This window comes from Stenotrophomonas sp. Steno-Z1 (genome assembly GCF_056393175.1).
Window position 1 is genome coordinate 1 of record NZ_JBWJPB010000004.1, and the last position, 56,503, is coordinate 56,503.

General features: G+C 68.2%; 52 protein-coding genes and 1 pseudogene (1 of these 53 cut by a window edge). 23 read left to right on the forward strand and 30 right to left on the reverse strand.

Annotation, left to right across the window (positions count from 1 at the left end; translation table 11 throughout):
• The first annotated feature begins 288 nt into the window (after window positions 1-288).
• From AC06FD_RS12435 to AC06FD_RS12465, 7 genes are all read left to right on the forward strand, one after another.
• Window positions 289-1,557, forward strand: coding sequence for an efflux RND transporter periplasmic adaptor subunit (locus tag AC06FD_RS12435; protein WP_259209631.1), 1,269 nt, complete (start codon window positions 289-291; stop codon window positions 1,555-1,557).
• A gap of 31 nt (window positions 1,558-1,588) precedes the next feature.
• Complete coding sequence (locus AC06FD_RS12440) at window positions 1,589-2,308, forward strand: ABC transporter ATP-binding protein (RefSeq protein WP_259209633.1); 720 nt, start codon at window positions 1,589-1,591, stop codon at window positions 2,306-2,308.
• A gap of 8 nt (window positions 2,309-2,316) precedes the next feature.
• Window positions 2,317-3,618, forward strand: coding sequence for an ABC transporter permease (locus tag AC06FD_RS12445; RefSeq protein ID WP_478077974.1), 1,302 nt, complete (start codon window positions 2,317-2,319; stop codon window positions 3,616-3,618).
• Between the two features lie 16 nt (window positions 3,619-3,634).
• Complete coding sequence (locus tag AC06FD_RS12450; RefSeq protein ID WP_259209637.1) at window positions 3,635-4,855, forward strand: ABC transporter permease; 1,221 nt, start codon at window positions 3,635-3,637, stop codon at window positions 4,853-4,855.
• Between the two features lies 1 nt (window position 4,856).
• A complete protein-coding gene (locus AC06FD_RS12455) occupies window positions 4,857-5,279 on the forward strand; it encodes a PDZ domain-containing protein (protein WP_478077975.1) in 423 nt (140 codons plus the stop codon).
• A gap of 83 nt (window positions 5,280-5,362) precedes the next feature.
• Window positions 5,363-6,706: a sigma-54-dependent transcriptional regulator gene (locus tag AC06FD_RS12460; protein WP_478077976.1), complete on the forward strand. Its 1,344-nt coding sequence runs from the start codon at window positions 5,363-5,365 to the stop codon at window positions 6,704-6,706.
• Entirely contained in the window at window positions 6,703-8,049 is a 1,347-nt protein-coding gene (locus AC06FD_RS12465) for a sensor histidine kinase (RefSeq protein WP_478077977.1), read from the forward strand. The genes AC06FD_RS12460 and AC06FD_RS12465 overlap by 4 nt, the downstream gene beginning before the upstream one ends.
• 108 nt (window positions 8,050-8,157) lie before the next feature.
• On the opposite strand, the gene glmU is transcribed toward AC06FD_RS12465, so the two are convergent.
• Entirely contained in the window at window positions 8,158-9,525 is a 1,368-nt protein-coding gene (glmU, locus tag AC06FD_RS12470) for a bifunctional UDP-N-acetylglucosamine diphosphorylase/glucosamine-1-phosphate N-acetyltransferase GlmU (RefSeq protein ID WP_259209645.1), read from the reverse strand.
• A gap of 85 nt (window positions 9,526-9,610) precedes the next feature.
• Here glmU and AC06FD_RS12475 point away from each other — a divergent pair, with 85 nt between their 5' ends.
• The gene (locus AC06FD_RS12475) at window positions 9,611-9,994 is read left to right on the forward strand and encodes a GtrA family protein (RefSeq protein WP_259209647.1); all 384 of its coding nucleotides are present in this window, start codon (window positions 9,611-9,613) and stop codon (window positions 9,992-9,994) included.
• Window positions 9,995-10,012: 18 nt separating this feature from the next.
• Here the strand turns inward: AC06FD_RS12475 and AC06FD_RS12480 are convergent, their stop codons facing one another.
• From AC06FD_RS12480 to AC06FD_RS12525, 10 genes are all read right to left on the reverse strand, one after another.
• A complete protein-coding gene (locus AC06FD_RS12480) occupies window positions 10,013-12,199 on the reverse strand; it encodes a hypothetical protein (protein WP_478077978.1) in 2,187 nt (728 codons plus the stop codon).
• 80 nt (window positions 12,200-12,279) lie between these two features.
• Window positions 12,280-12,702 (reverse strand): F0F1 ATP synthase subunit epsilon, encoded by a 423-nt coding sequence (locus tag AC06FD_RS12485; RefSeq protein WP_005411127.1) that lies wholly within the window; start codon window positions 12,700-12,702, stop codon window positions 12,280-12,282.
• Between the two features lie 112 nt (window positions 12,703-12,814).
• Window positions 12,815-14,221, reverse strand: coding sequence for a F0F1 ATP synthase subunit beta (gene atpD, locus AC06FD_RS12490; RefSeq protein ID WP_017354878.1), 1,407 nt, complete (start codon window positions 14,219-14,221; stop codon window positions 12,815-12,817).
• A 37-nt stretch (window positions 14,222-14,258) separates the two neighbouring features.
• A complete protein-coding gene (atpG, locus tag AC06FD_RS12495) occupies window positions 14,259-15,122 on the reverse strand; it encodes a F0F1 ATP synthase subunit gamma (RefSeq protein WP_259209679.1) in 864 nt (287 codons plus the stop codon).
• A gap of 108 nt (window positions 15,123-15,230) precedes the next feature.
• Window positions 15,231-16,778, reverse strand: coding sequence for a F0F1 ATP synthase subunit alpha (gene atpA, locus AC06FD_RS12500; protein ID WP_259209681.1), 1,548 nt, complete (start codon window positions 16,776-16,778; stop codon window positions 15,231-15,233).
• A gap of 44 nt (window positions 16,779-16,822) precedes the next feature.
• A complete protein-coding gene (locus AC06FD_RS12505; RefSeq protein WP_259209683.1) occupies window positions 16,823-17,350 on the reverse strand; it encodes a F0F1 ATP synthase subunit delta in 528 nt (175 codons plus the stop codon).
• Between the two features lie 3 nt (window positions 17,351-17,353).
• A complete protein-coding gene (locus AC06FD_RS12510; protein ID WP_038686094.1) occupies window positions 17,354-17,824 on the reverse strand; it encodes a F0F1 ATP synthase subunit B in 471 nt (156 codons plus the stop codon).
• Between the two features lie 111 nt (window positions 17,825-17,935).
• Entirely contained in the window at window positions 17,936-18,238 is a 303-nt protein-coding gene (gene atpE / locus AC06FD_RS12515; protein ID WP_038686092.1) for a F0F1 ATP synthase subunit C, read from the reverse strand.
• A gap of 67 nt (window positions 18,239-18,305) precedes the next feature.
• Window positions 18,306-19,100, reverse strand: coding sequence for a F0F1 ATP synthase subunit A (atpB, locus tag AC06FD_RS12520; protein ID WP_259209692.1), 795 nt, complete (start codon window positions 19,098-19,100; stop codon window positions 18,306-18,308).
• 31 nt (window positions 19,101-19,131) lie between these two features.
• Window positions 19,132-19,500: a hypothetical protein gene (locus AC06FD_RS12525; protein ID WP_181394075.1), complete on the reverse strand. Its 369-nt coding sequence runs from the start codon at window positions 19,498-19,500 to the stop codon at window positions 19,132-19,134.
• A 548-nt stretch (window positions 19,501-20,048) separates the two neighbouring features.
• Here AC06FD_RS12525 and AC06FD_RS12530 point away from each other — a divergent pair.
• The gene (locus AC06FD_RS12530; protein ID WP_478078129.1) at window positions 20,049-20,858 is read left to right on the forward strand and encodes a hypothetical protein; all 810 of its coding nucleotides are present in this window, start codon (window positions 20,049-20,051) and stop codon (window positions 20,856-20,858) included.
• 470 nt (window positions 20,859-21,328) lie between these two features.
• Here AC06FD_RS12530 and lpdA read toward each other — a convergent pair whose 3' ends face one another.
• The 4 genes from lpdA to AC06FD_RS12550 all read right to left on the reverse strand — a co-directional run bounded on the left by lpdA (window position 21,329) and on the right by AC06FD_RS12550 (window position 25,939).
• A complete protein-coding gene (gene lpdA / locus AC06FD_RS12535; protein WP_478077979.1) occupies window positions 21,329-23,146 on the reverse strand; it encodes a dihydrolipoyl dehydrogenase in 1,818 nt (605 codons plus the stop codon).
• A 17-nt stretch (window positions 23,147-23,163) separates the two neighbouring features.
• Window positions 23,164-23,811, reverse strand: a complete 648-nt coding sequence (locus tag AC06FD_RS12540; protein ID WP_394164223.1) for a hypothetical protein — start codon at window positions 23,809-23,811, stop codon at window positions 23,164-23,166.
• Window positions 23,808-25,211 carry a dihydrolipoyllysine-residue acetyltransferase gene (gene aceF, locus AC06FD_RS12545; RefSeq protein ID WP_478077980.1) on the reverse strand — a complete coding sequence of 468 codons (1,404 nt, stop codon included), beginning with the start codon at window positions 25,209-25,211 and terminating at the stop codon, window positions 23,808-23,810. The genes AC06FD_RS12540 and aceF overlap by 4 nt, the downstream gene beginning before the upstream one ends.
• A 209-nt stretch (window positions 25,212-25,420) precedes the next feature.
• Window positions 25,421-25,939 (reverse strand): DNA-deoxyinosine glycosylase, encoded by a 519-nt coding sequence (locus tag AC06FD_RS12550; RefSeq protein WP_394164222.1) that lies wholly within the window; start codon window positions 25,937-25,939, stop codon window positions 25,421-25,423.
• Between the two features lie 194 nt (window positions 25,940-26,133).
• Here AC06FD_RS12550 and AC06FD_RS12555 point away from each other — a divergent pair, with 194 nt between their 5' ends.
• From AC06FD_RS12555 to glpK, 3 genes are all read left to right on the forward strand, one after another.
• Window positions 26,134-26,766, forward strand: a complete 633-nt coding sequence (locus tag AC06FD_RS12555; RefSeq protein ID WP_259209702.1) for an OmpW/AlkL family protein — start codon at window positions 26,134-26,136, stop codon at window positions 26,764-26,766.
• Between the two features lie 140 nt (window positions 26,767-26,906).
• Window positions 26,907-28,418 (forward strand): glycerol-3-phosphate dehydrogenase, encoded by a 1,512-nt coding sequence (glpD, locus tag AC06FD_RS12560; RefSeq protein ID WP_478077981.1) that lies wholly within the window; start codon window positions 26,907-26,909, stop codon window positions 28,416-28,418.
• A gap of 38 nt (window positions 28,419-28,456) precedes the next feature.
• Window positions 28,457-29,956: a glycerol kinase GlpK gene (gene glpK / locus AC06FD_RS12565; protein WP_478077982.1), complete on the forward strand. Its 1,500-nt coding sequence runs from the start codon at window positions 28,457-28,459 to the stop codon at window positions 29,954-29,956.
• A 394-nt stretch (window positions 29,957-30,350) separates the two neighbouring features.
• Here glpK and AC06FD_RS12570 read toward each other — a convergent pair whose 3' ends face one another.
• Both AC06FD_RS12570 and AC06FD_RS12575 read right to left on the reverse strand, forming a co-directional pair.
• Window positions 30,351-31,145, reverse strand: a complete 795-nt coding sequence (locus tag AC06FD_RS12570; protein WP_394164219.1) for a MetQ/NlpA family ABC transporter substrate-binding protein — start codon at window positions 31,143-31,145, stop codon at window positions 30,351-30,353.
• Window positions 31,146-31,268: 123 nt separating this feature from the next.
• Window positions 31,269-32,234 carry a helix-turn-helix transcriptional regulator gene (locus tag AC06FD_RS12575; protein WP_259209716.1) on the reverse strand — a complete coding sequence of 322 codons (966 nt, stop codon included), beginning with the start codon at window positions 32,232-32,234 and terminating at the stop codon, window positions 31,269-31,271.
• Window positions 32,235-32,326: 92 nt separating this feature from the next.
• On the opposite strand from AC06FD_RS12575, the gene AC06FD_RS12580 reads away from it, so the two are divergent.
• A complete protein-coding gene (locus AC06FD_RS12580; RefSeq protein ID WP_478077983.1) occupies window positions 32,327-32,944 on the forward strand; it encodes a hypothetical protein in 618 nt (205 codons plus the stop codon).
• Between the two features lie 118 nt (window positions 32,945-33,062).
• On the forward strand, window positions 33,063-33,839 hold the full coding sequence (locus tag AC06FD_RS12585; RefSeq protein ID WP_259209720.1) for a DUF481 domain-containing protein: 777 nt from the start codon (window positions 33,063-33,065) through the stop codon (window positions 33,837-33,839).
• Between the two features lie 225 nt (window positions 33,840-34,064).
• On the opposite strand, the gene hemC is transcribed toward AC06FD_RS12585, so the two are convergent.
• The 6 genes from hemC to AC06FD_RS12615 form a co-directional block, all read right to left on the reverse strand.
• Window positions 34,065-34,976: a hydroxymethylbilane synthase gene (gene hemC, locus AC06FD_RS12590; RefSeq protein ID WP_259209722.1), complete on the reverse strand. Its 912-nt coding sequence runs from the start codon at window positions 34,974-34,976 to the stop codon at window positions 34,065-34,067.
• 9 nt (window positions 34,977-34,985) lie between these two features.
• A complete protein-coding gene (locus AC06FD_RS12595; protein WP_259209727.1) occupies window positions 34,986-35,714 on the reverse strand; it encodes a LytR/AlgR family response regulator transcription factor in 729 nt (242 codons plus the stop codon).
• Between the two features lie 10 nt (window positions 35,715-35,724).
• Window positions 35,725-36,771, reverse strand: coding sequence for a sensor histidine kinase (locus AC06FD_RS12600; protein WP_259209728.1), 1,047 nt, complete (start codon window positions 36,769-36,771; stop codon window positions 35,725-35,727).
• Between the two features lie 3 nt (window positions 36,772-36,774).
• Window positions 36,775-37,440 carry an alpha/beta hydrolase gene (locus AC06FD_RS12605; RefSeq protein WP_478077984.1) on the reverse strand — a complete coding sequence of 222 codons (666 nt, stop codon included), beginning with the start codon at window positions 37,438-37,440 and terminating at the stop codon, window positions 36,775-36,777.
• A 53-nt stretch (window positions 37,441-37,493) separates the two neighbouring features.
• On the reverse strand, window positions 37,494-39,401 hold the full coding sequence (gene mdoH, locus AC06FD_RS12610; protein ID WP_259209732.1) for a glucans biosynthesis glucosyltransferase MdoH: 1,908 nt from the start codon (window positions 39,399-39,401) through the stop codon (window positions 37,494-37,496).
• A 565-nt stretch (window positions 39,402-39,966) separates the two neighbouring features.
• Window positions 39,967-40,146, reverse strand: a complete 180-nt coding sequence (locus tag AC06FD_RS12615; RefSeq protein ID WP_259209734.1) for a hypothetical protein — start codon at window positions 40,144-40,146, stop codon at window positions 39,967-39,969.
• A 196-nt stretch (window positions 40,147-40,342) separates the two neighbouring features.
• Here AC06FD_RS12615 and AC06FD_RS12620 point away from each other — a divergent pair, with 196 nt between their 5' ends.
• Window positions 40,343-40,732, forward strand: a complete 390-nt coding sequence (locus tag AC06FD_RS12620) for a DUF2628 domain-containing protein (protein WP_478077985.1) — start codon at window positions 40,343-40,345, stop codon at window positions 40,730-40,732.
• A gap of 70 nt (window positions 40,733-40,802) precedes the next feature.
• Here AC06FD_RS12620 and arsC read toward each other — a convergent pair whose 3' ends face one another.
• Both arsC and AC06FD_RS12630 read right to left on the reverse strand, forming a co-directional pair.
• Window positions 40,803-41,213, reverse strand: a complete 411-nt coding sequence (gene arsC / locus AC06FD_RS12625) for an arsenate reductase (glutaredoxin) (RefSeq protein ID WP_478077986.1) — start codon at window positions 41,211-41,213, stop codon at window positions 40,803-40,805.
• Window positions 41,214-41,224: 11 nt separating this feature from the next.
• Window positions 41,225-41,488: pseudogene (locus AC06FD_RS12630) on the reverse strand (NAD(P)H-dependent oxidoreductase); the annotation flags it as partial.
• Window positions 41,489-41,581: 93 nt separating this feature from the next.
• Between AC06FD_RS12630 and AC06FD_RS12635 the strand changes: the two are divergent.
• The 4 genes from AC06FD_RS12635 to AC06FD_RS12650 all read left to right on the forward strand — a co-directional run bounded on the left by AC06FD_RS12635 (window position 41,582) and on the right by AC06FD_RS12650 (window position 44,952).
• Complete coding sequence (locus AC06FD_RS12635; protein WP_394164257.1) at window positions 41,582-41,908, forward strand: ArsR/SmtB family transcription factor; 327 nt, start codon at window positions 41,582-41,584, stop codon at window positions 41,906-41,908.
• Window positions 41,905-42,996, forward strand: coding sequence for an ACR3 family arsenite efflux transporter (gene arsB, locus AC06FD_RS12640; RefSeq protein ID WP_449335514.1), 1,092 nt, complete (start codon window positions 41,905-41,907; stop codon window positions 42,994-42,996). The genes AC06FD_RS12635 and arsB overlap by 4 nt, the downstream gene beginning before the upstream one ends.
• A 62-nt stretch (window positions 42,997-43,058) precedes the next feature.
• Window positions 43,059-43,619: a DUF1003 domain-containing protein gene (locus AC06FD_RS12645; RefSeq protein WP_259209743.1), complete on the forward strand. Its 561-nt coding sequence runs from the start codon at window positions 43,059-43,061 to the stop codon at window positions 43,617-43,619.
• Between the two features lie 214 nt (window positions 43,620-43,833).
• Window positions 43,834-44,952, forward strand: coding sequence for an acyltransferase family protein (locus AC06FD_RS12650; RefSeq protein WP_478077987.1), 1,119 nt, complete (start codon window positions 43,834-43,836; stop codon window positions 44,950-44,952).
• Between the two features lie 80 nt (window positions 44,953-45,032).
• Here the strand turns inward: AC06FD_RS12650 and AC06FD_RS12655 are convergent, their stop codons facing one another.
• Together AC06FD_RS12655 and AC06FD_RS12660 are read right to left on the reverse strand one after the other, a co-directional pair.
• On the reverse strand, window positions 45,033-47,639 hold the full coding sequence (locus AC06FD_RS12655) for a methyl-accepting chemotaxis protein (RefSeq protein ID WP_478077988.1): 2,607 nt from the start codon (window positions 47,637-47,639) through the stop codon (window positions 45,033-45,035).
• Window positions 47,640-47,903: 264 nt separating this feature from the next.
• Window positions 47,904-49,382 (reverse strand): SulP family inorganic anion transporter, encoded by a 1,479-nt coding sequence (locus AC06FD_RS12660; RefSeq protein ID WP_478077989.1) that lies wholly within the window; start codon window positions 49,380-49,382, stop codon window positions 47,904-47,906.
• 248 nt (window positions 49,383-49,630) lie between these two features.
• Here AC06FD_RS12660 and AC06FD_RS12665 point away from each other — a divergent pair, with 248 nt between their 5' ends.
• Entirely contained in the window at window positions 49,631-49,921 is a 291-nt protein-coding gene (locus AC06FD_RS12665) for a putative quinol monooxygenase (RefSeq protein WP_259209750.1), read from the forward strand.
• A gap of 10 nt (window positions 49,922-49,931) precedes the next feature.
• Here the strand turns inward: AC06FD_RS12665 and AC06FD_RS12670 are convergent, their stop codons facing one another.
• Complete coding sequence (locus tag AC06FD_RS12670; RefSeq protein WP_478077990.1) at window positions 49,932-50,795, reverse strand: DMT family transporter; 864 nt, start codon at window positions 50,793-50,795, stop codon at window positions 49,932-49,934.
• Between the two features lie 122 nt (window positions 50,796-50,917).
• Here AC06FD_RS12670 and AC06FD_RS12675 point away from each other — a divergent pair, with 122 nt between their 5' ends.
• From AC06FD_RS12675 to AC06FD_RS12685, 3 genes are all read left to right on the forward strand, one after another.
• Window positions 50,918-52,300 (forward strand): aminotransferase-like domain-containing protein, encoded by a 1,383-nt coding sequence (locus AC06FD_RS12675; RefSeq protein ID WP_478078130.1) that lies wholly within the window; start codon window positions 50,918-50,920, stop codon window positions 52,298-52,300.
• A 142-nt stretch (window positions 52,301-52,442) separates the two neighbouring features.
• Window positions 52,443-54,230 (forward strand): putative bifunctional diguanylate cyclase/phosphodiesterase, encoded by a 1,788-nt coding sequence (locus tag AC06FD_RS12680; protein WP_478077991.1) that lies wholly within the window; start codon window positions 52,443-52,445, stop codon window positions 54,228-54,230.
• Between the two features lie 101 nt (window positions 54,231-54,331).
• Window positions 54,332-54,685: a hypothetical protein gene (locus tag AC06FD_RS12685; RefSeq protein WP_478077992.1), complete on the forward strand. Its 354-nt coding sequence runs from the start codon at window positions 54,332-54,334 to the stop codon at window positions 54,683-54,685.
• 6 nt (window positions 54,686-54,691) lie between these two features.
• On the opposite strand, the gene AC06FD_RS12690 is transcribed toward AC06FD_RS12685, so the two are convergent.
• Entirely contained in the window at window positions 54,692-55,342 is a 651-nt protein-coding gene (locus tag AC06FD_RS12690) for a hypothetical protein (RefSeq protein WP_478077993.1), read from the reverse strand.
• A gap of 397 nt (window positions 55,343-55,739) precedes the next feature.
• Window positions 55,740-56,503: the 3' portion of an alpha/beta hydrolase gene (locus AC06FD_RS12695; protein ID WP_259209761.1), read on the reverse strand. 310 nt of this gene lie beyond the right edge of the window; only the last 764 of its 1,074 coding nucleotides appear in the window; the start codon falls outside the window, past its right edge; the stop codon is at window positions 55,740-55,742.

The following is a 56,503-nucleotide window of genomic DNA, read 5'->3' on the forward strand; positions in this document are numbered from 1 at the left end:
ACCGCGATATTCCAGTCGCTTCAGGCCTTCGATGAGGACCGGTACCACGTCGCGATCGGCGATCGCTCCCACAATGCCGCACATAGATTCTGACCCCAGGTATCGAGCCTCGCATTCTAGCGTGGCGCCCACGCCCGGGACGCCGCTGTCCGCTTAACGAAAGTGTCCGGGCCGCTGTCCGCGGACACCCGGACAGCGCGGGCACCCGCGCAACCCATTGATTTGACAGACACAAAACTTGGCACGGGATCTGCTTGGTACACCGCAACCCAACCGCGAACGAGCCCGATGATCCGCGACACTTCCGCCCAGGACCAGACCCTCTCCGTTGCCGGCACGGCAGCCCCGTGGAAGCGCTGGCTGTGGCCGGGCCTGGCCGCGCTGGTGGTCCTGCTCGCGATCGGCTTCGCCGCCCGCGCCTGGCTGGGCGCGAGCCGTTCCTTCGACGCCAGCCGCGTGCGCGTGGCCGAGGTCAAGCGCGGCGACCTGGTGCGCGACATCGCCGCCGACGGACGCGTGATCGCGGCCAACAGCCCGATCCTGTATGCGATCTCCGCCGGGACGGTGGACCTCAAGGTCGTGGCCGGCGACGTGGTCAAGAAGGGCCAGGAGCTGGCGGTGATCGACAGCCCGGAGCTGCGCAGCAAGCTGGCCCAGGAACAGGCCACCCTGGCCGGCCTGGAAGCCGAAGCCAGCCGGGCCAACCTGGATGCCACGCTGGCGCGGGCCAAGTCGCGCAAGGAAACCGACCAGGCCAGCATCGAACGCCAGGCCGCCGACCGCGACCTGCAGCGCTACCAGCGCGGTTTCGACGGCGGCGCCGTGCCGCAGATCGACCTGGCCAAGGCCACCGACACCCTGAAGAAGGCCGACATCCAGTTGGCCAACGCGCAGACCGATGCGCGCCTGCAGGGCCAGGGCGCGGACCTGGACGCGCGCAACAAGCACCTGCTGGCCGAGCGCCAGAAGGCGGTGGTGGCCGAGGTCCAGCGCCAGGTGGATGCGCTGACCCTGCGCGCACCGTTCGACGGCCAGGTCGGCCAGGTGCAGGCCACCCAGCACACCAATGTGGTCGCCAACGCGCCCATCCTGGGCGTGGTCGACCTGTCGCGCTTCGAGATCGAGATCAAGGTGCCGGAGAGCTTCGCCCGCGACCTGGCCATCGGCATTCCGGCGCAGCTGACCAGCGGCAACGGCCAGCCGTTCCCCGGCGAGATCAGCGCGGTCTCCCCGGAAGTGGTGGCCGGTGAGGTCAACGCCCGCATCCGCTTCTCGGACAAGCAGCCGCAGGGCCTGCGCCAGAGCCAGCGCATGCAGGCACGGGTGGTGCTCGATACCCGCCGCAACGTGCTCAAGGTCGAGCGCGGCCCGTTCGTCGAACAGGGCAACGGCCAGGCCTACGTCATGAACGGCAGCACCGCGGTGCGCCGCCCGGTCAAGCTCGGCGTCAGCAGCCTGGGCGAAGTGGAAATCCTCTCTGGCCTGCAACCCGGCGATCGCGTCGTGGTGTCCGGCAGCGATCTGTTCGGCGATGCCGAGCAGGTCTCCCTCAACTGATACTCCCAACGAACTGCAAAGGAAAACAGCCATGCTCGAGATGCGCTCGGTCGCCAAAGTGTTCCGCACCGAACAGGTGGAAACCCATGCCCTGCGGTCGCTCGACCTGCACGTGCGCGAAGGCGAGTTCGTGGCCGTGACCGGTCCGTCCGGCTCGGGCAAGACCACCTTCCTCAACATCGCCGGCCTGCTGGAAACGTTCACCAGCGGCACCTACCTGCTCGATGGCCAGGACGTCAGCACGCTCGGCGACGATGCACGCAGCCGCCTGCGCAACCAGAAGATCGGCTTCATCTTCCAGGGCTTCAACCTGATCTCCGACCTCAACCTGTTCGACAACGTCGACGTGCCGCTGCGCTACCGCGGCATGCCGGCCGCCGAGCGCAAGCAGCGCATCGAGAAGGCGCTCGGCCAGGTCGGCCTGGGCTCGCGCATGAAGCACTACCCGGCCGAGCTGTCCGGCGGCCAGCAGCAGCGCGCGGCCATCGCACGCGCGCTCGCGGGCAGCCCGCGCCTGCTGCTGGCCGATGAACCCACCGGCAACCTGGACAGCCAGATGGCCCGTGGCGTGATGGAACTGCTGGAGGAAATCAACGCCGCCGGCACCACCATCGTGATGGTCACCCATGACCCCGAGCTGGCCGCCCGTGCCCAGCGCAACGTGCACATCGTCGATGGCCAGGCCACCGACCTGGTGCGTGAGCCGGTGCTGGCCACCCCGCGCGCTGTTGTCGCCACCGCCAACGACTGAGGCCCACCATGCTCGCCTACTATTTTCGACTGGCGCTGCGCAGCTTCCGGCGCAACAAGATACTGACCGCGCTGATGGTGATCGCCATCGGCCTGGGCATCGGCGCGTCGATGACCACGCTCACCGTGTTCCACGTGCTGTCCGGCGATCCCATCCCGCAGAAGAGCGACCGCCTGTTCGCCGTGCAGGTGGACCCGCGGCCGATGCTCGGCTACCAGGCCGGCGAAGAGCCGGAGGACCAGGTGACCCGCTTCGACGGCGAAGCACTGCTGCGCGAGCGGCAAGCCAAGCGCCAGGCGATGATGACCGGCGGCGGCGTGACGGTGGAACCGGACAAGGCCTCGCTGCGCCCGTTCGACACCGACGCGCGCTACACCTCCACCGACTTCTTCGCGATGTTCGACACGCCCTTCCAGTATGGCCGTGGCTGGCCGGTCGCCGATGACGATGGCCATGCCCGGGTCGCGGTGATCTCGCACACGCTCAACCAGAAGCTGTTCGATGGCGCCGACAGCACCGGCAAGGCGATCCGGATGGACGGCAACACGTTCACCGTGGTCGGCGTGCTCGACGAGTGGAACCCGAACCCGCACTTCTACGACCTGGAAACCGGGCGCTACGGCAGCAGCGAAGACGTCTACCTGCCCTTCTCCACGGCGATGGATCTCAAGCTCGGCCGCAATGGCAACATGAACTGCTGGGGCAACAGCAACGGCGATGAGACCGCGGTCAATGCCCCCTGCACCTGGCTGCAGTACTGGGTGGAACTGCCCTCGGCCAGCGACGCGGCGGACTACCGCGCCTACCTGGAAAACTACTCGTCGCAGCAGAAGGCCGCGGGTCGCTTCCAGCGCCCGTCCAACGTGCGCCTGCGCAACGTGATGGAGTGGCTGGACTACAAGCAGGTGGTGCCCAGCGACGTACGCCTGCAGTTGTGGCTGGCGATGGGCTTCCTGCTGGTCTGCCTGATCAACACCGTGGGCCTGCTGCTGGCCAAGTTCCTGCGTCGCAGCGGCGAGATCGGCGTGCGCCGCGCCCTCGGCGCCAGCCGTGGGCAGATCTTCCTGCAGTCGCTGGTGGAAGCCGGCACGGTCGGCCTGGCCGGTGGCCTGCTCGGCCTGGTACTGGCCTTGATCGGACTGTACGCGGTGCGCCAGCAGCCGGTGGACTACGCCAAGTTGGCCACCCTGGATGGACAGATGCTGCTGCTGACCCTGGGCCTGACGCTGATCGCCAGCCTGCTGGCCGGGTTCCTGCCGGCGCTGCGCGCCATGCAGGTCACGCCCGCCATCCAACTCAAAACGCAGTAAGGATCCGGAGCACATCATGGATATCCGTCCCATCCTCACCACGCTGCGCCGGCACAAGACCGCCGCCGCCTTGATCGTGCTGGAAATCGCGCTCACCTGCGCGATCGTCTGCAACGCGCTGTTCCTGATCGGGCAGCGCATCGACACCATCAGCCAGCCCAGCGGCATCGCCGAGAAAGAGCTGCTGGAGGTGCGTCTGGGTGGCATCGGCAAGCAGGTCAACGTCGAGGCCCGCACCCGCGAGGACCTGGCCGCGCTGCGTGGCATCCCCGGGGTGAAGAGCGCGGTGGCGATCAACCAGCTGCCGTTCCGCCGCAACTCCTGGAACAGCAGCCTGTCGCGTGTTCCCGACCAGGAGCGCCCGACGCTGAGCGCCGCACAGTACTTCGCTCGCGAAGGCACGCTGGACACGCTGGGCGTCGAGTTGATCGCCGGCGCCGACTTCCAGCCCGGCGAATACCGCGAATACGACGAGGTGGCCAACGACCCCGAATCGGAAACCAAGGGCAGCTCGGTGATCCTGAGCAAGTCCGCCGCCGACAAGCTGTATCCCGACGGCGACGCGCTGGGCAAGACCGTCTACAGCGGGCGCATGCCGCTGCGGGTGACCGGCGTGGTCAAGGAACTGGGCCGTCCCAGCCGGGTCGAGGGCAACACCCAGCACTCGATGATGCTGCCGGTGCGCATGTCCTACGACATGGGCTTCTACCTGATCCGGGTCACCGATCCGGCGCGCCGCGATGAGGTCCTCAAGGCCGCCGTGGCCGCGCTGGAACGGGTGGACTCCAGCCGCCTGGTACGCGCCAAGGTCACCTATGAGGAGACCCGCAACAAGTACTTCGCCAACGATCGGGCGATGGTCGGCCTGCTGATCACCGTCTGCGTGGCACTGCTGGTGGTGACCGCACTGGGCATCGTCGGCCTGGCCAGCTTCTGGGTGCAGCAGCGCACCAAGCAGATCGGCATCCGGCGTGCGCTGGGCGCCACCCGCGGGCAGATCCTGCGCTACTTCCAGACCGAGAACTTCCTGCTGGCCACGGTCGGCATCGTGCTCGGCATGTTGATGGCCTACACGATCAACCTGTACCTGATGAACAACTACGAGCTGCCGCGCATGCCCATCAGCTACCTGCCGATCGGCGCGGTGCTGCTGTGGCTGCTCGGCCAGATCGCCGTCTTCGGCCCGGCCCGTCGTGCCGCCGCCGTTCCTCCCGCCGTCGCCACCCGGAGTGCCTGATATGCGCAAGACCGTCCTCTCCACCCTCGTACTGTCCTTCCTGCTGGCCAGCGCCCCCGCGCTGGCCGCCACCACCCCCACCCCCACCGAGACCGGGCGCCTGGAATGGCGCGAAGGCGACCATCACCTGGTCGTGGATGCCAGCCAGGGCATCGTCCGCGTCACCACCACCGAGCCGGCCAACTACTTCGGCGCGCGCAGCGGCGACCGGATCCTGCGCATCGACGGCAAGCCGGTGCGCAGCATCGACGACCTCACCGGCTACCTGGCCGCCAGCAGCCGGTCGCAGGTCCCGATGACGGTGCTGCGCAAGGGCAACCAGGTGACCGTCAGCATCGACCCGGCCGCATGGGGCAAGGTGCTGCCGCCCGCCCCGCCGGCTCCCCCGGCGCCGCCACCGCCGCCGCCGCGCCCGGGCAACTGAGCCTGCACGCAGGGCCGGCTGCCCGCCGGCCCTGCGCTCCGGTACTCTCTGCCTGTCCACATTCCCTCTTTGCCTGCCGACGCATGCCTTCGATCCTGATCATTGACGACAACGCCAGCGTCGGCACCGCACTGGACGTGCTGTTTTCGCTGCACGACATCGACACGCTGCACGCGCTGTCGCCGGACGCCGGGCTGGCGCTGCTGGAGCAGCAGCCGGTGGACCTGGTGATCCAGGACATGAACTTCACGGAGGACACCACCTCCGGCGAGGAAGGCGAGGCCCTGTTCGGCAAGATCCGCGCACGTCATCCCGACCTGCCGGTGATCCTGCTGACCGCGTGGACGCACCTGAGCAGCGCGGTGGACCTGGTCCGCGCCGGTGCCGCCGACTACCTGGCCAAGCCTTGGGACGACCGCAAGCTGCTGGTGACGGTCAACAACCTGCTGGAACTGTCCGAGACCCGCCGCGAGCTGGACCGCCGCCGCGACCGCGAGCAACGCGAGCGCTCGGCGCTGGAAGCCCGCTATGACCTGCGCGGCGCGGTCGTGGCCGACCCGGCCAGCGAACGGGTGGTGAACCTGGCCTGCCAGGTCGCGCGCTCGGCACTGCCGGTGTTGATCACCGGCCCCAACGGCGCCGGCAAGGAGAAGATCGCCGAGATCATCCAGGCCAATTCGCTGGTGGCCAATGGGGCGTTCGTCGCGCTCAACTGCGGCGCCATTCCCGCCGAGCTGATCGAGGCCGAGCTGTTCGGCAGCGAGGCCGGCGCCTATACCGGCGCCAACAAGGCGCGCGAGGGCAAGTTCGAGGCCGCCGATGGCGGCACCCTGTTCCTCGATGAAATCGGCAACCTGTCGCTGGGCGGGCAGATGAAGCTGCTGCGCGTGCTCGAAACCGGGCGCTTCGAGCGGCTCGGCTCCAACCGCGAGCGCCAGGTCAAGGTGCGGGTGATCAGCGCCACCAATGCCGACCTGCCCGCGATGATCCGCGACGGGCAGTTCCGCGAAGATCTCTACTACCGGCTCAACACCGTGGAGCTTGCGCTGCCGCCGCTGGCCGAACGCCCCGGCGACATCCTGCCGCTGGCCGAACGCTTCCTGGAGGGCGACAAGCCGCTGTCGACCGCGGCCGCCACCGCCCTGCAACGGCATGCGTGGCCGGGCAACGTGCGCGAACTGCGCAACGTGCTGCAGCGCGCCGAGTTGCTCGCCGCCGGCCCACGCATCGAGGTGGCCGACCTCAACCTGCCGCGTGCCGCCAGCGCACCGCGCCCGGCCAGCCCGGCCGCCGACCCGGACCGCAGCCACATCGAGGCGGCGCTGGCCCGCAACCACGGCATCATCGCCCAGACCGCCGCCGAACTCGGGCTGAGCCGCCAGGCGCTGTACCGGCGCATGGACCGCCACGGCATCCCCCGCGAATGAAGCGAGGCTCGTTCACCCTCCGTCTGTTCCTGCGCCTGCTGCCGGTGCTGGCGCTGGCGGCGGCATTCCCGTGGTACCTGGCCTATTGGCTGGACCACGGCTGGCTGATCACCCTGGTCTCGGCGGTCGTGCTGCTGTCGCTGATGTGGTGGAGTCTGCGCCGCGCCACCGCGCCGGTACGCTCGCTGCTGCGCGCGTTGTCGGGCACCACCAGCAGCTACCGCGACGGCGAATACAACTTCGGCGTGTACTGGCCGGGCAACGATGAACTCGGCGACCTGGTCAAGGCGCATCGCGAGCTCGGCGACGTGCTGCGCGAGCAGCGCCAGGGCCTGGTCCAGCGCGAACTGTTGCTGGACACCATGGTGCAGAACACCCCGGTGTCGATGCTGCTGCTGGCCAATGGCGGCGATGGCGTCCAGCGGGTGGTGTTCTCCAACCTGGCCGCGCGCCGCCTGCTGCACAACGGCTGGAAACTGGAAGGCCAGCGCATGCAGGACGTACTGGAGACCATGCCGGTGGAACTGCGTGATGCGATCGTGCGCGGGGGCGACAGCCTGTTCGCCGTGCGTGCCGAGGACAGCGACGATGAAGAGGACGAGCAGGTCTACCACCTGTCGCGGCGCAACTTCCATCTCAATGGCCGCCCGCACGACCTGCTGCTGATCCGCCTGCTGACCGCCGAACTGCGCCGCCAGGAAGTGCAGACCTGGAAGAAGGTGATCCGGGTGATCAGCCACGAGCTCAACAACTCACTGGCACCGATCGCCTCGCTGGCCCATTCCGGTGGCGAGCTGGTACGACGTGGCAAGACCGGGCGCCTGGAAGAAGTGTTTACCACCATCGAGGACCGCGCCCGGCACCTGGAGGGCTTCATCCGCGGCTATGCGCGTTTCGCCAAGCTGCCGCAGCCGCAACTGCAGAACGTGCAGTGGCTGCAGTTCCTGACCAGCCTGCAGCACCAGATCCCCTTCCGCATGGAGGGGATCAGCGACGACGTGCACAGCCGGGTCGATATCGCCCAGCTGGGCCAGGCGCTGTTGAACCTGCTCAAAAACGCGCACGAAGCCTGCGGCGAAGCCGAACCGCCCAACGACGACGTCCAGGTGCGGCTGACCCGGCTGCCGCAGTGGCTGCGCCTGGAAGTGCTGGACCGCGGCCGGGGCATGAACGAGGCGGTGCTGCAGAATGCGTTGATGCCGTTCTATTCGACCAAGCGCAATGGCACCGGGCTCGGGCTGGCGCTCACCCGAGAAATCGTCGAAGCCCACGGCGGCCGCATCTCGCTGCAGAACCGCCGCGAAGGCGGCCTGTGCGTGGCGATCTTCCTGCCCAGCGCCTGACGCGCGGCTGGCAGCCGCGCGGCGGCATGCCCCGGGAGGGCCGGCCGCTGGCCGGCAACCGCCTCAATCCGGCATCGGCCGATGGCCGGCCAACGGCCATCAGCGGGATCAGGTTTTCTTCACCGGGCGCTTCCAGCCTTCGATGGTTTCCTGCCGCGCACGCGCCACCGTCAGCTTGCCGTCCGGCGCATGGCGGGTGACCACCGATCCGGCCGCGATGGTCGCGCCCTCGCCGATCACCACCGGCGCCACCAACGCGCTGTTGGAGCCGATGAAGGCGTTGTCGCCGATGGTGGTCTGCGACTTGTTCACCCCGTCGTAGTTGCAGGTGATGGTGCCCGCGCCGATGTTGACCCGCGCACCGATCACTGCATCGCCCAGGTAGGTCAGGTGGTTGGCCTTGCTGCCCGGCCCCAGGGTGACCTTCTTGGTTTCCACGAAGTTGCCCACGTGGCTGCCGGCGGCGAGCACCGTGCCCGGGCGCAGCCGCGCGAACGGCCCGATATCGGCCGCGCCTTCGCTGACCACCCCGTCCAGGTCGCAATGCGGCTTGACCACCGTACCTGCCGCCAGGCGGACATCCTTGAGCCGGGTGAACGCACCGATGCTGACGCCATCGCCCAGCTCGACGTGACCTTCCAGGATCACGTTGACGTCGAGCTGCACATCGCTGCCGACGACCACGGTGCCGCGGATGTCCAGCCGTGCCGGGTCCAGCACGCGCGCACCCTGCGCGCACAGCGCACGCACCGCGCGCAGCTGCCAGGCGCGCTCGAGCTGGGCCAGCTGCCACGGATCGTTGGCGCCCTCGGCTTCCTGGGCATCCTCGACGAAGGCCATGTCGGCCGGGGTGTAGTCGTGCGACGCGGCGGCGAACACGTCGGTGAGGTAGTACTCGCCCTGCGCATTGCTGTTGGACAGCTGCGACAACCAGGTGCGCAGCGCGGTCGACTCGGCGGTGATGATGCCGGTGTTGATGGTCCGGATCGCCAGCTGCTCGTCGCTGGCATCCTTCTGTTCCACGATCGCGGCCACGCGACCCTCGGCGTTGCGCACGATACGGCCGTAGCCGGTCGGGTTGGCGACCTCGGCCACCAGCACCGCCAGCCGGCCCGGCTGCGAGAGCAGGTGGCGCAGGGTGTCGGCGCGGATCATCGGCACGTCGCCGTACAGCACCAGCACGGTGGCCGCGTCGGGCACGTTCGGCATGGCCTGCTGCACCGCGTGGCCCGTACCCAGCTGCTCGGCCTGCTTGGCCCAGACCAGGTCGCCCTGGTCGGCAAACGCCTCGCGCACCGCCTCGCCACCGTGCCCGTAGACCACGTGGATCGCATCGGGTTGCAGCGCACGCGCGGCATCGATCACGTGGGCCAGCATCGGCCGGCCGGCGATCGGCTGCAGCACCTTGGGCAGGGCCGACTTCATGCGTTTGCCGGCACCGGCGGCGAGGATGATGACGTGCAGGGCTTGGGTCATGGGGCAACGCAGCGTTCGTTGGTAGTGGCGTGGATTCTAGAACGAGTGGGGTTAACATGCCGCCTTCTCCCCATCGGTAGCGTTCGTGAGCCTGATCCGCCAAGGCGCCAGTTACATCGTCATCGGCCTGATCCAGCTCGGGGTGGACTGGGCCGTGTTCGTGGCCGCCACCGCGCTGGGCATGCCGGTGTCGCCGGCCAACCTGCTCGGCCGGGTATGCGGCATGCTGCTGGGGTTCTGGCTCAACGGCCGGCACACCTTCGCCCGCGACGGCCAGCATCGGCTGGGCTGGCAGCGGTTCGCGCGCTTCCTGGCGCTGTGGGCGGTGTTGACCGCGATCAGCACGGTGCTGGTGAGCCTGGCCGCCAGTCAGCTGGGCCTGACGTATGCATGGCTGGCCAAGCCGCTGGTCGAGGGTGGGTTGGCGGCGGTGTCGTTCCTGGCGATGCGGCGCCTGGTCTATCGCTGAGCGCCTGGCCCTGCCCGGCTAGTGCGCAGGCAGCAGTCCATCCTTCCATAGCGCGAGCGGACCATAACGAAGCTGCAGCACGTGCGCGCCGGCAGGTACGCATACCGCGCGGAACAGGCCATTGGCGCGCAACACCGGCACGTCCTCGCCGTCGGCCTGCGCCCGCCAGCCCGGTGCGTGCACTTCGTTGATCACCACCCATGCAGGTGCATCGGCCTGGTAGGCCACGCGCAGCCCGGCCGGCTGGTAGTGGACCGCGGCGATCCGCACCCGACCGGCCTGCACCTCGGCGCAGGGGCTGCGTGCATCCGCCGGCAACCACAGCTGCTGACGGAAGTCGGTGGCGGCGAAGGCCTGCGGATCGGGTAGTGCCCCGGCGTGCCGCCGCACGCTGCGCGGGACGAGGAGGCGCGGCAGCACGCTCGTGCGCTCGGCAACGAACAGGACGCCGTCGCCGCTGCTGCCCGGGAACGGCGCGGTCGCCATCTGCCAGCGTAGTCCCAGCAGGTCGTACAGCGGCGCCTCCCAGTCCGGTGTCCACGCCGTGGCGGGTTTGTCCTGCACGCGCGTCGGTGGCTCGCCAGGCATGCCCACCGCCTGCAAGTAACGCGCATCGATCATCGGGTTGTAGCCGTTGACCAGCGCCAGCCGCTGCACGCTGGCGCCGTTGGTCAGCGCGCGCAGGCCGAACACCGCCGCGCGGTCCGGGATGCCGTCGCCGCGTTGCGCGGCCAACAGGCGATAGGCGCGTTGAGCGGGACCATCGCGATCGCCATCGAGCACCGATTTGGTCGCGCTGCCGGTGTTGACGTCGGTGCCGACGTTGAACAGCAGCATGTCCACCACCAGCACGGCCAGCACCATCGCCGCGCTGGGGCGCGTGGCAGCGCGCACGGCCAGCCCCATCAGGATGCCGCTCACCAGCAGCCAGGCGAGCGCCGCCGGATGCGCCGGCAGCACCCAGCGCAGGGTCATCAGTACCAGCACGCCGATGGCCAGCAGCGACGGCCAGTGCGGGCGCATGCCCGATCCCATGCGCGCCTGCTGCAGCGCCTGCGCGGCCAGCCAGGCCGCTGCCGGCACCACCGCGAACAGCGCATCGGCCGGCCGCCGGAACAGGTCCAGGCCCGGCAACCAGGTGAACAACCACGGGAACAGTGGCGTCCGCCCGCCCAACGCCCACGCCACGGCGAGCACGATCACCGCCAGCGCGATGCGCGCCCGCCACGGCTGCGCGCGCACCACCGCCGCGCCCCACCCCAGCCACAGCGCCAGCGGCACCGCGCCCAGGTAGAGGTAATCCTGGGTGATGTCGCCCGGGCCCCAGTAGTGGCCGCGGCCCTGCTCGAAGACATTGCCCGACAACAGCGTGGCCAGCGTCTGCCAGTGGATGCCACCGCCAACGCTGGTCGCCAGCGTGATCACGCTGCGGTTGGTGGACGGCAACCATGCCAGCGTCGACAACCACTGCGGTGCGCTGATCAACGCCGCCAGCGTGGCGGTGGCCACGACCCCGAGCAGGATCCGCCCGCGTCGCCCCGGCGGTGCACGCACCACCGCCGCCAGCGCATACAGCGCGCAGCCAAGCACGATGAGGTACGTGACCTGGGTCAACTGCAGCGCGCACAGCCCGCCGCTCACGCCGGCCAGCAGCGCATCGCGCATGCGCCCCTGCCGGCGCAGTCGCGACAGGCCCAGCCACAGCCACGGCAGATAGCTGAAGCTGACGATCATCGGCGTGTGCTGCAGGCGCGAGGCGGCGACCGCGCCGAACATCATCACCAGCGCGAACACCAACTGCGGCGCGCGCGCCAGGCCGTAATGGCGGGCCAGGCGCACGCTGCCGATGCCACCGCCCAGCACGTGCAGCAGCACCACCACGGTGAACCCGTGCAGCGAGGTGGGCGCCAGCAGCATCGGCAGCAGCACGCTGGGCTGGAAGCTCATCATCTGCGGGTCGGCCACCTGCGGGTAGCCGCCGTACAGGTACGGGTTCCACCAGGCCGCCTCCCCGTGCAGCCACTGCTGGGCCACGAAGCTGACCGCGGGAAAGAACTGCTGGGCGGCATCGAAGGGGATGATCCGCAGGCCCAGCAGCCAGGGCAGGCACAACAGCGCCCAGAGCGCGATCAGGCACGCCTCGGTACTGGCCAGCACGCGATGGCGCCGCCCCGGGATGCCCACCTCGGTCTGCCGCTGCTGCATGCGCTACTCCGTTGCCGAAACCCCAAACAACAACGCCGGCAAGATGCCGGCGTCGTCGGGTGTCACTGCTGCTGCAGGCCTCAGTGCTTGAGGGTCTTGCGCAGACGCTCCAGCGCCTGCAGCTGCACGACCGCCTCGGCCAGCTTCTGCTGCGCCTCGGCCACTTCCATCGCTTCACCACGGTTGGCCAGGATGCGCTCGGCTTCTTCCTTGGCCTTGCGGACCGAGGCTTCGTCGATGTCCTGGGCGCGGATGGCGGTGTCGGCCAGCACGGTCACGACCTGCGGCTGCACCTCGAGGATGCCGCCGGAAATGGCGAAATCCAGCTGCTCGCCATTCGGCGTGGTCACTACCACCTTGCCCGGCTTCAGGCGGGTGATCAGCGGGGCGTGCTTGGGCGCGATGCCCAGCTCGCCCAGCTCGCCGGTGGCCACGACCAGGGTCGCCTCACCACGGAAGATTTCCTGCTCGGCGCTGACGATGTCGCAACGGATGGTGCTCATGTAACTCTCTTCGCTAGGGGGCGGGTTGGACCCACCGCAGGGATTCCGCAGCGGTGGGCGCAGGCCCACCCCGTGTCACGGTCGGGACGGGCGTGTGCCCGTCCCTGCCGCATCAGGCCTTCTCGGCCATCTTCTTGGCCTTCTCGACCGCTTCTTCGATGCTGCCGACCATGTAGAACGCCTGCTCCGGCAGGTGGTCGTACTCGCCATCGACGATGGCCTTGAAGCCACGGATGGTGTCCTTCAGCGACACGTACTTGCCCGGCGAGCCGGTGAACACTTCGGCCACGTGGAACGGCTGGCTGAAGAAGCGCTCGATCTTGCGGGCGCGCGACACGGCCTGCTTGTCTTCTTCGGACAGTTCGTCCATGCCCAGGATGGCGATGATGTCCTTCAGTTCCTTGTACTTCTGCAAGGTCTGCTGGACACGCTGGGCGGTGTCGTAATGCTCGTGGCCGATGACCAGCGGGTCCATCTGGCGGCTGGTCGAATCCAGCGGATCCACGGCCGGGTAGATACCCAGCGAGGCGATCGAACGCGACAGGGTCACGGTCGAATCCAGGTGGGCGAAGGTGGTGGCGGGCGACGGATCGGTCAAGTCATCGGCCGGCACGTAGACGGCCTGGATCGAGGTGATCGAGCCATTCTTGGTCGAGGTGATGCGCTCCTGCAGGACGCCCATTTCCTCGGCCAGGGTCGGCTGGTAGCCCACTGCCGACGGCATGCGACCCAGCAGTGCCGACACTTCGGTACCGGCCAGGGTGTAGCGGTAGATGTTGTCCACGAACAGCAGCACGTCCTTGCCCTTGCCGTTCTCGTCCTTCTCGTCGCGGAAGTACTCGGCCATGGTCAGGCCGGTCAGGGCGACGCGCAGACGGTTGCCCGGCGGCTCGTTCATCTGGCCGTACACCATCGCGACCTTGTCCAGGACGTTGGAGTCCTTCATCTCGTGGTAGAAGTCGTTGCCCTCACGGGTACGCTCGCCCACGCCGGCGAACACGGACAGGCCGCTGTGCGCCTTGGCGATGTTGTTGATCAGTTCCATCATGTTGACGGTCTTGCCGACGCCGGCGCCGCCGAACAGGCCGACCTTGCCGCCCTTGGCGAACGGGCACATCAGGTCGATGACCTTGATGCCGGTTTCCAGCAGCTCGGTGGCCGGGGACTGGTCTTCGTACGACGGCGCTTCGCGGTGGATTTCCCAGCTGTCGCTGGCGGCCACCGGGCCGGCTTCGTCGATCGGACGGCCCAGCACGTCCATGATGCGGCCCAGGGTGCCTGCACCGACCGGCACCGAGATGGCGCGTTCGGTGTTGGTGGCGACCAGGTTGCGCTTCAGGCCGTCGGTGGAGCCCAGCGCGATGCAGCGGACAACGCCGTCACCCAGCTGCTGCTGCACTTCCAGCGTGATTTCGGTGTTGTCCACCTTCAGCGCGTGGTACACCTTCGGCACCGACTCGCGGGGGAATTCGACGTCGACGACGGCGCCGATGATCTGAACGATCTTGCCCTGACTCATTGCTGCAATCCTCTAATGTGTGCTTTGACTGTGCGCGTCAGACTGCTGCCGCGCCGCCGACGATTTCGGAGATTTCCTGGGTGATCGCTGCCTGGCGCGCCTTGTTGTAGACGAGCTGCAGGGTGCCGATCAGCTTGTTCGCGTTGTCGCTTGCCGACTTCATCGCCACCATGCGGGCCGCGTGCTCGGACGCCACGTTTTCCAGCACGGCCTGGTACACCAGCGATTCGATGTAACGCGTCATCACGTGCTCGAGCACGGTCGCGGCATCGGGTTCGTACAGGTAGTCCCAGTCGTGGTGCGCGACCTGCTTCTCAGCGGCCGGCAACGGCAGCAGCTGGTCGAAGCTGGCCTTCTGGGTCATGGTGTTGATGAAGCGGTTGTAGACCAGGTAGACGCGGTCGACCTTGCCCGAGGTGAAGGCATCGAGCATCACCTTGATCACGCCGATCAGCTGTTCCAGGTGCGGGACGTCGCCCATGTGGGTGACGCTGCCGACCATGTCCACCTTGACCCGGCGGAAGAAGGTGGATGCCTTCTGGCCGATGGTGACCACGTCGATGTCCGCGCCCTTGTCCTGCCACTCGCGGACTTCGCCGAGCATCTTGCGGAACAGGTTGTTGTTCAGGCCGCCGGCCAGGCCGCGGTCGGACGAGATCACGATGTAGCCGACCCGCTTGACCTCGTCACGCTGGACCAGGAACGGATGCTGGTAATCGGTGCTGGCCTGGGCCAGGTGGCCGATCACCTGCTTCATCGCCTGCGCATACGGACGCGACGTCTTCATCCGCTCCTGCGCCTTGCGGATCTTGGAGGCCGAGACCATCTCCAGCGCACGGGTCACCTTGCGGGTGTTCTGCACGCTTTTGATCTTGGTTTTGATTTCGCGACCGCTTGCCATCTCTTATTCCCGTGGCGCGGGGCACATGCCCCGCGTTTGACGTAGAGCGGAGCCATGCTCCGCTGCTTTCAGCCCGGCGGAGCAACGCTCCGCGCTACAGGACCGGTATTACCAGCTGCCGGTGGTCTTGAACTCGGCGATGCCCTTCTTGAAGGCCGCTTCGATGTCGTTGTCCCAGCCGCCGGTGGCGTTGACCTTGCCGATCAGCTCGCCCTGGGTGTTGGCGAAGTGCGCGTGCAGGCCTTCTTCGAACGCCAGCAGCTTGTTGACCGGCACGTCGTCGAGGTAACCCTCGTTGACGGCGTAGATCGACAGCGCCTGGTTGGCGATGGACATCGGCGCGTACTGCTTCTGCTTCATCAGCTCGGTGACGCGCTGGCCGCGCTCGAGCTGCTTGCGGGTGGCTTCGTCCAGGTCCGAGGCGAACTGCGCGAACGCAGCCAGCTCGCGGTACTGGGCCAGCGAGATACGGATGCCGCCGGACAGCTTCTTGATGATCTTGGTCTGGGCCGCACCACCGACGCGCGACACCGAGATACCGGCGTTCACGGCCGGGCGGATGCCCGAGTTGAACAGGTCGGTTTCCAGGAAGATCTGGCCGTCGGTGATCGAGATCACGTTGGTCGGCACGAACGCCGAGACGTCACCGGCCTGGGTTTCGATGATCGGCAGCGCGGTCAGCGAGCCGGTCTTGCCCGTGACGGCGCCGTTGGTGAACTTCTCCACGTACTCTTCGGACACGCGGGCAGCGCGCTCGAGCAGGCGGGAGTGCAGGTAGAACACGTCGCCCGGGTAGGCTTCGCGGCCCGGCGGACGCTTCAGCAGCAGCGAGATCTGGCGGTAGGCCACGGCCTGCTTGGACAGATCGTCGTACACGATCAGCGCGTCTTCGCCGCGGTCCATGAAGTACTCACCCATGGTGCAGCCGGAGTAGGCGCTGATGTACTGCATCGCAGCCGACTCGGACGCGGTGGCAGCCACCACCACGGTGTGCGCCAGGGCGCCGTTTTCTTCGAGCTTGCGCACGATGTTGGCCACGGTCGAGGCCTTCTGGCCGATCGCGACGTACACGCACTTGATGCCGGTGTCCTTCTGGTTGATCACCGCATCGATGGCCAGGGCGGTCTTGCCGGTCTGGCGGTCACCGATGACCAGCTCGCGCTGGCCGCGGCCGATCGGGATCATCGAGTCGACCGACTTGTAACCGGTCTGCACCGGCTGGTCGACCGACTTGCGCCAGATCACGCCCGGCGCAACGCGCTCCACCGGCGCGGTGGTCTTGGCGGCGATCGGGCCCTTGCCGTCGATCGGCTCACCCAGCGCGTTCACCACGCGGCCGAGCAGTTCCGGACCGACCGGCACTTCCAGGATGCGACCGGTGGTCTTGGCGACGTCGCCTTCGCGCAGCTGCTGGTAATCACCCAGGACCACGGCGCCGACCGAGTCGCGCTCCAGGTTCAGGGCCAGGGCGAAGGTGTTGTTCGGCAGTTCGATCATTTCGCCCTGCATCACGTCGGCCAGACCGAAGATGCGCACGATGCCGTCGGACACGCTGGTCACGGTGCCTTCGTTGCGCGATTCCGCGGCCAGCTTGACCTTCTCGATGCGGTTCTTGATCAGTTCGCTGATTTCGGAGGGGTTGAGCGTGGTTGCCATCGTCAAGTCCTAGTGCCGGCGGTCACGCCGGACGTTAAATGAATTCAGTTAGCGAGCGCGGTCTGCAGGCGCGACAGCTTGCCCTTGAGCGAGCCATCGATGACCACATCGCCGGCGTCGATCACGGCGCCGCCGATCAGCGATGCATCGACCGCGGTCGTCACGTCCACCTCGCAGCCGAAGCGCTTGCGCAGCGCGGCCTTGATGGCGTCCAGCTCGGATGCGGACAGTTCGGTTGCCGAGGTGACCGTGGCCTTGACCACGTGTTCGGCTTCAGCGCGCAGCTGGGCGTACATGCCGGCGATTTCCGGCAGCAGCGGCAGACGGTGCGCGTCGGCCAGCAGGGCCAGGAAGCGACCGAAGGTCTCGCTGGACGATTCCGGGGCCAGCAGCGCGACGGCATCGCCGCGCTCCAGTTCCGGGTTCGACAGCAAGGCCGCCACGCGCGGGTCGGCGGCTACGTGGGCGGAGAACGCAAGCGCGTCCGACCACGGCGCGAACGTGCCTTCGTCGCGCGCGGTCGCGAACGCGGCGCGGGCATACGGGCGTGCAAGCGTGAGGGCCTGGCTCATCGATCAGATCTCCGATGCCAGCTCGTCGAGCAGCGCCTTGTGGGCGTTGGCATCGATTTCGCGCTTGAGCAGCTTTTCGGCACCGCTCACGGCCAGGGCGGACACCTGCTTGCGCAGGTCTTCACGGGCACGGTTGGCGGCAGCCTCGATTTCGGCGTGGGCCAGGTCTTTCTGGCGGTTCGCTTCGGCGATGGCTTCATTCTTGGCGGCTTCAACGATCTGATTGGCGCGCGCGTGGGCCTGGTCGATGATCTCGTTGGCCTTGCCGCGTGCATCCTTCAGTGCTTCGTTGACCTTTTCCTGCGCCTGGGCCAGATCCTTCTGGCTGCGGTCGGCAGCGGCGAGGCCTTCAGCGATCTTCTGCTGGCGCTCTTCGATGGCATTCATCAACGGCGGCCAGATCTTGGTCGCGATGATCCAGATCAGACCGGCGAAAGCCAGTGCCTGGGCAACGAGGGTAAAACCGATATCCATGGGGTTCGCTCAATCGGGGGTGACGGGGTGGATGGGCCGCCGGGGCGGCGCATCCGATCCTTCATCCGCGATCAGGCGCACGGGGCGCCTGATCGTTTCGCTGTTGCTGGATCAGCCAGCAACAGCCGGCAGGCGTGCAACGAACTCGCCGATGGTCGGGTTGGCGAAGGCCAGCAGCAGGCCGACGGCGACCGAGATGATGAACGCGGCGTCGATCAGGCCGGCGGTGATGAACATGCGGACCTGCAGGACCGGAATCAGTTCCGGCTGGCGGGCAGCCGATTCCAGGAACTTACCGGACATGATGGCCAGACCAAGACCGGCACCCAGCGCGGCCAGGCCGATCATGATGCCGACGGCGAGGACGGTGGAGCTCTGGACTTGGGCGAGGTTGGTCAGGACGGCGAGGTACATGGTTTTCTCCTGGAACTTTGAATAGCTAAGGGTTTAGAAACAAACGGATGAAGGGTGAAGCGAAAACTCAGTGAGCGTCTTCCGACAGGCTCAGGTACACGATGGACAACATCATGAAGATGAAGGCCTGCAGCGGAATCACCAGCAGATGGAACAGCATCCAGCCCAGGCCGAATGCACCGCCTGCGATGGCGCCGGCAATACCCGCGCTGCCGAGCACCCAGATCAGCAGGAAGACGATTTCGCCGCCGAACATGTTGCCGAACAGTCGCATCGCCAGCGAGATCGGCTTGCTGAGCCACTCGACGATGTTGAGGATCAGGTTGAACGGCATCATGAACTTGCCGAACGGTGCGGTCAGGAATTCCTTGGTGAAGCCACCCAGGCCCTTGGCGCGCAGTGCGAAGAACAGCATCAGGAAGAACACGCTGATCGACATGCCCAGGGTGGCATTGACGTCGGCGGTGGGGACCGGCTTCCAGTACGGCACGCCGAGCAGTTCGAGCGGCATGGCGATGAAGTCGGCCGGGATCATCTTGATGAGGTTCATCAGGAGGATCCAGAAGAAGATCGTGATCGCGATCGGGGTCACCAGCTTGCTGGTGCCGTGGTAGGTGTCCTTGGCCTGGCGGTCAACGAACTCCAGGCAGATCTCCACGAACGCCTGCCACTTGCCCGGGACGCCCGCGGTCGCTTTGCGGGTCGCCATCCAGAAGCCGAACACCATCAACAGGCCCATCAGGACCGAAGTCACGATGGTGTCGACGTGGATCGCCCAGAAACCACCTTCCTGCATATGGAACGTCAGGTTGTGCAGGTGATGTTGGATGTAGGAGGTGGGTGTCAGCGCCTCGCCTGCCATGTGTCCGGAACCTTGAGTTAAATAAAATGGATCAGCGCCTGGCCAGAGCCAGGACCTGGAACATCAACCCGACGGCGATACCGGCCAGCAGCGCCAATGCAGGCAGCTTGAAGACCAGGAACCCCACCATCAGGACGCCGAATACGAGCACCCACTTTGCCACTACTGCCAGGATCAGGCGGGTCATCGCCGATCCCGCAGCCTGCACACCGCCCCCGAGGGCCATGCGCGCGGCAACCCAACCACCGGCTGAAACCGCCACACCCGATGCCAGCGCCCCCAGGGCGTACATCGTGCCCGCCAGGAGCAGGAAGGCCAAGGCCAGGACAGCCACTGCAGCCAGCGGGTAAACCGCTGCGCGCAGCATCAGTCGCCGACCCGAATCAACGGAGTTCAGCACACGTATGTCCTGCATGTTCTTGAGTAGAAAGGCCGGGGTCGCAAACTAGCGCCCCGTCGAGCCGCCAAATTATAGCAACGGGACAATTTGCGAGACAACCGCCCCCTGTTCATCCCGGATGCCCGCAAGTTGCTGCATCGCCACAGATTTTGCGGTCCACCTCCGGGCCAATCCCGGCCTGTCAGGCTCTCCGCCTGCTGCAACGCAACATATTGAACTTTGGTCGCAGCGTCCGGTCAGACCCATCGACCTGCACTTTTCGATCCTCGTCGACGCCCCGAAGGCAGGTCTGCACCACAAAGTGGCCCCGAGCTCTCTCCGGGGCCACTTTTTTCGGGGCCCTGCTGCGGCCTTCAGTGCCCCGCGGCACGACTGCCCAATAACGCGGGCTAGGCCACCCGGCGGACACAGAATGTGATCGGCGGCGCACCTTTGCGCATGAACGGTACACACATCCTCCACCATACGTTCACGAATGGTGGACGCGGCGCTGGGCAGAGTGTCGGCACATCAATGAACCACTGCAAGGACACACACCGATGCGCCTGATGCTCCCCCTCCTCGCCCTGCCGCTGGCCATGGCCGCGCTGACCCATGCCAACACCGCCAGTGCCGCCGAGGGCGATGATCGCTTCGCGCTGCGCCTGGGCGCGATGAACATCGATTCGGACAACACGATCCGCGGCAACACCAACGTCGCTGGCCAGGAGGTGGGCTTCTCCGAGGACTTCAAGCTGGGCGGCAAGGAATGGGAGCCGCGTGTCGACGGCATGTTCCGCATCAGCGACCGCCAGCGCCTGCTGTTCAACTACTTCAAGTACGACAAGGACCGCCGCGAGACGCTGGATGACGGCGTGAGCTTCGGCGATGTGTCGGTCCCGGCCGGCAGCTTCATCAAGGGCGAGCTGAAGTACCAGGTGGCCAGCCTGGTGTACGACTACTCGGTGGTGGACACCGATACCTTCGACCTTGGCCTGCAGCTGGGTGCCGAGTACGCGAAGGTGAGCACGAAGGCCTATGCGGACGTGGGTGACCTGTACCAGGGTCGCTTCCTGGACGAGAAGGCCGACGGCGTGGCGCCGGTGGTTGGCGCACGCATGAGCTTCAACCCGTCCGAGAAGTGGATGATCACCGTGCAGGGCCAGTACCTGAACACCAAGTGGGGCAACTTCGACGACTACGATGGCGACCTGACCCGCGCCAACGCGATCGTGGACTACCGCCTGACCAAGAACTTCGGCCTGTTCGCCGGCTACGACTGGTTCAAGCTGGACGTGGACCAGACCGGCAGCGACGGCACGATCGGTCTGAAGCAGGAGTTCAAGGGCCCGGTGGCCGGTGTGAGCTTCGTCTTCTAAGTCGGTTCAAGCGTCTCTCTCCGAGCGCGGCAACAGGGTGACCTGTTGTCGCGTTTTTCTTTGCGCGTTTGTTTTTTGGTGATTCGTTGCGTGGGTTTGAGGGCGAAGGCAACGGCAACGGCAACGGCGAAGGCGAAGGCAACGGCCTGGCGCCTTGCGGGTGTCGCCGGAGGGTACCGGGCAGCCCGGCCCGGGACACGCCGTGAACCCTTCCATGGGGGCTCGACAAGCGGCATCCATGCCGCTTGACGGTCCCGGGCCGGGCTGCCCGGTACCCTCTGGAGGGATCATCGGGGGTGCGGTTGGGGGAGCGACGAGCGCTGCGGGCGGCGGGCGGACTTGATGTAGTGGTGCCTGGCGTTGGCGTGCCTTGACCGCTGATGTGGGTACCGCCCCTTGCCCGCCGCGCACAAAAAACCCGGCGTTCGCCGGGTTTTTTGTTGATGCGGTGCCATTGCCTTGCGGGCGGCTTACTTCTTCTTCGGCATGTACAGATCGGTGATCGTGCCGTCGTAGATTTCCGCCGCCATCGCCACCGATTCGCTCAGCGTCGGGTGGGCGTGGATGGTGTGGCCGATGTCTTCGGCTTCGGCGCCCATCTCGATCGCCAGCCCGATCTCGGCCAGCAGGTCGCCGGCGTGCACGCCGACGATGGCGCCACCGATGATGCGGTGGGTTTCTTCATCGAAGATCAGCTTGGTGAAGCCCTCGGTACGACCGATGCCGATCGCGCGGCCGCTGGCCGCCCACGGGAACTTCGCCACGCCCACCTTGAGCCCCTTGGCCTTGGCCTCGGTCTCGGTCACGCCCACCCACGCGATTTCCGGGTTGGTGTAGGCCACCGACGGAATCACCCGCGCCACCCACTCCTTCTTCTCGCCCGAGGCCACTTCCGCGGCCAGCTTGCCTTCGTGCGTGGCCTTGTGGGCCAGCATCGGGTTGCCGACGATATCGCCGATGGCAAAGATGTGCGGCACGTTGGTGCGCATCTGCCGGTCCACCGGAATGAAGCCACGCTCGGTGACCTGCACGCCGGCCTTCTCGGCAGCGATCTTCTTGCCGTTCGGCGAGCGGCCCACGGCCACCAGCACGCGGTCGAAGGTGCCCTGCGCCAGTGCCGGCGCCTCGCCTTCGGCAGCGGCCTCGAACGTCACCGTGATGCCCTTGGCATCGGCGCTCACGCCCGACGCCTTGGTCTTCAGGTGGACCTCCACGCCCTGCTTCTTCAGGCGGTCGGCCAGCGGCTTGACCAGGTCCTTGTCGGCGCCCGGCATCAGCTGGTCCATGAACTCGACCACGGTCACCTTGCTGCCCAGGGCCGCGTACACCGTCGCCATTTCCAGCCCGATGATGCCGCCGCCCACCACCAGCAGCGACCCCGGCACGTCCGCCAGTTCCAGCGCATCGGTGGAATCCATCACCCGCTTGTCGTCCCACGGGAAGTTCGGCAGCTTCACCGCCTGCGAACCGGCGGCGATGATGCACTGCTCGAAGCGCAGCAGCTGGGTCTTGCCGTCGTCGCCGACGATCTCCAGCTCATTGGCCGACACGAACGTGGCCAGGCCCTGCACCGTGCGCACCTTGCGCTGCTTGGCCATGCCGGCCAGGCCCTTGGTCAGCTGGGTGACCACCTTTTCCTTGTAGCCGCGCAGCTTGTCCAGGGTGATGGTCGGCGTGCCGAATTCCACGCCGAAATCGCCCGCGTGGGCCACTTCGTCGATCACCGCCGCTGCATGCAGCAGCGCCTTGGACGGAATGCAGCCCACGTTGAGGCAGACGCCGCCGAGGCTGGCATAACGCTCCACCAGTACGGTGTCCACGCCCAGGTCGGCCGAACGGAACGCGGCGGTATACCCGCCCGGGCCCGCGCCCAGCACCACCATCTTGCACTCGATATCGGCCGGCTTGCCCGACGACAGCGCCGGCTGCGGCGCCGCCGGTTCGGCCGGGGCGCGGTGCGACGGGGTCACCGGCGGCTTGCTGGCCGGGGCCTCGGCCTTGGGTGCCTCGGCCTTGGCCGGCGCGGCCGGGGCCGGGGCAGCGCCCTCGCCTTCGGCCTCCAGCACCAGCACGACGTCGCCCTCGGAGAGGTTGTCGCCAAGCTTGACCTTGATTTCCTTGACCACGCCAGCCGCCGAAGACGGCACTTCCAGCGTTGCCTTGTCCGATTCCAGCGTGACCAGACCCTGGTCCTTCTTCACCGTGTCGCCCACGGCAACCAGCAGTTCGATCACCGGTACACCGCTGTAATCGCCGATGTCGGGAACCTTGATTTCAATTGCGGCCATCGTTGTTCTCCTGGTACTCAGCCGGCCTTGCCGGCGAGCAGTTGCTGCAGTTCGTCGAGCGACTCGTCCAGATCTTTCCAGCGACGGTCGAGCTTCTTTTCCTTGGTGTCGCTGGCTTCGATCAGCAGCGCCACCTGTTTCATCATCAGCTTGCCGCTGCCGCACTCCGGGCGCGGACCGCTGAAACGCTGCCCATCCACCTGGAAGGACAGCACCTCACCGTCCAGCGCCGCGGCCTTGCGGTCGGCCGGCACGGCCGCATCGAGTGCGGCCTGCCAGCTGCGCAGCAGGCGCTGCGCCAATGCGGCCGGAATGCTCACCTGGTACTGGTCCGGCTCCTGCGCCACGCGCAGTTCCAGGCCGCCGCCACGGGCGTTGCTGCTCCAGTTGTAGACGCGCTTGTCGGCACGGCTGTAACGCAGCGTCCATTCCTGTTCCTGGGTGCCCGGCAGCAGCGCCACACCGGTCTCGACCCCGCTCTTGGGCAGGGTGACCAGCGACAACGCCGGCTGCGCCTTGCCCTCGAACAGGGTCTCCACCGCCTGGCCGTAGTTGCCCACCGCCGGCGGCCAGCCCCGTCCCAGGCCGGACGCGCATTCCGCCGCGCCCGCCTGCGACACCGGCAGCACCGCCAGCATCAGCGCCCATGCCAGGCCATGCCTCACAGCAGGACGCGCCGCATGTCGGCCAGCACCTGCGAAAGGTAGGTGGTGAAGCGTGCGGCCAGCGCGCCGTCGATGACGCGGTGGTCGTAGCTCAGCGACAGCGGCAGCATCAGCTTCGGGGCGAATTCCTTGCCGTTCCAGACCGGCTGGATCGACGACTTGGACACGCCCAGGATGGCCACTTCCGGTGCATTGACGATCGGGGTGAACGCGGTGCCGCCGATGCCGCCCAGCGAGCTGATCGAGAAGCAGCCGCCGCTCATGTCGGCCGGGCCCAGCTTGCCGTCGCGCGCCTTCTTGGCCAGTTCGCCCGATTCCTGCGCGATCTGCACCACGCCCTTCTTGTCGACGTCGCGGATCACCGGGACCACCAGGCCGCTCGGCGTATCGGCGGCGAACCCGATGTTGACGTACTTCTTCAGGGTGAGGTTCTCGCCGCTGGCATCCAGCGACGCGTTGAACTCCGGGAACTTCTTCAGCGCCGCGGCGCTGGCCTTGACCAGGAAGGCGAGCATGGTCAGCTTGATGCCGGCCTTCTCGTTTTCCTTGTTGAGCGCCACGCGCAGGGCCTCCAGCTCGGTGATGTCGGCCTGCTCGAACTGGGTGACGTGCGGGATCATGGCCCAGTTGCGGGCCAGGTTGGCGCCGGAGATCTTCTTGATCCGCGACAGCGGCTGGACCTCGACCTCACCGAACTTGCTGAAGTCGACCTTCGGCCAGGCCAGCAGGTTCAGGCCACCACCGGCGGCCACGCTGCCGCCCGTGGCGGCGCCACCGCCGGTCAGGGCCGACTTGACGAACTTCTGCACGTCGCCCTTGGTGATGCGGCCGCCCTTCTCGGTGCCGCTGAGCTGGTTGAGGTCCACGCCCAGCTCGCGGGCGAACACGCGCACCGCCGGGGAGGCATAGGGAACCTTCTGCGGCAGCACGCTGTCGGCGTTGAACTGCACCGGCGGGCTGCTCGGCGCGCCGGCCGACGGGGCAGCGGCGGCCGGGGCCGGCTGGGTCGGCTTGGCCGCGGCCTGCTCGATCTCGCGGGCGGCCAGCTTGTCCGGCTGGGCCGGGGCGGCGACCGGCTCGACCTTGGTCGCGGTCTCGGCCGCTTCGCTCTTGGCGGCCGGGGCCGGTGCGGCGGCAGCGGCCGGCTGGGCCTCGCCTTCGCTGACCTCGATCAGGGCCACGACCTTGCCCTCGGACAGGTTGTCGCCGATCTTGACCTTGATCTCCTTGACCACGCCAGCCACCGAGGACGGCACTTCCATCGTGGCCTTGTCCGATTCCAGCGTGACCAGGCCCTGGTCCTTCTTGACGGTGTCTCCAACGGCGACCAGCACCTCGATTACCGGGATATCGCTGTAGTCACCGATATCGGGGACACGTGCTTCCTTGATTTCGGCCATGGGGATAACTCCGGCAATCTGGTGTAGGGAATCGCCTATTGTAGGGCAGGAGGCGGCAGCGCCAACCGGCTGCGCGATTTTTTGCGGCGCCTGTCCCGGGACAAGCCGTTGCAGTGGCCTGGCTTGGCCGGCTTGCGCTTGGTACAGCGTAAAGCAGGATTTTCCAGTCGGTACCGTATTGTCCGCGGCACAGCGCGTGCCAGGCCGGCTCAGGGCAGCGCATCGGCCAGCGGCTGCCAGGCCGCCTGCAGCCGGGGCAGCGGCCAGGCCGCGTTGGCCGGGCTGGTCGATGGCAGCGACCAGATCGCCAGCGCGGGGGTACGCGCCGGCAGTGCGGGCGCGATGAAACGCAGGAACGCCTGGTAGGCGGCACTGCCGTTGCAGGCCACCGCACGCAGCTGCGCCAGCGTCGGGATCACGGCATCCAGTGCATTGGGCACTTCACTGCCGCGCACGATCGCCGCATCCAGGCTGCCACGCCGCCGGCATTGCCCGATCACATCCCACACGCCGACCCCCGCCGCGTTCAACGCGCGCATGCGCGCGGCGTAGGGAAGCGTGGCGTCAACCGCGCACAACGCCTGCATCAACGGCCAGAAGCGATTGCGTGGATGGGCGTAATACTGCGCGGCCTGCAGCGATGCCAGGCCGGGCATCGAGCCGAGGACCAGCACCCGACACCCCGGCGTGAGCTGCGCGGGAAACCCGATGCAGGTTGTTTCTTCCATCACATCTCCACCAGGTGCATGAACATCGGCAAACGCCGTAATGCGCATGTTTGCAGGGATTTTCTGCTGTTCGCTGAACAGAACAAACCAAATTTTAACGCGCGTCGGATTCGATTCATGTTGCGGGGACTACGTTTGCCTCGCCCCGGAACCAACGGGGTCGAGAACAAAAAAAATTCTGAGGAGATTCCCCCATGCGCTCCATCCGCACTCTGACCCTGGCTACCCTGACTGCCCTGGCCTTCGCACCGGCCGCTTTCGCGCAGGATTCCACCACCGACACCGCCTCGGGCAAGCATTTTGCCGTGGTTGGCGGCGTCTCGCTGCTGCAGCCGAAGAACGATCCGCTCGACGGCGTGCGCAAGGTGGACGGCGGCCCGGCCCCGACCCTGAGCTTCAGCTACTACATCAACGACAACTGGGCAGTTGAGCTGTGGGGCGCGGCGGACAAGTTCGACCACCGCGTGCGTGGCACCGATGGCGCGCGCCTGGGCACGGTCGAGCAGCAGCCGATCGCGCTGAGCGGCCAGTACCACTTCGGCCAGGCCGACAACGTGTTCCGTCCGTTCGTGGGCGCCGGCTACTACGAGTCCAACTTCAGCAATGAAGACCTGGCCAGCGACATCGGCCACATCGGCCTGAAGACCGCCAAGGGCGCCATCGGCACCGTCGGCGTGGACATGAACATCAACAGCACCTGGTTCGCCCGCGCCGATGCCCGTTACATGCATTCGCGTCCGGAGCTGACCGTCAACGGCGACAAGACCGGCGACAAGGCCAAGCTGGATCCGTGGACCGTGGGCTTCGGCATCGGCGCCCGCTTCTAAGCGCCGTCCGCGTCACTGCTGTACCAACGGGCCCCTCGCGGGCCCGTTGTCGTTTTCCGGCCTGGTGCCGGTCGCGTGCTTTCATTCGGCCTTGCCTCGGGCCCGCCGATACTGCCGGCATCGCATCAGCGGGAATGGGGATGGAAGCAGCCGGAACGGAGCCGATGCTGGACGTGCTGGTGATCGGCGGCGGCATCAACGGCGCCGGCATCGCCCGGGACGCTGCCGGGCGCGGCTGGTCGGTGTGCCTGTGCGAACAGGACGACCTGGCCGCGCATACGTCCAGCGCCAGCACCAAGCTGATCCATGGCGGCCTGCGCTACCTGCAGTACGGCCAATTCGGCCTGGTCCGCAAGGCGCTGCGCGAGCGCAGCGTGCTGCAGCGGCTGGCCCCGCACCTGGTGGTGCCCACCGAGTTCGTGCTGCCGCAGGCCGCGCACCTGCGCCCGGGCTGGATGCTGCGCGCCGGCCTGTGGCTGTACGACCACCTTGGCCATGCCGACCCGGCCTTCCCGCGTTCGCAGCGCCTGGACCTGCGCCGCGATCCGCGCGGGGCGCTGCTGCACGCGGGCGTCCGCCGTGGTTTCAGCTATGCCGACGCGCGCGTGGACGATGCCCGCCTGGTGTTGCTCAACGTGCTGGACGCGCATGAGCGCGGTGCCCGGATCCGCGTGCGCACGCGCTGCGAACAGCTGATCCGCCATCGCGATCATTGGTGGGCGGTGCTACGCGACGCCGATGGCAGCATCGTGCGCCTGCGCACCCGCGCGGTGGTCAATGCCACCGGCCCCTGGGCCGGCGACCTGCTCGAGCGTGCGGGCATGGATGCGCCGATCGGGCTGCGGCTGGTCCAGGGCAGCCACATCGTGGTGCCGCGCCTGTATGCCCACGACAGCGCCTACCTGCTGCAGCAGCCCGACCAGCGGATCGTGTTCGTGCTGCCCTTCGAGCAGGACTTCACCCTGATCGGCACCACCGACGTGGACTACGACGGTGACCCCGCCCGGGTACGGGCCAGCGACGACGAAGTGGAGTATCTGTGCGCGGCGGCCAACCGCTGGCTGCGCACGGCGGTACACGCCGGTGACGTTGTCTGGCGCTACAGCGGGGTACGCCCGCTGCTGGCCGACCACCACCATGACGCGGCCAAGGTCACCCGCGACTACCGCCTGCAGCTCGATGCCACCCAGGCGCCGCTGCTGAGCGTGCTGGGCGGCAAGCTGACCACGTACCGCACCCTCGCGGAAGAAGCGGTGGACCAGCTCGGCCCGCTGCTGGGCCGTACCGAACCGGCCTGGACCGGCGCGGGGCCGGTGCTGCCGGGCGGCGACGGCGGCGATGCGCAGCACGTGCAGGAGCGCCTGCAGGCAGCCTACCCGCAGCAGCCCCCTGCCCTGCTGGCAACGCTGGCGCGCCGTTACGGCACCCGTGCGAGCACCGTGCTGGGCGAGGCCAGCACGCCGGCGCACCTGGGCACGCATTTCGGCGCCGGGCTGTACCAGCGCGAGGTGGACTACCTCGTCGCGCAGGAGTGGGTGCGCACGCCGGAGGACCTGCTGTGGCGTCGCACCCGCCTGGGGCTGCGCCTGGACCCGGCCCAGCGCGATACGCTGGCGCAGTACCTGCGGGACCGCGTGGCAGCGATCGCGTAGGCTGCGGCATCCCTTCGATTCGTTGCATGGAGCAAGGCATGGACAAGCAGTACGTGCTCGCCATCGACCAGGGCACGACAAGTTCCCGCGCGATCCTGTTCGACCGCGGCGGGCGCATGCTGGGCAGCGCGCAGCGCGAGTTCGCCCAGGTGTTCCCGCAGCCGGGCTGGGTCGAACATGACCCGCGCGAGATCCTCACCAGCGTCTATACCACCCTGACCGAGCTGCTCAACCGCGAGCAGGTCGATCCACGTCGGATCGCCGCGATCGGCATCACCAACCAGCGCGAGACCACCGTGGTCTGGGACAAGGCCACCGGCCAGCCGATCCACAATGCGATCGTCTGGCAGTCGCGGCAGAGCCATGCCATCTGCGAGCGGCTCAAGGCCGAGGGCCACGAGGCACTCATCCGTGCGCGCACCGGCCTGTTGATCGACGCGTATTTTTCCGCGACCAAGATCCGCTGGATCCTCGACCACGTGGACGGCGCGCAGGCCCGTGCCGAGCGCGGCGAGCTGCTGTTCGGCACGATCGACAGCTGGCTGGTATGGAACCTCAGCGGCGGCGCCGCGCACGTCACCGACTACAGCAATGCCGCGCGCACGCTGCTGTTCAACATCCATACGCTGGCCTGGGACGAGGAGCTGCTGCGACTGCTGGATATCCCGCGCGCGATGCTGCCGCAGGTGCGCAGTTCCAGCGAGGTGTATGCGCACACCCGGGCGCAGTTCTTCTTCGACCAGCAGATCCCGATCGCCGGCATCGCCGGCGACCAGCAGGCCGCGCTGTTCGGCCAGGCCTGCTTCGAGCCGGGCATGGCCAAGAACACCTACGGCACCGGCTGTTTCATGCTGATGAACACCGGCGACAAGGCCGTGGCCTCGCGCAACGGGTTGCTCACCACCCTGGCCTGGGGCATCGACGGCACCGTCGAGTACGCGCTGGAGGGCTCGATCTTCGTCGCCGGCTCGGTAGTGCAGTGGCTGCGCGACGGGTTGCGCATGTTCGGCGCGTCCAGCGACTGCCAGGCCTATGCCGAGCGCGTGGCCGACACCGACGGGGTCTACCTGGTGCCGGCCTTCGTCGGGCTGGGGGCGCCTTACTGGCGCAGCGACGTGCGCGGGGCGATGTTCGGCCTGACCCGCGGCACCACCAAGGAGCACTTCATCCGCGCGGCGGTGGAGTCGATGGCTTACCAGACCCGCGACGTGCTGGCGGCGATGCAGGCCGATGCCGGTATCGAGCTGAAAGAGCTGCGCGCCGATGGCGGTGCGATCGGCAACGACTTCATGGCCCAGTTCCAGAGCGACATCCTGGGCGTGCCGGTGCTGCGCCCGCAGGTGGCCGAAACCACCGCGCTGGGGGCGGCCTACCTGGCCGGGCTGGCCACCGGGTTCTGGTCCAGCCGCGCGGAGATCGCCGAGCAGTGGGCGGTGGACCGGCGCTTCGTGCCGCAGATGGCCGTGGACCGCCGCGAGGCGCTGTATGCCGGCTGGCAGCAGGCGGTGGACGCGACGATGGGGTTCCGGGTGAGCTGACGTGGGCGGCCCGGCCCGGGGATCCGGGGCGGGGAGCGCATCCACGCATGGCGTGGATCTACATCGGATTGCAGCATCCACGCATGGCGTGGATCTACGTCGGATTGCAGCATCCGCGCAGGGCGTGGATCTACGCCGGATTGCAGCATCCACGCATGGCGTGGATCTACGCCGGATTGCAGCATCCACGCATGGCGTGGATCTACGCCGGATTGCAGCATCCACGCATGGCGTGGATCTACGCCGGATTGCAGCATCCACGCAGGGCGTGGATCTACGCCGGATTGCAGCATCCACGCATGGCGTGGATCTACGCCGGATTGCGGCATCCTCGCAGGGCGTGGATGCGCGTCGGTTGCGGCGGTTGCCGTCGGGGTCGGGATCGGGGTGCCGATCAGAACGCCGGCAGCACCGCGCCCTTGTACTTCTCGGCGATGAAGGCCTTCACTTCCGGGCCGGTCAGGGCCTTGGCCAGCTTCTGCACGCGGGCATCGTCCTTGTTGTCCGGGCGCGCCACCAGGAAGTTCACGTACGGCGAATCCTTGCTTTCGATCGCCAGCGCGTCCTGGGTCGGGTTGAGCCCGGCATCCAGCGCGTAGTTGGTGTTGATCAGGGCCAGGTCGACCTGGTCGAGCACTCGCGGCAGCATCGCCGAATCCAGCTCGCGGAACTTGAGCTGCTTGGGGTTGGCGATGATGTCGCGCTGGGTGGCCAGGGCGTTGCTCGGGTCCTTCAGCGTGATCACGCCGGCCTTGTGCAGCAGGATCAGCGCGCGGCTGTTGTTGCTGGGGTCGTTGGGGATCACCACGTCGGCGCCGACCGGGAGCTCATCGAGCGACTTGAAGCGGCGCGAGTACGCGCCGAAGGGTTCGATGTGCACGCCGATGACCTTGACCAGGTCGGTCTTGCGGTCGCGGTTGTAGGCGTCCAGGTACGGCTCGGTCTGGAAATAGTTCACGTCCACCTGCTTCTGCACCAGCTGGTCGTTGGGCTGCACGTAGTCGTTGAACACGCGCACGTCCAGCTCGAGCCCTTCCTTCTGCAGCAGCGGCTTGACCACCGCCAGGATCTCGGCGTGCGGCACGGCCGTGGCGGCCACGACCAGCTTCTGGGAATCGGCGTTGGGCTTGCCGCAGGCGGCCAGGGCCAGCGCGGCGGCAAGCAGCGGGAGCAGCAGGGTCTTCTTCATGGGGGGCGGTATCCGGGGGCAACGATAGCGCCCAACCATACCGTACGCCCCGGCCTTGCGGTATCCGGGGCCATATGACCGGCGGGCATGAGCCAAGCGGACGGGCCAGCGCCCGCCCCGCCGTTACTCGTAGTTTGTCAACGCCAGCGCCAGCAGCGCCTTGGCCTGTTCGCGCAGCATCACCGGCTCGATGATCTCCGCATCCGAGCCGTAATGCAGCACGTCCATCAACAGCTCGCGCGAGACGCTGTAAGGCACCTTCAGCTCGTAGCGACCATCGGCCAGGAAGCGCCCCTGCTGCTTGGAATGCCAGTGTTCGTCGGCCACCCAACGCGCGGCCTTGGCACTGAACACGATCGTGGCCCAGCCCTTGGGCGGGCCGGAGAAGATGCCGTAGCTGGCGCCCAGCTGTTCGTCCAGCTCGGTGTCGTCCACGTCGCGGGCCACGGTGTCCACCACCCGCGCCTTGTAGATGCGGTCCACCGCGAAGCTGCGCAGGCCCTCGCGCCCGTGGTCCCAGGCGTCGAGGTACCAGTTGTCGCGGTAGTGGGTCATGCGCTGCGGCGAGACCGTGCGCTTGGTCGCCTCATCGGTGGAACGGGCGCGGTACTCGAAGGCCAGTTGCTTGCGCTCCAGCACCGCCGAGGCCACCGCACGGAAGCTGGCTTCGTCGAACTTGCGGCCGCGGTGCGGGATCACCCGGACCCGATCGACCGGCCAGGTGGAGACCCCGGCCTGGGCCGCGAGCAGGCCTTCGATGCGCTGCTGCAGCGGCGCCAGCACCGAGGACAGCACGCCGCCGCCGGTCCGCGCCAGCAGATGCTGCGAGGCCAGCAGCGCATGCAGCTCTTCGGAGCTGAGCCACAGCCCGGGCAGTTCGAAGCGGTCGCTCTCGTCGTCCTGGTAGCGGAAGCCGGCCTCGCCGTCGCCCTCCACCGGCGCCATCAGCGCATCGCGCAGGAAGGCCAGGTCGCGGTAGACGGTGGCGCGGGAACACTCCAGTTTTTCCTGCAGGGTTGCCACCGTCACCGGATAGCGGGCGGACTTCAGCAGACGATGCAGGGCGTTGATGCGTTCATATCGGTCCATGACCCGATTATGTCCGAGTCGCCGCCGTTGTGGCGGCCCGGACCGCATCTTCGGCTATCGTGAAGGCCCGATTCCTGCCGTTGCCCCCTGTCATGCGCCTGTTGCCCGCCGCCCTCCTCCTGTCCGCGCTGTTGTCCGGCTGCGGTGGCAGCCCCGATCCGGCCGCTCCGGCCGCCGTGCCGGCCGCGCCGAGCGTGCCGGCCGCAGCCGACCCGGTGCAGGCAGTGCTTGCGGCCAGCCAGCGCTTCGGGCAGCTGCGCAGCTTCCACGCCAGCCTGCGCATGCAGGGCCCGCGCACGGTGGACACCACGATGGAGTTCGTGGCCCCGGACCGCTACCGGCTGCAGACCGACGATGGCCCGCAGCTGATCATCGGCGACACCTTCTTCCTGCAGCGTGCCGGTGAAGTGCGCCAGGTGCCGGTCCCGCCCGGCCTGCTCGCGCAATGGCGCAGTCCGTTGCCGGCCGACCTGGCGCCAACCGATCTGACCGTGGACGACCTGGGCGGCGATACGATCGACGGCGTCGCCACGCGCAAGTATCGCGTGCGCCATGCCAATGCCGCGCCGGACGGCATGCTGTACTGGATCAACGCGCAGGGCCTGCCGGCGCAGATCGAACGCGAGGGCCAGACCCAGGGCCAGCGCTTCCGGATCACGCTGCGCTACACGCGGTTCGATGACCCGACGCTGCAGATCGCGCTACCCTGAACAGGGCTGTAGCCCGAACCCCTGCTAAAGCGCCACGCGCTGGCGGGAATCGCCGCCATATGCATCCAGTATCATCCCCCGTTGCATTTCCCCCACCGTTCGATCCGGAGAACCGTTGATGTCCCTGCGCGTCTCGTTGCTTGTTCCCCTGCTGCTGTGCGCCCCGGTGGCCTTCGCCCAGGACACCACCGACCCGGCCGCGATGACCTCGCCCTGGAGTGGCAGTGGTGGTGAGCTCGGCTTCGCCTCGGCCCGTGGCAACAGCAGTACCGAAAGCGCGAACGGTCGGCTGCGGCTGCGCTACACCGACGATGACTGGGTGCACAGCATGGACCTGTTCGGCCTGCGCTCGCGTTCGGACTACATCGAGACCAACGACGACGGCACCACCACCAAGCGCAGCAACACCACGGCCAACCGCTACACCGGCAGTGCCGGCAGCGCGCTGCAGCTGGGCGAGCACCGCCAGCTCACGGCCACGGTGCGTTACGAGCGCGATGACTTTGCCACCTACGACCGCCAGAGCTCGTTCGGTCTGGGTTACGGCACCCGATTGGTGGAGGGCGACAAGTTCTACATGGACGCGCAGATCGGCCCCGGTGTGCGCCGCACGCACAACACCGAAGACGACTCGACCCGTACCGGCCTGATCGGCCGCGGCCTGTTCGACGTGAAGTATTCGCTTACCCCCAACACCGACCTGGTCAACACCCTGCTGGTGGAATCGGGCTCGTACAACACCTTCGGCCAGAACGACTTCGGCGTGTCGGTGAGCATGAACGAACACCTGGCGCTGAAGGCCGGCTGGCAGGCGCGTTACAACAGCGACGTGGCCGAAGACAAGCGCAAGACCGACACCCTGACCACGATGAACGTGGTGTACAAGTTCAAGTGAGGCCCGTGGGCGCACCCGCGCCCCGGCACCGTAGAGCCGACCGTTGGTCGGCTGAGCGACTCGGCTGAGCCGACCGTTGGTCGGCTGAGCAGACTCAGCTGAGCCACCGTTGCTCGACTGAACGCCGAAACACCGGATACCGCGGCGCCCACGTCGCGTCGCCCCACCGCAGCATGCGCGGCAAGGCACTGCCGGCCGACGGCCGGCACCCCCCTCAGGGGCGTCTCACACCGCGAGCAGTTCGCCCGCGCCGCCCTCCAGCAAGCCACGCGCCACCAACTGCCCCAGCGCGTCCGGATCGCTGCCCGGCCCGCGCGCTTCGGCGCGCACGGTACGGCCATCGGCCACGCCGCCGACCAGCCCCTGCAGGAACAGATCCTCGCCCTCCCACTGCGCCAGGCCCGCCACCGGCACATGGCAGCTGCCGTGCAGCGCGCGGTTCATCGCGCGCTCGGCCTCCACGCAGGCGCGGGTGCGGGGATCGTCCAGCGTTGCCAGCAGCGCCATCACCTGCGCGTCCTCGCCATTGCATTCCACCGTCACCGCGCCCTGCGCCGGTGCCGGCAGCCAGGCCGGTGCGGTCAGCCGTGACACGATCCGCTCGCCCAGGCCCAACCGCTCCAGCCCGGCCACGGCCAGCACGATCGCGTCGTAGCCGCCGTTGTCCAGCTTGGCCAGGCGGGTGTTGACGTTGCCGCGCAGGTCCAGCAGCTCCAGGTCCGGGCGCAGCGCGCGCAGCTGGGATTGGCGGCGCAGCGAGGAAGTACCCACGCGCGCGCCGATCGGCAATGCGTCCAGTGAGGCGTAAAGGTTGGAGATGAAGCCATCGGCCGGATCGTGCCGGGCCAGCATGGCCGGCAGCGCGAACGGCGCGTCCAGCTCCATCGGCACGTCCTTGAGCGAGTGCACCGCGCAGTCGGCGTCGCCCCGCAGCATCGCCAGCTCCAGCTCCTTCAGGAACAGGCCCTTGCCGCCGATCGCGGCCAGCGAGCGGTCCAGCACCTCGTCGCCGCGCGTGCTCATCGGCACCAGCACCACCTCCAGCCCCGGATGCGCCTGGCGCAGGCGGTCGGCGACGTGTTCGCTCTGCCAGAGGGCAAGCGGGCTCTTTCGGGTGGCGATGCGCAGGGTTGTCATGCCGCCATTTTACAGGTGCTTGAGGTCCTGCTTGATGCTGGCCACGCAGCGCCGGCTCACCTCCAGCGGCGCCTTGCCATGGCGCAGCACGGCCTGGACCTGGCCTGCGCCATTTCGTCGCAGCTCGATCAGCTCGTGGCGGGCGACCAGGCAGTTGCGGTGGATGCGCACGAAGCGGTTGCCGAACTCCTCTTCCAGCGACTTCAGCGATTCCTCGAGGAGGTCCTCGCCGCGCGCGTGGTGTACGACGACGTACTTCTCTTCGGCCTGCAGGTAGTGGATGTCTTCGATCGGGATCAGCCGCAGGCTGCCACGCAGGCGCGCGCACAGCAGGGTGCGCGCCTGCTGGCTGGGCGTGCTGGGCTGCCCGCTGCGGCCGGCCAGGAAGGTGCGGGCGCGTTCCAGCGCGGCGGCCAGGCGTTCGGGGCGCACCGGCTTCATCAGGTAATCGATCGCGGCGGCCTCGAAGGCCGACAACGCGTGCGCGTCGTAGGCGGTGCAGAACACCACCGCCGGGCGCGGGTCGAACGTGGCCAGGTGGCGTGCCGCTTCCAGCCCGTCCAGGCCCGGCATCGCGATGTCCAGCAGGACCAGGTCCGGCTGCAGCTCGGCGCAGGCATGCAGCGCCTGTTCGCCATTCTCGGCCTCGGCCACCACCTCGACCCCGGCCAGTTCAGCCAGCAGGCTGCGCAGGCGCTCGCGGGCGAGCGGCTCGTCATCGGCAATGACCACCTTCAAGGCTGTTTCCTCACGGCACCGGGACGGTGATGTCGCAGGCATAGTAGCCGTCGCTCCACGCCCCCGTCATCCGCGCGGCCGGGCCGAAGCGCCAGGCCAGGCGATGGGCGATGCTGCGCTGTGCGTGGCCGGCCCCGTGTGCCAGCGGCAAGGCACGCGCCTGCGGGTCCGGCGCCGGGTTGTGCACGCGGATATGCAGCTGGTTGCCCTGGCAGGCCAGCGCGATGACGATGGTGCCGCCCCCGGGCAGCCGCGAGATGCCGTGCAGCACCGCGTTTTCCACCAGCGGCTGCAGCACCAGGCGCGGCATCGGCAGCGCCCACGGCAGGGGTTCCTCGCGTTGCCACTGCACCTGCAGGCGCTCGCCCAGGCGCAGCGATTCGATGGACAGGTAGCGCTCGGCCAGTTCGCACTCGTCGCGGAGCGTGGAATCGCCCTCGCCGGCGCCCAGTGCGGCGCGGAACAGGTCGGACAGGTCCAGCACCGCGCGCTCGGCCACCACCGGGTCGCGGCGTACCAGGCTGGCAATGAGGTTCATGCTGTTGAACAGGAAGTGCGGCCGGATCCGCGCCTGCAGCGCATCGGCCTGGGCACGCGCATTGGCCACGGTCTGCGCGGTCCAGCGATCGCTGACGTAGAAGTAGCGCAACGCCAGCGCCACGATCAACGCGGTCATGGTGGCGCTGCCCAGGGTGAAGCGCCAGAACCCGACCTGTTTGGCGAAGCCGTCGGCCTGCAGCACCCCGTAAAGGCCGTGCACCACGCCGGCGCAGAGCGCAGCGATCAGCGCGGTCATCGCCACCGCCAGCAGGGTGCCGGCCAGCTCGGGCAGGCGCGACAACGCGCCACGCGCCAGGCACAGGCAAATGGTCACCGCCAACGCCAGCCACAACGCGAAGCCGCTGGCCGAGAAGAAATCGGAGATCGACCAGTGCCGGCTGCCGTCCGGGGCCAGGGCGACCACGACCACCACCAGCTCGGCCAGGCCGAGCATCGCCGCCAGCCGCGGCAGGCGGCACAGCTCGGGCAACCAGGGTTGCTGGCGGGGGTCGTTCATGGCTCAGGCGGCCTGGAAGCGCCGGTCCAGCCAGTCGCCCAGGGCCTGCAGTTCTTCGCTGCAGACCTGGTGGGCCATCGGATAGGAATGCCACTCCACGGCGATGCCCAGGTCCTTGAAGGTCTGCGCGCTGTGCGCGCCGATCGCCTGCGGAATCACCGGGTCCTGGGTGCCGTGGGCCATGAACACCGGCGGCTGGATACCCTCGGGCGCACGCCGGGCCACGGCGTTTTCCGGGTCCGGCAGGTAGGTCGACAGCGCGATCACCCCGGCCAGCGGACGGGTCCGGCGCAGCATGGCACTCAGGATCACCGCCCCGCCCTGCGAGAAACCGGCCAGCAGGATGCGCTCGGCCGGAATGCCGGCGGCGACCTGCTGCTCGATCAGCGCATCCAGCAGCTGCACCGAGGCGTCCACGCCCGCGGCATCGGCGCGCGAACGGAAGTCCATGCTGACGATGTCGTACCAGGCCCGCATCGGCAGGCCGTTGTTGATGGTGATCGGCTGCACCGGCGCATGCGGGAACACGAAGCGGATCGCCGGCCAGTGCGGGCGCAGCAGCTCGGGCACGATCGGGGCGAAGTCGTGGCCATCGGCGCCCAGGCCGTGCAGCCACAGCACCGCCCATTGCGGGTCGGTGCCGGTTTCATTGATGACGGTGTCCAGCATGTGCGGCTCCCCTACGGTCGAACCGCATTATGCCGGGTCGCCGCGGTGCCGGGTCAGCCCGGCGCCGTGTGCTCGGCCGCGGCCTTGCGCAGCTGCGCGGCGCGCACCAGCACGGGCGGCGGCGCGGTTTCCTCGGGAATTTCCATCAGCCGCAGGCGGTGCATCAGGGTGCCCGGTCCGCGGGCGGAGGTGAGCGCCACCACCGGGATGGCCAGCACCATGCCGATCACCACCGGGGCCATCCACGCCGCCAGCGACGGCGACACGGCATACGCCAGCGCGCCCATGAACAGCCCGAACACGCTCAAGCCACCATAGCCGCGGATCAAGGCCGGCCAGGAAATGCCACCGTCGTCGCGCTGCTGCGCATCCCAGCCCGAATCCTTGCCGGCCAGCACTTCGGCCACGCCGCGCGACTGCACATACATCACCACCGGCGCCATCAGCGCGGCGAGCAGGGTTTCCAGCAGCATCGACAGCAGCGCGCGGATGCCGCCGCCGCAGCCGCGCCGCTCGACCGGGTCGAGCAGCATCGCGATGTACCCCAGCACCTTGGGGGTCAGCAGCACCACCATGGTGATGGCAAACATGCGGATGACCTTCTCTTCGTCCTGATGGCGCCAGTACAGGCTGGGCGAGAGATGCAGCACTTCGTTGAAATCGATGCCGCCCTGGAACAGCGGAATGGCGATGCCGACCAGCATCAGCATCCCCCACATCGGCGCGGTGAAGTAGTGGCCGATGCCGATCATCATGTGCATGCGGCTCACCCAGTGCAGGCCCTTGGAGCGCACCACCTTGGCGTGCTGCAGGTTGCCCTGGCACCAGCGGCGATCGCGCACCAGCATGTCGGTGAGGGTCGGCGGGCCTTCCTCGTAGCTGCCTTTCAGGTACGGCACCATGTGCGTGGCCCAGCCACCGCGGCGCATCAGCGCGGCCTCGACGAAATCGTGGCTGAGCACGTGGCCACCGAACGGCTGCTTGCCCGGCAGCGCGGGCAGGCCGGCGTTGTCGGCGAACGCCTGGGTGCGGATGATCGCGTTGTGGCCCCAGTAGTTGCTTTCCGCACCATGCCACCAGGCCACGCCGCGGCCGATCACCGGGCCATACACGCGGCCACCGAACTGCTGCATGCGGGCAAACAGCGTGCGCCCGCCGATCACCGCCGGCAGGGTCTGGATCAGGCCGACGTCCGGGTTGTGCTCCATGCCGGCAACCAGGCGCACGATGGTGTCTCCGGTCATCAGGCTGTCGGCATCCAGGATCAGCATCTGCGGATAACCGCCGCCCCAGCGCCGCACCCAGTCGGCGATGTTGCCGGCCTTGCGCCCGCTGTTGTCGCCACGACGCCGGTAGAACAGGCGTGCGTGCCCATCCACCGCGTCGCAGAGGTCGGCGAAGGCCTGTTCTTCGGCCGCACCGATATCCTCGCGCCGGGTGTCGCTGAGGACGAAGAAGTCGAACTTGTCCAGCTGCCCGGTCTCGGCCACGGACTCGTAGATGGCCTGCAGGCCGGCCAGCAGCCGGCGCGGGTCTTCGTTGTAGGTGGGCATCAGCAGCGCGGTGCGGGTGTGCACCACCGGCAGCGGCTGGTCGGGGTCGATGCCCAGCTTGTAGCCGCGATCGAACACCGCGGTGAGGAAGCCAGCCACCGCGCCGGCGAAGGACAGCGCGATCCAGGCGAACAGCGCCACGAACAGCACCAGCAGGCAGGCCTCCAGCACGGTGACGCCGTTGACGGCCAGCACCTTCCACATCATCACCGTGGCCGCGATGGTCATCGCCGCGGTGCCACCGAGGATGTAGAAGCGGCGCAGCGCCATCAGCCGCGGCGCGGTGCGCTGGCGCGGCACCTGCAGGCGACCCTCGCGGAACGACTGCTCGGGCATGGCCATCGGCACCTCGGCGGGCAGGATGGCCTGGCCGGCATCGGGGAGGACGTTGACTGTCTGCACACTCATCGGCGATTACCCTGCGTGAGTGGTGCCATCCCGGGCTGGCCCGGCGCGGAGAGGGTCATCCAGATCCTGGCACGCCCAGCGGCGTGCGTGTGTCCTGCCTGCGCGGGGCCGTGGCCGGCACGCAGCTGTTGTCTGTCACTACCGGAACCCACGAACTCTCCAACGGATCTGAGGCGAAAAATGCGGCTCAGCATAGGGGGCCAAATGTAAGCCGGATGCGAAGGGGGCCCGCGTGATTTCTCCCCATTCAGCAAATCTGTGACGCGTGCCGCCTCAGGCGGGGTGCGGCAAAACGCCGCAGGCCTTGTGGCACGGGGCTTTCCCCATTCATGTTGAACGCAGGTCCGGTTCCGGGAGCAGCCCGGCCGGCCGTGGCGGCCGCCCCGTCCCGCAGGCACCGTCGGCAGCGCGATGCGCAGCCCGCGCGCAGACCGGGCGATCGCGCCAACGTCGTCCCGGGATGCGTCAACCTGGGGTCACACGCGCCGCCGATGCAGCATCGCCGCCCCGCCTAGGCGTGGCAGCGACGTCATCGGTGCAGCGGGGTCTGCGGGGGACGCGTGCCTCAGGCCGGCGTGACGGCCACGGCGATATCGGCGTCCAGCAGCGGCTGGGTCAGCGCGCGCGAGCCGATCTGGGAAAACTGCAGGTGCGCCAGCAGATGCTGGGCCTGGGTGGCTTGCGGGCACGGTGCGATCCGCGGCCCTGCCGGCGGTCGCTCAGTGGTGATCACAACACTGGACATTGTCTGGTTATCTCGTTGCATTCCAATTCGCCGCGGGCCCCCTGCCGCGCGGAATGCGAACCCTATATCAAAACGAAGGCCATTGTGTGACGGGACCTGCATTGTGCCGGGGACCCTGCCCCAGGCGACAGAAAACTGGCGGCTACGCATAGGCAGCGGCTATCATGTAAACGTTTACAACCCAACCAAGACGGATATGGATTCCACTTCTACCTCCCAGTTCAGCCCCAAGTGGCAGTTCCGCTTCAACTTCTTCGACACCTACGGCGCGCCGAATACCCCGGCGTTCAAGGCGGCCTACAAGGCGCTGCCGTTCGGCCAGAAGATCAAGGTGAACTTCAACTTCTTCGCACTGTTTTTCAGCTGGATCTACCTGTTCATCCTGGGCATGTGGCGCAAGGCGCTGACCATCCTGGGCATCACCATCGTGCTGATGATCCTGGCGTCGTTCATGCCGGCCGTCGTCGGCCGCGGCGTCGGCATCGGCTGGTCGCTGCTCGTCGCGCTGACCACCAATTACGCCTATTACCTGGAGAAGGTGAAGGGCGACACCGGCTGGAACCCCTTTGCCGGCATGCGCTGGTAAGCGCTGCCTTGCGTGGGTGATGTTGATACAGGGCCCGGTCGAAAGACCGGGCTTTTTTGTGCGGTTCGCGTCAGCGGCAACGCGGGTCGATGACCACCTCGCCGTCTTCCTTGACGAAAGGCGTCTGCAGCACCGGCAGGATCTCAAGCACCCGCTCCGAGGGTCGCGCCAGGCGCACGCCCAGCGCGGTCTGCACGAAGGGGCGATTGATCAGGATCGGATGCCGCTGCATCGCGTCGAGCAGTGTGTCCTCGCCCAACCGTGGATCGCCCAGGCCAAGCTCGGCATACGGCGTACCCTTTTCCCGCAGTGCATCGCGTACGCACAGGCCGGCGCCGGCAATCAGTTCCCGCAGCCGCGTACGGTCCGGTGGTGCCTGAAGATACTCGATGACCTGCGCCTCGACCCCGGCATGGCGCAGCAACGCCAGGACATTGCGCGAGGTCGCGCAGGCCGGATTGTGGTAGATCACCGCTTTCATGCGCGCATCTCCTGCGTCGGCACGCTACCACCCTCGCGCAGGCTGCCCTCGCCGAGGGGCAGCCAGTCGACCTGGTTCTTGAACACGGCGCTGGGGCTGCCGTGCCGCTCGGGCCTGATCCAGGCCTGGCCCCCGGACCACGCCGGCCACGCGCGCAGTTGCTGGACCTTGGGATGGTCCGGGTCCACCGAGCCGGCCATCGGCAAGCCGTGCGGGTTGAACGGGCGCACCTTCGCCCCGTAGTGCAGCGGCAGGCGCTCCCCCTCGGAGGCCAACGCCGGGTCAGGGATATCGGCGGCTTCGACGATCAGGTCGGGCAAGGAGACCACGGATTGCTCCACACGTCATTGTTCGACTATTCTAGAAAAATGGAACATAAAACCGCAACCCATGCGCTGGCCGCGCTCGGCCATGCCACCCGACTGAGCGTCTTCCGCCTGCTCGTGCAGGCCGGGCACGGCGGCCGCCTCGCCGGTGAAATCGCGGCAGACCTTGGTCTGCCGGGCGCCACCCTGTCGTTCCATCTCAAGGAGCTGGCGGCGGCCGGCCTGGTCAGCGCCGAAGCACGAGGCCGCAGCATCTGCTATCGCGCCGACTTCAAGGCGATGGACGGCCTGGTCGGATACCTCACCGAGAACTGCTGCGCCGGCGATGCCAGCTGCGCGCCAGCCTCCCGCTGCGGTCCAGCGCAGTGACATCGCCTGGCGTTCCGCGGCTGGCGTTCCTCGACCGCTGGCTGACCGTGTGGATCTTCGCCGCCATGGCGCTGGGCCTGGGTCTTGGGACGGTGTTCGATGGCCTGCCTTTGGCGCTGGACACCTTGACGCTGGGGGGAACGAACGTGCCCATTGCCCTGGGGCTGATCCTGATGATGTACCCGCCTCTGGCCAAGGTGGATTACACCGCGTTGCCGGCAGTCTTCGCAGACAAGCGCGTGCTGGCGGTCTCGCTCGTGCAGAACTGGGTGGTGGGGCCGCTGCTGATGTTCGTGCTGGCCGCCGTGTTCCTGCACGACCATCCCGACTACATGACGGGCGTGATACTGATCGGATTGGCGCGCTGCATCGCCATGGTGCTGGTGTGGAATCAGCTGGCCGGCGGAGACAACCAGTACGTGGCGGGACTGGTGGCGTTCAACGCGCTCTTCCAGATCGCGTTCTTCAGCGCGTACGCCTGGTTCTTCCTGCGCGTGCTGCCATCCTGGGTCGGGCTTCAGGGCAGCGTGGTGCACATCAGCACGTGGTCCATGGCCGGCGCCGTGCTGTTCTATCTGGGCGTGCCGTTCGCGGCAGGCTGGCTCACTCGGCATGTGCTGCTGCGCCGGCGCGGGGCGCAGTGGTACGCAACGCGTTTCCTGCCGGCCATCAGCCCGATCACGCTGCTGGCATTGCTGTTCACCATCGTGGCCATGTTCAGCCTGAAAGGCAGTGAGGTGCTGCGCCTGCCGTTCGATGCACTGCGTATCGCCCTTCCATTGACGATCTACTTTGTCGTGCAGTTCCTTGTCAGCTTTGCGATGGGCCGCTGGGTGGCTCGCGATTATCCCCGCAGTACCGCAATCGCCTTCACTGCGGCAGGCAACAACTTCGAACTGGCCATCGCCGTCGCCATCGCCAGCTTCGGTCTGGCGTCGCCGGTAGCGTTCGCCGCAGTGATTGGGCCGCTGGTCGAGGTACCGGTGCTGATCCTGCTCGTGCACGTGGCAGTGCGTCTACGCCGTCGTGGCCGTGCGGCTGGAAGCGTACAGGCCACGCCTGCCGCGTCGCAGCGCCCGGCGCCCTGATCCTCACCGGCCCTTTCCCTGCCTCCTATCACGCTGCCGGCGACCGCCTTCCGGAGCCGCACATGTCCAACGCATCCACCCCCGACCGCCTCGAACGGGCCGCCCGCTGGCTCGGCCGCCAGAGCCACGACCTGGACGCCGTCGCGCGCCGCGTGATCGGGCGGCGTGCGGTCATCGACGACCCCAACCGCCGCCTGGAAGAACAATCCACCTTTGGTGAGCGGCTGGCCGACCGGGTGGCCAGCTTCGGCGGCTCGTGGACGTTCATCCTGCTGTTTGCCGCCGCGCTGCTGGTGTGGGTCGTTCTCAACACCGAGATCCTGGGCCGGACGGCGTTCGATCCCTACCCCTACATCTTCCTCAACCTCATGCTGTCGATGCTGGCCGCGATCCAGGCGCCGGTGATCATGATGAGCCAGAACCGGCAGGCGATGAAGGACCGGCAGATGGCCAGCTACGACTATGAGGTGAACCTCAAGGCCGAACTGGAAATCATGTCGCTGCACGAGAAAGTGGACACGGTGAGCCACGAAACGCTGCTGCAGATCCTGCAACAGCAGCAACGCCAGATCGACCTGCTGAGCGAGCTGGTGGCACGCGGCAGCACCCCGCCCGCGCCTTGAGCGAAGCGCGTGCCAACCCCGTCGCCACGCAGGACGTCGTCGTCCGCGGCGGCGACCAGGCGGCGCTGGCCGTAACGTCCTTCCTGCACGGCGACCGCCCCGCGACGTGCCGGTGGGTGATCCGCGAAACAGTGAGGCCGTGCCCGGCCTCGCCGGCGTCGGGTGATAGCATGCGCGGTCTTCGTCGTTCGCCCAACGCCCGGACACCGCCCGCATGGCCCAACCCAACCGACTCGCCTTCCTGGATGCCCTGCGCGGCCTCGCCGCCGTCTATGTGGTGCTGTTCCACGTCATGGCGATGCCGGCACCGGCACTGGCCACCGGGCCGGTAATGGGCGCCGTACTGGCGATGGGCGGCACCGGGGTGGCACTGTTCTTCGTCATCAGCGCGTTCTCGCTGGCCTACACGATGCCGCGCCACGCGCGCACGCCGCGGCCGCTGCTGAGCTTCTACCTGCACCGCGTGTTCCGCATCGCGCCGCTGTTCTTCGTGCTGCTGGCATTCTCGATATGGCGCGATGGCCGCGGCAGCCATGCCGGTCATTCGCTCCCGGAAATCCTGGCCAACGTCAGCTTCACCTTCAACCTGTTCCCGGGTTGGGAAGCGGGCATCGTGTGGGCCAGTTGGGCGATCGGGGTGGAGATGCTGTTCTACGCCGTGTTCCCGCTGCTGTTCCGGGTCATCGACCGCCCGCTGCGTGCGTGGTGGGTGGCGGTCGCGGGCACGCTGGCCAGCCTGCTGGCAGGCGCGGGCGTGTTCGGTGCGGGCGGGCTGGCGGCGGTAGGCGACTACGGGCTGCTGCGGCACCTGCCGGTGTTCCTGTACGGGATGCTGGCCTACCACCTGTTTGCCGCGCTGCCGACGCTGCAGGCCGGTACGGCGCGCCGCTGCTGCGCGGCCGCCCTGTTCGGTGGTGCGCTGCTGCTGGTCGCGCTGACCGTGGGCAGCGCGCGCGCGTGGGTGGTGCCGGGCCTGGGCTGGATCCTCTTCGGCGCAGGCTACGCGGCGCTGCTGGTTGGCATGTCGCGCTTCCCGCTGAAGTGGGTGGTCAACCGGGTGACCGCGTATCTGGGCCAGGTGAGTTATTCGCTCTACCTGGCCCACCCCATCGTGGTGGCGTTGCTGATCCCGGTGTTCCGGCGCATCCAAGCGCAGGTGCCGCACGCCGACCTGGCCTACCTGGCCTGTGCCGTGTTGACCCTCGCCGTTGCGATTCCGCTGGCCCATCTGGGCTATCGCCTGATCGAGGTCCCCGGCATCCGCGCCGGGCACCGCCTGCTGGCGGCCATCAACGGCCGCCGCACGGCGGTAGGTGCCGAACGCGCGCGGTGATCGCGGCCGCCCGGGCGGTCATGCGATAACCCGCCGCGCGCGGCCGCGGCGCGCGCCGCAGGAACGGGCGCGCAACAGGATCAGAACGTCTGCCAGTCCTCGCTGGCCAGGGCCGGCTCGCGTGCGGCAGCCTGCGGCGCGGCGCTGGCCCGCCTTGCCGGCGCACGCGCGGCGGGCGCGGCGGCGAACGCGGTACCGGTCTCGGTGCGGAAAATCGCCACCGCAGTGCCCAGGTGCTGCGCCTGCTCTTCCATCGCGCGCGCGGCGGCCGTGGCCTCTTCGACCAGCGCGGCGTTCTGCTGGGTGGTCTCGTCCATCTGGGTGATGGTCTGGTTGACCTGCTCGATGCCCGCCGACTGTTCCTTCGACGCCGCCGAGATCTCGGCCATGATGTCGTTCACCCGGCGCACGCCGCTGACGATGTCCTCCATGGTGCGGCCGGCGGTCTGCACCAGCGCCGAGCCTTCGGTGACCTGGCCGACCGAGTCGTCGATCAGGGTCTTGATCTCCTTGGCGGCACCGGCCGAACGCTGGGCCAGCGCACGCACTTCGGAGGCCACCACGGCAAAACCGCGGCCCTGCTCGCCGGCACGCGCCGCTTCCACGGCGGCGTTCAGGGCCAGGATGTTGGTCTGGAACGCGATGCCGTCGATCACCGAGATGATTTCGGCGATGCGCTTGGAGGAAGCTTCGATGCCGGCCATGGTGGTCACCACCCGGCCCACCACGTCACCGCCGCGCGAGGCGACGTCAGCCGCGTTGGCGGCCAGCGCGTTGGCCTGCACGGCGTGGTCGGCGTTCTGGCGCACGGTGGAGGTGAGTTCCTCCATCGAGGCGGCGGTTTCTTCCAGGCTGGCGGCCTGCTGTTCGGTGCGGCGCGACAGGTCGCTGTTGCCCGAGGCGATTTCGCCGGCGGCCAGGTTGATGCTGGCGGTGGCCTGCTGGATGCGGCCGACGATGTCGGTCAGCTGGGTCACGGTGGTATCGGCATCGTCGCGCATCCGCGCGAACACGCCGTGGAATTCACCCTGCATGCGCGCGGTGAGGTCGCCGGCGGCGATCGCGCGCAGCAGCGCGGAGATCTGCTGCAGGTTGTCGTCACTGACCTGCATCATGGTGTTGAGGTTTTCCACCATGCCGCGGAAGTCGTGGTCGAAACGCACCACGTCGCCGCGCAGGGTGAAGTCGCCCAGCGCGGCGGCACCGGCCAGGTCGCGGATCTGCGTGTTGATCGCACGCAGGTTGGCCTTGGTGGTGTCCATCGCCTCGGTGAAGCCGGCCTGCTCGCCCGGCAGGCGGTCCATGTCCTGGGACAGGTCGCCGACCGCGTAGCGCTGCATCACCTCGACCAGGCGGCGGGTCACGGCAATGTTGGCGCCGACCAGCTGGTTGGTGTCGCCGACCATGCGCCCGTACTCGCCGGGGAAGGCCTGCGCATCCATCCGGTAGCTCAGCTCGCCGGCCTCGTGCCGCTTGGCCATCTCGCCCTGCGCCGCCATCACCGAGGTGAGCTGGCTGCGCATGCGCTGCATCGATTCAAGCAGGCGCCCCACTTCGTCATTGCGCGGCGGCGGCAGCGCGGTATCCAGGCGGCCTTCGGCCACGTCCACCGACAGGCGTACCGCATCGGCCAGCGGGCGGATCGCCTGGCGGCGCAGCAGCACGTACACACTGGCACTGAGCACCAGCGCCGCGCCCAGGCCGACGGCCAGGATGATCCACAGCAGCGCGCGTGCCTGCGCGGTGATCAGCGCATACGGCACCACCACGCCCAGCGCGAAGCGCTCCTGGCTGCCACCGATGCGCAGCGGCACGTAGGCCTTCACGTTGCCGGCCTCATCCACCTGGAAATCCTCGAACCGCTTGTCCGCCCCCACCGCGGCCAGGATCTGGCGCGTGGTCGCATCGTCGCGGCGCTTGCCGATTTCCTTGGCATCGGCGGCGGCCAGCACGATGCCACCCGGCGAGATCAGTTCGACGCGGCCCTCGCCCATCGGGCGCAGGGCGGCCAGGCGGTCCTGCAGCGCCGCCAGGCCGAAGTCCACGGTCACCGCGCCAAGGAACTCGCCCTTGTCCAGCACCGGCGTGGACAGGGTGGTCATCAGCACCGGCTTGCCGGCGATCTCGTAGCGGTACGGCTCGGCCACGGTCTGGCGCTTGAGCGCACGCGGGCGCAGGTACCAGTCACCATCGCCCGGGGTGTCGTAGCCCTTGAGCGGATCCTGCGCGGGGCCGCCGTCCTGCCAGGACCAGTAGCTCATGAAGCGGCCGGTCGCATCGTGCGCCGGTGCATCGACGAACTCGCTGTCCTTGCCATCGAATGCCTGCGGTTCCCACAACGTGCCAAAGCCCACCCACTCCGGGTGCGAGCGCAGCTGCTGCTCCACCACCTGCGCGGCGACGGCACGGTTCAACGTGCCGGCGGCATGCTGCACCACCAGGCTGTCGGCGAGCGCCTTGCTGGTGGCGAAGGCGGTGGCCAGCTCGGCGCCGACCCGGCGCGATTCGGCATCCGCTTCACTCTGCATGGTCTGCCGCGAGGCACCTATCAGGGCCTGGCTGGCTTCGCGGTAGCTGATGGCGGCGGTGACGCCAAAGCAGAGCATGGCAATGAGCGCGGTACCGAGCATCAGCCGGTTGGCGATGCTGCCGGGGCGCGGGGAGGCGGCGGTGCGGGACGCGGACATGGGGACGGTTCCGGGAAGGAGTACGGTTCAGCGGACGCCATCAAGCGCCACTACGGCTTCACGCAGTCCATTGCGGTCCGGATCGGCGCGGTGCGACTCACGCCCGACCCGGCAGGAAAACGGCAACACTTCGACACGGCGCGGCGAGCGCGCCTGCCGGCACGGCCGATGGCCGTCCCAGCACCGCCCCGACACGCACGTCGGGGCATTGAGCTGGATAACGGCGCCACGGCGCCGATGTTGAGTCCCGTTTCCTGACCCTGTTCAGTGTTGCCCGGGTGCCGGGGCCGGATCCGCCGGCTTCCGCCCCACGCGGTCGACCAGGGTGCGGCTGGCCGCGTTGAGCCCGCGTACCTCCACCTGCCCACCGTGCGCGCGCAGTTTGTCCAGCACCCGTTCCAGCGCCGCCACCGCGCTGAGGTCCCAGAAATGCGCCTGGGCCAGGTCCACCACCACCCGCGCCGGCACCTGCTGCAGGTCGACGCTGGCCGCGAACTGGCCGGCCGAGGCGAAGAACACCTGGCCGCTGACGGTGTAAACGCGGGTACCGTCCGCCTCGATGACATCGTCGACCTGCAGCATCCGCCCGACCTTGCGCGCGAAGAACAGCGCCGACAGCAAGACCCCGGTCAGCACCCCCTTGGCCAGGTCATGCGTGGCCACGGTGACCACCACGGTGGCGATCATCACCATCGAAGAGCTCTTCGGGTGCTGGCGCAGCTCCTGGAACGAGCGCCAGTGGAAGGTGCCGATGCTGACCATCACCATCACCGCCACCAACGCCGCCATCGGGATCTGCCGCACCCACTCGGCGCCATAGACCACCAGCAACAGCAGCAGCACCCCGGCCACCAGGCAGGACAGCCGCCCGCGCCCGCCGGAGGACACGTTGATCACCGACTGGCCGATCATCGCGCAGCCGCCCATGCCGCCGAACAGCCCGGCGGTGATGTTGGCCAGGCCCTGGCCGGCGCACTCGCGGTTGCGCTGGCTGGGGGTGTCGGTCATGTCCTCGACGATCTGCGCGGTCATCATCGACTCCAGCAGGCCCACCACCGCCAACGTCGCCGACACCGGCAGCAGCAGGCGCAGGGTGTCCCAGGTGAGCGGCACGTCCGGGAACAGGAACACCGGCAAGCTGTCCGGCAGCGCGCCCATGTCGCCCACCGTGCGCACGTCCCAGTGCAGGCCGATCGACAGCGCGGTGAGCACCACGATCGCCACCAGCGGCGAAGGCACCGCGCGGGTCAGCCGCGGCAGCAGGTAGATGATCGCCAGCCCCGCCGCGCACACCGCCCACACCTGCCAGGACCGGCCGATCAACTCGGGCATCTGCGCCAGGAAGATCAGGATCGCCAGCGCGTTGACGAAGCCGGTGATGACCGAGCGCGACACGAAGCGCATCAGCACGCCCAGCTTCAGGACGCCGGCGAGTACCTGCAGCAGGCCGGCCAGGATCGTGGCGGCCAGCAGGTACTGCAGGCCGTGGTCCTTGACCAGGTCGACCATGACCAGCGCCATCGCCCCGGTCGCGGCCGAGATCATGCCCGGGCGGCCGCCGGCGATCGCGGTCACCACCGCGATGCAGAACGAGGCGTACAGCCCCACCTTGGGGTCCACCCCGGCGATGATCGAAAAAGCGATCGCTTCGGGAATCAGGGCCAGCGCGACGACCGTGCCGGACAGCAGGTCACCGCGGATATTGCCGAGCCATTGCTGGCGCAGCGGATAGGAAACAGACATGGGCAGACTCCGCGCGCCGGCGATGCGCACGGCGCGCTGTGTGATGAAGACACGACACTCCCTGGACCCGGCAGTGGCACGGGTGCGTGATCAACGCGATATCAGGGCGGGGTCATCACAATCCAGCAGGGCGGGCGGCGGCGGCGCGCAGGATAACGCAGCCCCCGGCCTGGCTCAACGCGCCGGTTGACCGTATCGGCGCCGCACGCGCACGATGCCGGCTCACGGCTCCCACCACAGGTACCTGCATGTACGGTTTGATCGGAAAGATGTTGATCGCCCCGGGCCAGCGCGACAGCGTGCTCGCGATCCTGCTGGACGGTACGCGCGACATGCCCGGTTGCCGCAGTTACGTGGTGGCCACCGACCCCACCCACGCCGACGCACTCTGGATCACCGAAGTCTGGGACAGCCAGGAGGCGCACCGCGGCTCGCTGGCATTGCCGGCGGTGCAGGCCGCGATCGCCAAGGCCCGGCCGCATATCACTGGTTTCGGCGAACGGTTCGAAACCGTGCCGGTGGGTGGGCACGGGATCTGAGCGGGCCGGCTCAGCGCGCGAAATGCCTGGCGCCAGCCACGCACGCCACCGCACACAGGGTCACCCCCAGCATGCCCATGCTCACCCGCTCGTGCAGCAGCACGGCGGCCAGCACCAGCCCGAAGAAGGGCTGCAGCAACTGCAGTTGGCCGACCGCCGCGATCCCCCCCTGTGCCAACCCGCGATACCAGAACATGAAACCGATCAGCATGCTGAACACCGACACATAGCCCAGCCCCAGCCACGCCTGGGTGCCCACGTGTGCCACGTCAAGCGGCCAGCGCAACCACAGCAGCGGCACCATCAAGGGCAACGACAGCAGCAATGCCCAGCTGATCACCTGCCATCCTCCCAACGTCCGCGTGAGTCGCGCGCCTTCGGCGTAGCCCAACCCGCAGACCAGCACGGCGGCGACCATCAGCAGATCGCCCTGCAGCGAGCCCCGGCCTGCGCCGAGCAGTGCATAGCCGGCCACCGCCGCGCTGCCCAGCAGCGAGAACACCCAGAACGCCGGACGCAGGCGCTCGCCACCGCGCAGCACGCCGAACACTGCCGTACTCAGCGGCAGCAAGCCGAGAAACACGATCGAGTGTGCCGAGGACACGTGCTGCAGCGCCAGCGCGGTCAGCAGCGGGAATCCCACCACCACCCCCACTGCCACCACCAGCAACGAGGCCAGGCTGGACCGCGAGGGCGGCCGCTGACGCAAGCCCACCAGCATGGCCGCGCCCAGCAACGCGGCGATACTCGCGCGCGCCGCGGTCAGGAACGTGGGGTCGAGGTCGGCGACCGCCACGCGCGTGGCCGGCAGTGAGCCGGCGAAGATCAGCACGCCAATGAATCCGTTGATCCAGCCTTGTGTCCGGTCGTGCATGCCTGCGTTCCTTGAATGAACCGCCAGTGGACCACGCACGACAGCAGGGCACCCATACACAATCCAGTACACTTCCGCCGAACTGTTATGCCCTCCTGTGCAACACGGATCGCCCCATGCCACTGCCCCAGCGCATCACCCGCATCGAGACGGTCATGGAGGCGGTACGCGCGCGCATCACCGCGCGCAGCTATGTGCCAGGCACGCGCCTGCCGTCGGTGCGCGCCCAGGCAGCGACCCTGCAGGTGTCGGTGTCCACGGTTGTCGAAGCCTATGCACGCCTCACCGCCGAGGGGCTCATCAGCCCGCGCCCGGGTGCCGGCTTCCACGTGAGTGGTCCGGTCGCACCGCTGGCACTGGCGGGCATGGATCCGCCGCGCGACCGGCAGGTCGATCCTCTCTGGCTGGCACGGCAATCCCTGGAGCATGAGCCAGGCATGCTCAAGCCGGGCTGCGGCTGGCTGCCCGAGGACTGGATGTACGTCGAGGGCATCCGCCGTGGCCTGCGCAGCGCCGCGCGTGCCGATGCCGCCGCACTGGCCGACTACGCAACCCCGCTCGGCCTGCCTGCGCTGCGCCAGCTGCTCGCCCGGCGCCTGGCCGGGTACGCCATCGATGCGGCACCGGAACAGATCATGCTCACCGAATCGGGATCGCATGCGGTCGATCTGATCTGCCGCTTCCTGTTGTCGCCCGGCGATACGGTCCTGGTGGATGATCCGTGTTATTTCAACTTCCTGGCGTTGCTCAAGGCGCACCGGGTCAACGTGGTGGGCATTCCGTACACGCCCACCGGCCCCGACGTGGAGGCCTTCAGCGCCGCGCTGCAGGCCCACTCGCCGCGGGTGTACATCACCAACTCGGGCATCCACAACCCGACCGGCGCCACGCTCTCGCCGGTCACCGCGCACCGCCTGCTGAGCGCCGCGGACAGCTCGGACCTGGTGATCATCGAGGATGACCTGTTCGCCGATTTCGAGCACGCCCCGGCGCCACGCCTGGCCGCGTTCGACGGCCTGTCGCGGGTGATCCAGGTGGGCAGTTTTTCCAAGACCCTGTCCGCGTCGGTGCGCTGTGGCTTCATCGTTGCCCGTGGCGACTGGATCGAAGGGCTGGCCGACCTGAAGATCGCCACCAGCTTCGGCGGCGGACGCCTGGCGGCGGACATCCTGCTCACCGCGCTGACCGCCAGCGGCTACCGGCGGCACGTCGAAGCGGTGCGCACCCGGCTGGCGAGCGCGCGCGACACCACGTTGGCACGACTGGCGCCGCTCGGTATCCGGCCGTGGGTGGTGCCGCAGGCGGGAATGCTGCTGTGGTGCCAACTGCCCGATGGGGTGGACGCGGCCAACATCGCGCGCCGCTGCCTGGCCGAGGGCATCGTGCTGGCGCCGGGCAACGCATTCAGCCCTTCGCTCGCTGCCGCGGGCTTTCTCCGTTTCAATGCAGCGCAGGCCCAGGACAGGCGCGTGTTCGAGGTCCTGGCACGCGCGATGCGCGGCTGACGCGGCGCGCTGTCTGCGCGACCAACGGCCGTCCGGCCACGCCTCGTGAATGCTTCATCCTCGCCGCACGCGCACACCTTCACGGGCATTGCGCAGGCCGCGCGGGAGAGTAGCCTGAAAGGAACGGTGGCAGGCAAGGCGCATGTGGGACAGCAGCAGCGATAGTGACCGGGTTGCATTGATCGACGCATTGAACGTGATGGACCCGGCGTTGGGGCGCGCGCTGGATCCGATTACCGAGCTTGCTGCGTTCACCTTCGACGTGCCCATCGCGCTGATTTCGATCGTCGACGCCGACAGCCAGCGCTTCATCTCGCGCGTCGGCCTCGCCGTGGAGGGCACCGATCGGCACGCCTCGATCTGCTCGTGGGCCATCGGCTCGGCGCAGGTGATGCAGGTGGCCGACCTGCGCGAGGACCCGCGCTTCGCACAGAATCCGCTGGTGGTCGGCCCCGAACAGGTGCGCTTCTATGCCGGCGCTCCCCTGCTCACCAGGTCCGGGCTGGCCCTGGGCACCCTGTGCGTGATGGGACGCGCGCCGCGCGTGCTGTCGCCGCTGGAAGTGCAACAGCTGCAGACGCTTGCCCGCGTGGTGATGGCGCAGATGGAACTGAAGATGTCCATGGGCCGGCGCGAGCAGGTCACCGGCCTGCCCAACCGCCAGCAGTTCCAGGCGGACCTCGACCTGCTGGCGCGGCGTGCCGGCGACGGGCACTTCACTGCGGTGCTGCTGGACGTCCTGGATGCCCACAGCGCCAACGACGCCGGCCAGGCCCTGGGCATGAAACCGGTGGAGGCCCTGCTCCGGCAATCCTCGCTGCGCGTGCAGAGCGTGCTGCAGGACCAGGCGCAGGTCTACCACGTTGGCGTCAGCCGGTTCGCGTTCTTCCTGGTCGACCAGGACCGCACGCAGGTGGAGGCGCTGCTGGATCGATTGCGCGAACGCATGCGGCGACCGCTGATGGCCGGCAGCGTGCCGATGTTGCCGCAGTTCCATGCCGGTGCCTGCCACTTCAAGGCGGTCGCGGCCGACACCAACGACCTCATCCGCAAATGCCTGGTCGCCATGCAGCATGCCGTGCAGACCGATGCATGCCTGTGCTGGTACTCCGACGAGCGCGACGCGCGCCTGCGCCGGCGCTACCGTCTCGCCTCCGATGCCGCGCGCGGCCTGGCCCAACACCAGTTCAGCCTGGTCTACCAACCGCGTTTCAGCCTGCACGATGGGATGCCGGTGGCCGCCGAAGCGCTGCTGCGCTGGGTCCATCCCATGCTCGGGCCGGTCAGCCCCGGCGAGTTCATCCCGGTGCTGGAGCGCACCGCATTGATGCCGGCGTTGAGCCGCTGGGTGGTCGATCACGCGCTGGCCCAGCTGGCGCTATGGCAGCACGCGCTCCCCGGTTTTGGCCTGTCGCTGAACCTGTCGCCGCGCGACTTCGATGATCCCGGCCTGTGGGAGATGCTGTCCACCCGGCTGCAGGCGCATGGCCTGCCTGCGTCGCTGCTGGAGGTGGAAATCACCGAGGGCGAATGGTTGCAGGGCCACCCCGGCGCGGTGCCGCAACTGCGCGCGATGGCCACCGCCGGGATCCGCATCGCCATCGATGATTTCGGCAGCGGCTACAGCAACTTCGGCTACCTGAGCGAAGTGCCGATCTCCCTGATCAAGATCGACCGCAGCCTGGTGACCGGGCTGGCGCGCTCGCGCACCTCGCGACTGAAGGTGGAGGCCATCATCAAACTGGCCCGGCAACTGGGCTACCGCACGGTGGCCGAGGGCGTGGAGTCCGACGCCGAACTGTCGCTGCTGCGCCTGTGGGGTTGCGACGAGGCGCAAGGCTACCTTCTCGCCCGGCCCATGACGGCCGACGCGGCCACCCTGCTGGTGGATGCGTGCCGGGCCGGCTCCCCGGGCGAAGACACCGCCTGATCGTCACGGCGCGCGCTCCTCACGCCGCCAGCGCATTAATTCACCGCCCCTTGATCGCACGCAGGACTACGCTCGGCGTGCAGTAGCCAGGGAGCCATGCAATGCCGAACACGGGACTGTTCTACCTGCTGGAAGTCGCCGGCGATGCCGACAAGCAAGACCCGCACGTACTGCGCAGGCTGCGCTTCGTGCGCGCCGAATGCCTGCTCTGCCACACCCTGCTCAATGCCGCCAGCGCGCCGGGCCTGGTCAACGTGGCGCACGGCTCGGCCGTGCTCACCTGCGCCCACTGCGGCAACCGCCAGGCGATCTCCGGCGCACGCTTCTCCGACTTCGCCATGCGCCTGCAACGCGGCCTGATCCCGCCGCGCGAAGACGCGTTGCCAGTGGCCTCGCCGACGCCACCGGACCTCATCGTCGCCGACTCCATGCCGCACAAGCCCGCCCTGCGCTAGCGGCGGTCAGGCCTGCCACACGCTGAAGTCGCCGTTGGCCTCCACCGCCGTCAGCACGAACTGCTGCCGCCAGTCGACCAATACCAGCCCGAACGCCGCGTGCAAGGTGGCGAACACCGCCGAGAGCTGCATGTCGTCGCCGTCCAGCGTGGCTCCCAGCGCGCGCACCCCGCCTGCGTCGGCGAGTCCGTGCAGCAGCACGTCCGAGGACGGCTGGATCGCGAAGCCGCCCACCACCTGCCCCAGCGCCTGCGCGGAGGTGGTGAGGATCGGCGCGGCGATCGCCAGCGTCGCGAACTGGTCGGCCAGCCGCTGCACCGCACCGGGCGCCTGGACCAGCACGGGTCGGTCCAGGTGCCGCACATGCAGCGCCGACCAACCATTGGGCAGGCGATGCGCCAACTCGAACGCCTTGTACTCGGTCAGCGCGCGCTGCAGTTGCGGCAGGGCCGCGGCGGGCCAGAATTCCAGCTGGCACCACTCGTCCTCGTGGAACTGCGGCGCCCCATCGGCCGTGGCCGGATCGGGTGCACGGAACTGCAGCGCATCGCCTGCGATGGTCGGCATCGAGTACAGGACCTCCGCCGGGTCAAGCCGCTGCGGGGGAACGTCCTTGCGCGATCCCAGTGATGCCTTGATCCGATCCATCCAGCCCATGTCTACTCCCTGCAAGGTGGCGCCCGCCCAGGGCGATGTCGTGACGTGCCGCGCTGCCCGCGGGCCAACGGCGCCATGAAGCGTCCGTGTTCAGGTGAGACGTTCGGGTGAAGGTCGGCCCGTGCCACGCCGACCGCCGGCATGCGGTGTGGTTTCCCAGGCGGCGGCGCGCCCTTCCAGCGGCGCAGGGGCGGCGTGCGACGACAGGCCGCCGGGCGGCTGCGGATGTGCCATGCTGCGCGCAATCACCACGGAGACACCGCAATGGCCAAGGGCATGGACAGCAAGAAAGAGCAGAAGAAGAAACCCGCCAAGACCGCCAAGGAAAAGAAGGCGGAGAAGAACGAGAAGAAGACCACGCGGGGTTTTGCACCGACCTGAGCCGGCGCGGCCCGGCTCAGCCGTCGCCGCCCATCAGCCAGCGCAGCGCCTGCGGGAACGACACCTGCCAGTCCTCGGGGTAGGTGTGGCCGCCGTCATGGGTCCGCGAGCGCACTTGGTTGCCCTCGCCAAACAACCTGCGGAAGTCCTCACTCATCCGCAGGTTGCGCGGCCCTTCCTCGCGACCATTGACTACCACCACGCGCTTGCCGCGCGCCTTGCTCTCCGTCGGCGTGGCCTGGCTGCCACCGGGCGACACCAGCAGTGCCCCGGCGTAGTCCTGCGGATGCTGGGCCAGCAACGCACCGGCATGCTGGGACCCCTGCGAGAACCCCATCAGGTAGATCCGCTTGCGGTCGATGCATTGCCGTGCGGCCAGCGCGTCGAGTCCGTCCTGCACCGCCCGATGGGTGCCGTCGAAGCCCGGGCCGATCCAGCGGAAGCTGTCGAACGTATCGATCATTTCAGTGCCGTTGATGCCCAGCAGCACCGCGCCGGCATCGGCGAGCGGTTGATCGCTTTCATCCAGGTGGCCATTGATGCCATAGCCGTGCAGCCAGACCACTACCGGCGGGCAGGCACCGGCGGCCACCACCCCCGGCGAGGGGGGAAGTACCGAGATCGCCCCCACCCTGCCGGCCGCCACCTCGCGGTAGCGCCGCTGGGCATTGGCCAGCACGCTCTGGAAGGCCGGGGTCTGGCGAAGATCGGCGAAATCGGCATCCTCGGCCAGCATCGGACCAAACCACAGACCGCGCTCATCGGCTTCGCGCAGGTAGC

Coding starts and splice junctions, on each gene's coding strand:
- glpK (WP_478077982.1), top strand. CDS start 28,457: ATGGACAAGCAGTACGTGCTCGCCATCGACCAGGGCACGACAAGTTCC.
- AC06FD_RS12575 (WP_259209716.1), bottom strand. CDS start 32,234: ATGGACCGATATGAACGCATCAACGCCCTGCATCGTCTGCTGAAGTCC.
- AC06FD_RS12645 (WP_259209743.1), top strand. CDS start 43,059: ATGTCCAACGCATCCACCCCCGACCGCCTCGAACGGGCCGCCCGCTGG.
- atpD (WP_017354878.1), bottom strand. CDS start 14,221: ATGAGTCAGGGCAAGATCGTTCAGATCATCGGCGCCGTCGTCGACGTC.
- aceF (WP_478077980.1), bottom strand. CDS start 25,211: ATGGCCGAAATCAAGGAAGCACGTGTCCCCGATATCGGTGACTACAGC.
- AC06FD_RS12690 (WP_478077993.1), bottom strand. CDS start 55,342: ATGGGCTGGATGGATCGGATCAAGGCATCACTGGGATCGCGCAAGGAC.
- glpD (WP_478077981.1), top strand. CDS start 26,907: ATGGAAGCAGCCGGAACGGAGCCGATGCTGGACGTGCTGGTGATCGGC.
- atpA (WP_259209681.1), bottom strand. CDS start 16,778: ATGGCAACCACGCTCAACCCCTCCGAAATCAGCGAACTGATCAAGAAC.
- AC06FD_RS12485 (WP_005411127.1), bottom strand. CDS start 12,702: ATGAGCACCATCCGTTGCGACATCGTCAGCGCCGAGCAGGAAATCTTC.
- AC06FD_RS12440 (WP_259209633.1), top strand. CDS start 1,589: ATGCTCGAGATGCGCTCGGTCGCCAAAGTGTTCCGCACCGAACAGGTG.
- AC06FD_RS12660 (WP_478077989.1), bottom strand. CDS start 49,382: ATGTCTGTTTCCTATCCGCTGCGCCAGCAATGGCTCGGCAATATCCGC.
- AC06FD_RS12465 (WP_478077977.1), top strand. CDS start 6,703: ATGAAGCGAGGCTCGTTCACCCTCCGTCTGTTCCTGCGCCTGCTGCCG.
- AC06FD_RS12460 (WP_478077976.1), top strand. CDS start 5,363: ATGCCTTCGATCCTGATCATTGACGACAACGCCAGCGTCGGCACCGCA.
- atpG (WP_259209679.1), bottom strand. CDS start 15,122: ATGGCAAGCGGTCGCGAAATCAAAACCAAGATCAAAAGCGTGCAGAAC.
- AC06FD_RS12615 (WP_259209734.1), bottom strand. CDS start 40,146: ATGTCCAGTGTTGTGATCACCACTGAGCGACCGCCGGCAGGGCCGCGG.
- glmU (WP_259209645.1), bottom strand. CDS start 9,525: ATGACCCAAGCCCTGCACGTCATCATCCTCGCCGCCGGTGCCGGCAAA.
- AC06FD_RS12455 (WP_478077975.1), top strand. CDS start 4,857: ATGCGCAAGACCGTCCTCTCCACCCTCGTACTGTCCTTCCTGCTGGCC.
- AC06FD_RS12585 (WP_259209720.1), top strand. CDS start 33,063: ATGTCCCTGCGCGTCTCGTTGCTTGTTCCCCTGCTGCTGTGCGCCCCG.
- AC06FD_RS12550 (WP_394164222.1), bottom strand. CDS start 25,939: ATGGAAGAAACAACCTGCATCGGGTTTCCCGCGCAGCTCACGCCGGGG.
- AC06FD_RS12655 (WP_478077988.1), bottom strand. CDS start 47,639: ATGTCCGCGTCCCGCACCGCCGCCTCCCCGCGCCCCGGCAGCATCGCC.
- AC06FD_RS12450 (WP_259209637.1), top strand. CDS start 3,635: ATGGATATCCGTCCCATCCTCACCACGCTGCGCCGGCACAAGACCGCC.
- AC06FD_RS12510 (WP_038686094.1), bottom strand. CDS start 17,824: ATGGATATCGGTTTTACCCTCGTTGCCCAGGCACTGGCTTTCGCCGGT.
- AC06FD_RS12605 (WP_478077984.1), bottom strand. CDS start 37,440: ATGCTGGACACCGTCATCAATGAAACCGGCACCGACCCGCAATGGGCG.
- AC06FD_RS12670 (WP_478077990.1), bottom strand. CDS start 50,795: ATGCACGACCGGACACAAGGCTGGATCAACGGATTCATTGGCGTGCTG.
- AC06FD_RS12635 (WP_394164257.1), top strand. CDS start 41,582: ATGGAACATAAAACCGCAACCCATGCGCTGGCCGCGCTCGGCCATGCC.
- atpE (WP_038686092.1), bottom strand. CDS start 18,238: ATGTACCTCGCCGTCCTGACCAACCTCGCCCAAGTCCAGAGCTCCACC.
- arsC (WP_478077986.1), bottom strand. CDS start 41,213: ATGAAAGCGGTGATCTACCACAATCCGGCCTGCGCGACCTCGCGCAAT.
- AC06FD_RS12685 (WP_478077992.1), top strand. CDS start 54,332: ATGCCGAACACGGGACTGTTCTACCTGCTGGAAGTCGCCGGCGATGCC.
- AC06FD_RS12505 (WP_259209683.1), bottom strand. CDS start 17,350: ATGAGCCAGGCCCTCACGCTTGCACGCCCGTATGCCCGCGCCGCGTTC.
- AC06FD_RS12555 (WP_259209702.1), top strand. CDS start 26,134: ATGCGCTCCATCCGCACTCTGACCCTGGCTACCCTGACTGCCCTGGCC.
- AC06FD_RS12435 (WP_259209631.1), top strand. CDS start 289: ATGATCCGCGACACTTCCGCCCAGGACCAGACCCTCTCCGTTGCCGGC.
- AC06FD_RS12530 (WP_478078129.1), top strand. CDS start 20,049: ATGCTCCCCCTCCTCGCCCTGCCGCTGGCCATGGCCGCGCTGACCCAT.
- AC06FD_RS12650 (WP_478077987.1), top strand. CDS start 43,834: ATGGCCCAACCCAACCGACTCGCCTTCCTGGATGCCCTGCGCGGCCTC.
- atpB (WP_259209692.1), bottom strand. CDS start 19,100: ATGGCAGGCGAGGCGCTGACACCCACCTCCTACATCCAACATCACCTG.
- lpdA (WP_478077979.1), bottom strand. CDS start 23,146: ATGGCCGCAATTGAAATCAAGGTTCCCGACATCGGCGATTACAGCGGT.
- AC06FD_RS12620 (WP_478077985.1), top strand. CDS start 40,343: ATGGATTCCACTTCTACCTCCCAGTTCAGCCCCAAGTGGCAGTTCCGC.
- AC06FD_RS12445 (WP_478077974.1), top strand. CDS start 2,317: ATGCTCGCCTACTATTTTCGACTGGCGCTGCGCAGCTTCCGGCGCAAC.
- AC06FD_RS12570 (WP_394164219.1), bottom strand. CDS start 31,145: ATGAAGAAGACCCTGCTGCTCCCGCTGCTTGCCGCCGCGCTGGCCCTG.
- AC06FD_RS12680 (WP_478077991.1), top strand. CDS start 52,443: ATGTGGGACAGCAGCAGCGATAGTGACCGGGTTGCATTGATCGACGCA.
- AC06FD_RS12665 (WP_259209750.1), top strand. CDS start 49,631: ATGTACGGTTTGATCGGAAAGATGTTGATCGCCCCGGGCCAGCGCGAC.
- mdoH (WP_259209732.1), bottom strand. CDS start 39,401: ATGAGTGTGCAGACAGTCAACGTCCTCCCCGATGCCGGCCAGGCCATC.
- AC06FD_RS12580 (WP_478077983.1), top strand. CDS start 32,327: ATGCGCCTGTTGCCCGCCGCCCTCCTCCTGTCCGCGCTGTTGTCCGGC.
- AC06FD_RS12600 (WP_259209728.1), bottom strand. CDS start 36,771: ATGAACGACCCCCGCCAGCAACCCTGGTTGCCCGAGCTGTGCCGCCTG.
- AC06FD_RS12480 (WP_478077978.1), bottom strand. CDS start 12,199: ATGCAGCAGCGGCAGACCGAGGTGGGCATCCCGGGGCGGCGCCATCGC.
- hemC (WP_259209722.1), bottom strand. CDS start 34,976: ATGACAACCCTGCGCATCGCCACCCGAAAGAGCCCGCTTGCCCTCTGG.